This is a genomic window from Streptomyces sp. NRRL S-244, from assembly GCF_000717915.1.
GTDB lineage: Bacteria > Actinomycetota > Actinomycetes > Streptomycetales > Streptomycetaceae > Streptomyces.
In genome coordinates this window covers 280701-337105 of sequence record NZ_JOCX01000001.1, presented here as the reverse complement: position 1 = coordinate 337105, position 56405 = coordinate 280701, and the positions used below count along the sequence as shown (strand labels likewise).

50 protein-coding genes and 1 tRNA gene (2 of these 51 cut by a window edge) are annotated in these 56405 nt (G+C 72.2%); 22 read left to right on the top strand and 29 right to left on the bottom strand.

From position 1 onward, the window contains the following. On the top strand, positions 1-551 hold the 3' portion of the coding sequence (locus IF02_RS0101595) for a class E sortase (RefSeq protein WP_030153133.1). The gene continues 166 nt to the left of window position 1, outside the view; only the last 551 of its 717 coding nucleotides appear in the window; its start codon lies off the left edge, out of view; its stop codon occupies positions 549-551. A 146-nt stretch (positions 552-697) separates the two neighbouring features. Here IF02_RS0101595 and pknB read toward each other — a convergent pair whose 3' ends face one another. The 6 genes from pknB to IF02_RS0101565 all read right to left on the bottom strand — a co-directional run bounded on the left by pknB (position 698) and on the right by IF02_RS0101565 (position 8805). Next, positions 698-2728 carry a Stk1 family PASTA domain-containing Ser/Thr kinase gene (gene pknB, locus IF02_RS0101590; protein ID WP_030153132.1) on the bottom strand — a complete coding sequence of 677 codons (2031 nt, stop codon included), beginning with the start codon at positions 2726-2728 and terminating at the stop codon, positions 698-700. A 214-nt stretch (positions 2729-2942) separates the two neighbouring features. Then, entirely contained in the window at positions 2943-4418 is a 1476-nt protein-coding gene (locus tag IF02_RS0101585) for a peptidoglycan D,D-transpeptidase FtsI family protein (RefSeq protein WP_030153130.1), read from the bottom strand. Next, complete coding sequence (locus IF02_RS0101580) at positions 4415-5839, bottom strand: FtsW/RodA/SpoVE family cell cycle protein (RefSeq protein WP_030153129.1); 1425 nt, start codon at positions 5837-5839, stop codon at positions 4415-4417. The genes IF02_RS0101585 and IF02_RS0101580 overlap by 4 nt, the downstream gene beginning before the upstream one ends. A gap of 34 nt (positions 5840-5873) precedes the next feature. Beyond that, a complete protein-coding gene (locus IF02_RS0101575) occupies positions 5874-7334 on the bottom strand; it encodes a PP2C family protein-serine/threonine phosphatase (RefSeq protein ID WP_030153128.1) in 1461 nt (486 codons plus the stop codon). 141 nt (positions 7335-7475) lie between these two features. Next, positions 7476-7979: an FHA domain-containing protein FhaB/FipA gene (locus IF02_RS0101570; RefSeq protein ID WP_030153127.1), complete on the bottom strand. Its 504-nt coding sequence runs from the start codon at positions 7977-7979 to the stop codon at positions 7476-7478. Between the two features lie 10 nt (positions 7980-7989). Next, the gene (locus tag IF02_RS0101565; RefSeq protein ID WP_030153126.1) at positions 7990-8805 is read right to left on the bottom strand and encodes an FhaA domain-containing protein; all 816 of its coding nucleotides are present in this window, start codon (positions 8803-8805) and stop codon (positions 7990-7992) included. Between the two features lie 292 nt (positions 8806-9097). Between IF02_RS0101565 and IF02_RS0101560 the strand changes: the two genes are divergently transcribed. From IF02_RS0101560 to IF02_RS0101535, 6 genes are all read left to right on the top strand, one after another. After that, a tRNA-Leu gene (locus IF02_RS0101560) sits at positions 9098-9180 on the top strand. A gap of 276 nt (positions 9181-9456) precedes the next feature. Beyond that, positions 9457-11133: a histidine kinase gene (locus IF02_RS0101555; protein ID WP_030153125.1), complete on the top strand. Its 1677-nt coding sequence runs from the start codon at positions 9457-9459 to the stop codon at positions 11131-11133. 20 nt (positions 11134-11153) lie between these two features. Then, on the top strand, positions 11154-11801 hold the full coding sequence (locus IF02_RS0101550) for a response regulator (protein ID WP_030153124.1): 648 nt from the start codon (positions 11154-11156) through the stop codon (positions 11799-11801). Between the two features lie 92 nt (positions 11802-11893). Next, on the top strand, positions 11894-13387 hold the full coding sequence (locus IF02_RS0101545; RefSeq protein WP_234318057.1) for a DUF2252 domain-containing protein: 1494 nt from the start codon (positions 11894-11896) through the stop codon (positions 13385-13387). Positions 13388-13512: 125 nt separating this feature from the next. Next, positions 13513-14322, top strand: a complete 810-nt coding sequence (locus IF02_RS0101540) for a J domain-containing protein (RefSeq protein WP_030153121.1) — start codon at positions 13513-13515, stop codon at positions 14320-14322. A 36-nt stretch (positions 14323-14358) separates the two neighbouring features. Then, the gene (locus tag IF02_RS0101535) at positions 14359-14703 is read left to right on the top strand and encodes a rhodanese-like domain-containing protein (RefSeq protein ID WP_030153119.1); all 345 of its coding nucleotides are present in this window, start codon (positions 14359-14361) and stop codon (positions 14701-14703) included. Between the two features lie 41 nt (positions 14704-14744). Here IF02_RS0101535 and IF02_RS0101530 read toward each other — a convergent pair whose 3' ends face one another. From IF02_RS0101530 to paaA, 6 genes are all read right to left on the bottom strand, one after another. Then, the gene (locus tag IF02_RS0101530; RefSeq protein ID WP_030153117.1) at positions 14745-15887 is read right to left on the bottom strand and encodes an acyl-CoA dehydrogenase family protein; all 1143 of its coding nucleotides are present in this window, start codon (positions 15885-15887) and stop codon (positions 14745-14747) included. 110 nt (positions 15888-15997) lie between these two features. Further along, complete coding sequence (locus IF02_RS0101525; protein ID WP_051695436.1) at positions 15998-17125, bottom strand: 2Fe-2S iron-sulfur cluster-binding protein; 1128 nt, start codon at positions 17123-17125, stop codon at positions 15998-16000. Next, the gene (paaD, locus tag IF02_RS0101520) at positions 17126-17611 is read right to left on the bottom strand and encodes a 1,2-phenylacetyl-CoA epoxidase subunit PaaD (RefSeq protein ID WP_030153114.1); all 486 of its coding nucleotides are present in this window, start codon (positions 17609-17611) and stop codon (positions 17126-17128) included. 62 nt (positions 17612-17673) lie between these two features. Next, entirely contained in the window at positions 17674-18429 is a 756-nt protein-coding gene (paaC, locus tag IF02_RS0101515) for a 1,2-phenylacetyl-CoA epoxidase subunit PaaC (RefSeq protein WP_078621793.1), read from the bottom strand. After that, a complete protein-coding gene (gene paaB / locus IF02_RS0101510) occupies positions 18426-18710 on the bottom strand; it encodes a 1,2-phenylacetyl-CoA epoxidase subunit PaaB (protein ID WP_030153111.1) in 285 nt (94 codons plus the stop codon). Before paaB ends, paaC begins: the two co-directional genes overlap by 4 nt. Next, positions 18707-19726 (bottom strand): 1,2-phenylacetyl-CoA epoxidase subunit PaaA, encoded by a 1020-nt coding sequence (gene paaA, locus IF02_RS0101505; RefSeq protein ID WP_030153110.1) that lies wholly within the window; start codon positions 19724-19726, stop codon positions 18707-18709. Before paaA ends, paaB begins: the two co-directional genes overlap by 4 nt. 135 nt (positions 19727-19861) lie before the next feature. Between paaA and IF02_RS0101500 the strand changes: the two genes are divergently transcribed. Genes IF02_RS0101500 through IF02_RS0101490 form a run of 3 tightly spaced genes read left to right on the top strand, consistent with a single transcriptional unit; the run spans position 19862 to position 22598 of the window. After that, a complete protein-coding gene (locus IF02_RS0101500; RefSeq protein ID WP_030153109.1) occupies positions 19862-20674 on the top strand; it encodes a DUF5819 family protein in 813 nt (270 codons plus the stop codon). Beyond that, positions 20671-21825 (top strand): HTTM domain-containing protein, encoded by a 1155-nt coding sequence (locus IF02_RS0101495; protein ID WP_030153107.1) that lies wholly within the window; start codon positions 20671-20673, stop codon positions 21823-21825. The genes IF02_RS0101500 and IF02_RS0101495 overlap by 4 nt, the downstream gene beginning before the upstream one ends. 14 nt (positions 21826-21839) lie before the next feature. Continuing rightward, on the top strand, positions 21840-22598 hold the full coding sequence (locus IF02_RS0101490; protein ID WP_030153105.1) for a TrmH family RNA methyltransferase: 759 nt from the start codon (positions 21840-21842) through the stop codon (positions 22596-22598). On the opposite strand, the gene IF02_RS0101485 is transcribed toward IF02_RS0101490, so the two are convergent. Together IF02_RS0101485 and paaN are read right to left on the bottom strand one after the other, a co-directional pair. Next, positions 22582-23637 carry a MerR family transcriptional regulator gene (locus tag IF02_RS0101485; protein ID WP_234318055.1) on the bottom strand — a complete coding sequence of 352 codons (1056 nt, stop codon included), beginning with the start codon at positions 23635-23637 and terminating at the stop codon, positions 22582-22584. The two genes, IF02_RS0101490 and IF02_RS0101485, sit on opposite strands and share 17 nt — an antisense overlap. Before the next feature lie 80 nt (positions 23638-23717). Next, the gene (gene paaN / locus IF02_RS0101480) at positions 23718-25400 is read right to left on the bottom strand and encodes a phenylacetic acid degradation protein PaaN (RefSeq protein ID WP_030153102.1); all 1683 of its coding nucleotides are present in this window, start codon (positions 25398-25400) and stop codon (positions 23718-23720) included. A 167-nt stretch (positions 25401-25567) separates the two neighbouring features. Between paaN and IF02_RS0101475 the strand changes: the two genes are divergently transcribed. The 3 genes from IF02_RS0101475 (at position 25568) to IF02_RS33400 (ending at position 29502) form a co-directional block, all read left to right on the top strand. Next, positions 25568-27100: a 3-hydroxyacyl-CoA dehydrogenase gene (locus tag IF02_RS0101475; protein WP_051695431.1), complete on the top strand. Its 1533-nt coding sequence runs from the start codon at positions 25568-25570 to the stop codon at positions 27098-27100. Beyond that, positions 27097-27687, top strand: coding sequence for a TetR/AcrR family transcriptional regulator (locus IF02_RS0101470; protein WP_030153098.1), 591 nt, complete (start codon positions 27097-27099; stop codon positions 27685-27687). Before IF02_RS0101475 ends, IF02_RS0101470 begins: the two co-directional genes overlap by 4 nt. Before the next feature lie 240 nt (positions 27688-27927). Beyond that, positions 27928-29502 (top strand): PKD domain-containing protein, encoded by a 1575-nt coding sequence (locus IF02_RS33400; RefSeq protein ID WP_078621792.1) that lies wholly within the window; start codon positions 27928-27930, stop codon positions 29500-29502. An 86-nt stretch (positions 29503-29588) separates the two neighbouring features. On the opposite strand, the gene IF02_RS0101460 is transcribed toward IF02_RS33400, so the two are convergent. Then, the gene (locus IF02_RS0101460) at positions 29589-30170 is read right to left on the bottom strand and encodes an Lrp/AsnC family transcriptional regulator (RefSeq protein WP_078621791.1); all 582 of its coding nucleotides are present in this window, start codon (positions 30168-30170) and stop codon (positions 29589-29591) included. Positions 30171-30346: 176 nt separating this feature from the next. Between IF02_RS0101460 and pdhA (IF02_RS0101455) the strand changes: the two genes are divergently transcribed. From pdhA (IF02_RS0101455) to IF02_RS0101445, 3 genes are read left to right on the top strand one after another with little or no spacing between them, the layout of a single operon-like run. After that, complete coding sequence (pdhA, locus tag IF02_RS0101455) at positions 30347-31483, top strand: pyruvate dehydrogenase (acetyl-transferring) E1 component subunit alpha (RefSeq protein WP_030153094.1); 1137 nt, start codon at positions 30347-30349, stop codon at positions 31481-31483. After that, positions 31480-32478 carry an alpha-ketoacid dehydrogenase subunit beta gene (locus tag IF02_RS0101450; protein ID WP_030153092.1) on the top strand — a complete coding sequence of 333 codons (999 nt, stop codon included), beginning with the start codon at positions 31480-31482 and terminating at the stop codon, positions 32476-32478. The genes pdhA (IF02_RS0101455) and IF02_RS0101450 overlap by 4 nt, the downstream gene beginning before the upstream one ends. Next, the gene (locus tag IF02_RS0101445; RefSeq protein ID WP_030153091.1) at positions 32478-33815 is read left to right on the top strand and encodes a dihydrolipoamide acetyltransferase family protein; all 1338 of its coding nucleotides are present in this window, start codon (positions 32478-32480) and stop codon (positions 33813-33815) included. The genes IF02_RS0101450 and IF02_RS0101445 overlap by 1 nt, the downstream gene beginning before the upstream one ends. A gap of 66 nt (positions 33816-33881) precedes the next feature. Here IF02_RS0101445 and IF02_RS0101440 read toward each other — a convergent pair whose 3' ends face one another. The 10 genes from IF02_RS0101440 to IF02_RS0101395 form a co-directional block, all read right to left on the bottom strand. Continuing rightward, complete coding sequence (locus IF02_RS0101440; RefSeq protein WP_030153089.1) at positions 33882-34859, bottom strand: NAD(P)H-quinone oxidoreductase; 978 nt, start codon at positions 34857-34859, stop codon at positions 33882-33884. A gap of 35 nt (positions 34860-34894) precedes the next feature. Then, a complete protein-coding gene (locus tag IF02_RS0101435) occupies positions 34895-35995 on the bottom strand; it encodes a potassium channel family protein (protein ID WP_030153087.1) in 1101 nt (366 codons plus the stop codon). Further along, complete coding sequence (locus tag IF02_RS0101430; RefSeq protein ID WP_078621790.1) at positions 35983-37290, bottom strand: molybdopterin molybdotransferase MoeA; 1308 nt, start codon at positions 37288-37290, stop codon at positions 35983-35985. The genes IF02_RS0101435 and IF02_RS0101430 overlap by 13 nt, the downstream gene beginning before the upstream one ends. Beyond that, on the bottom strand, positions 37287-38150 hold the full coding sequence (locus tag IF02_RS0101425; RefSeq protein ID WP_030153084.1) for an NTP transferase domain-containing protein: 864 nt from the start codon (positions 38148-38150) through the stop codon (positions 37287-37289). Before IF02_RS0101425 ends, IF02_RS0101430 begins: the two co-directional genes overlap by 4 nt. Before the next feature lie 135 nt (positions 38151-38285). Further along, positions 38286-38819 carry a bacterial proteasome activator family protein gene (locus IF02_RS0101420; RefSeq protein ID WP_030153082.1) on the bottom strand — a complete coding sequence of 178 codons (534 nt, stop codon included), beginning with the start codon at positions 38817-38819 and terminating at the stop codon, positions 38286-38288. 93 nt (positions 38820-38912) lie between these two features. Next, positions 38913-41735 (bottom strand): ABC transporter permease, encoded by a 2823-nt coding sequence (locus IF02_RS0101415; protein ID WP_030153081.1) that lies wholly within the window; start codon positions 41733-41735, stop codon positions 38913-38915. Next, positions 41732-42499, bottom strand: coding sequence for an ABC transporter ATP-binding protein (locus tag IF02_RS0101410; RefSeq protein WP_051695430.1), 768 nt, complete (start codon positions 42497-42499; stop codon positions 41732-41734). The genes IF02_RS0101415 and IF02_RS0101410 overlap by 4 nt, the downstream gene beginning before the upstream one ends. A 28-nt stretch (positions 42500-42527) precedes the next feature. Next, a complete protein-coding gene (locus tag IF02_RS0101405; RefSeq protein ID WP_037835268.1) occupies positions 42528-43196 on the bottom strand; it encodes a PadR family transcriptional regulator in 669 nt (222 codons plus the stop codon). Positions 43197-43303: 107 nt separating this feature from the next. Beyond that, the gene (locus tag IF02_RS35860; RefSeq protein ID WP_051695424.1) at positions 43304-43861 is read right to left on the bottom strand and encodes a hypothetical protein; all 558 of its coding nucleotides are present in this window, start codon (positions 43859-43861) and stop codon (positions 43304-43306) included. Positions 43862-44025: 164 nt separating this feature from the next. Then, positions 44026-45720, bottom strand: coding sequence for a protein kinase domain-containing protein (locus IF02_RS0101395; protein WP_030153074.1), 1695 nt, complete (start codon positions 45718-45720; stop codon positions 44026-44028). A gap of 229 nt (positions 45721-45949) precedes the next feature. Here IF02_RS0101395 and IF02_RS0101390 point away from each other — a divergent pair, with 229 nt between their 5' ends. After that, positions 45950-47542: a protein kinase domain-containing protein gene (locus IF02_RS0101390; RefSeq protein WP_078621789.1), complete on the top strand. Its 1593-nt coding sequence runs from the start codon at positions 45950-45952 to the stop codon at positions 47540-47542. 13 nt (positions 47543-47555) lie between these two features. Here IF02_RS0101390 and IF02_RS0101385 read toward each other — a convergent pair whose 3' ends face one another. Both IF02_RS0101385 and IF02_RS0101380 read right to left on the bottom strand, forming a co-directional pair. Further along, on the bottom strand, positions 47556-47972 hold the full coding sequence (locus IF02_RS0101385; RefSeq protein ID WP_030153070.1) for a pyridoxamine 5'-phosphate oxidase family protein: 417 nt from the start codon (positions 47970-47972) through the stop codon (positions 47556-47558). A gap of 137 nt (positions 47973-48109) precedes the next feature. Further along, positions 48110-48772 carry a response regulator gene (locus IF02_RS0101380; protein ID WP_030153068.1) on the bottom strand — a complete coding sequence of 221 codons (663 nt, stop codon included), beginning with the start codon at positions 48770-48772 and terminating at the stop codon, positions 48110-48112. Positions 48773-49098: 326 nt separating this feature from the next. On the opposite strand from IF02_RS0101380, the gene pdhA (IF02_RS0101375) reads away from it, so the two are divergent. The 5 genes from pdhA (IF02_RS0101375) (at position 49099) to IF02_RS0101355 (ending at position 54767) form a co-directional block, all read left to right on the top strand. Then, positions 49099-50322 (top strand): pyruvate dehydrogenase (acetyl-transferring) E1 component subunit alpha, encoded by a 1224-nt coding sequence (gene pdhA / locus IF02_RS0101375; protein ID WP_030153067.1) that lies wholly within the window; start codon positions 49099-49101, stop codon positions 50320-50322. Next, a complete protein-coding gene (locus tag IF02_RS0101370) occupies positions 50322-51302 on the top strand; it encodes an alpha-ketoacid dehydrogenase subunit beta (protein ID WP_030153065.1) in 981 nt (326 codons plus the stop codon). Before pdhA (IF02_RS0101375) ends, IF02_RS0101370 begins: the two co-directional genes overlap by 1 nt. A 34-nt stretch (positions 51303-51336) precedes the next feature. Further along, on the top strand, positions 51337-52779 hold the full coding sequence (locus IF02_RS0101365; protein ID WP_051695522.1) for a dihydrolipoamide acetyltransferase family protein: 1443 nt from the start codon (positions 51337-51339) through the stop codon (positions 52777-52779). Between the two features lie 114 nt (positions 52780-52893). Next, positions 52894-53826, top strand: a complete 933-nt coding sequence (locus IF02_RS0101360; protein ID WP_030153062.1) for a GNAT family N-acetyltransferase — start codon at positions 52894-52896, stop codon at positions 53824-53826. Between the two features lie 176 nt (positions 53827-54002). Continuing rightward, on the top strand, positions 54003-54767 hold the full coding sequence (locus IF02_RS0101355; RefSeq protein WP_158708435.1) for a hypothetical protein: 765 nt from the start codon (positions 54003-54005) through the stop codon (positions 54765-54767). Between the two features lie 18 nt (positions 54768-54785). On the opposite strand, the gene IF02_RS0101350 is transcribed toward IF02_RS0101355, so the two are convergent. Continuing rightward, complete coding sequence (locus IF02_RS0101350; protein WP_030153058.1) at positions 54786-55202, bottom strand: PPOX class F420-dependent oxidoreductase; 417 nt, start codon at positions 55200-55202, stop codon at positions 54786-54788. A gap of 83 nt (positions 55203-55285) precedes the next feature. Next, positions 55286-56405 carry the 3' portion of a DUF1266 domain-containing protein gene (locus IF02_RS0101345; protein WP_030153056.1) on the bottom strand. 101 nt of this gene lie beyond the right edge of the window, so 1120 of the gene's 1221 nt are visible here — the last part of the coding sequence; its start codon lies off the right edge, out of view — the gene reads right to left on this strand; its stop codon occupies positions 55286-55288.

Here is a 56405-nt window from a genome sequence, read left to right as displayed (position 1 = left end):
ACGAGATCCGCCACCAGTGGCAGACCGCCCCGGGGGCGAACGGGGCCGCGGCGCCGGGGGCGCTGGACACCGGGGACGGCATCGGTTTCCTGCACGTACCGGCGATGAAGAACGGCGAGGTCCTGGTCAAGCGGGGCACGGCGCCGGACGTCCTCGACGACGGCGTGGCCGGGTACTACACGGACCCGGTGAAGGCGGCCCTGCCGTCGGAGGCGTCGGGGAACTTCGCCCTGGCGGCGCACCGGGACGGGCACGGCGCGAAGTTCCACAACATCGACAAGGTGAAGAACGGCGACGCGGTCGTCTTCGAGACGCGCGACACCTGGTACGTGTACAAGGTCTTCGCGGAACTGCGCCAGACGTCGAAGTACAACGTGGACGTGATCTCCGCGGTCCCGAAGGAGTCGGGCCGGACGGCGCCGGGCCGCTTCATCACGCTGACGACCTGCACACCGGTGTACACGTCGAAGTTCCGCTACATCGTGTGGGGCGAGCTGGTGCGCACGGAGAAGGTGGACGCACAGCGCACGCTCCCGGCGGAACTGCGCTGATGCTGCCGATGCGCTGAGACGGCTGGAACGGCTGGAACGGCTGGAACGGCGATACGGCTGGGACGGGTGATACGGGAAAGCCCCTGTGCGCGGCTCTGAGGCCGCCCACAGGGGCTTTCCCGTATCTCTGCGGGGAAAGGGGCCGACTAGCTCCGGCCGCCCGTCAGGCCGTCGAAGAGGCCGCCGCCGTTGTTGTTGCCGCCGTTCTGCTGGCCGGCCACCGTCTGGACGTTGATGACCCGGCCCGCTTCGACCGGGGTGCCGGCCGGCGGGTCGGTGATCATGACGATCGCCCGGTCGTCCGTCGGGCCCGCGATGACCTGGAGGCTCAGGCCCCGGCTCGCGAGGTCCGCCTTGGCCTGGGCCACGGTCTTGGTGATCAGCTGCGGGACCTGGGTCTGCTGCGAGGCCTTGGCGATCTGGACGTTGACCGTCGTGCCCACCGCGAGCTGCTCGCCCGGCTGGTACTGCTGCTGGACGATCGTCTTCGGCGCGGCGCCGGGGGAGTCGACCTCCGTCTGGCTGCCGAGCTTGAGCTTGGCGTCGTTCAGCGCCTTGATCGCCTGCTCCCGGGTCTTCCCGAGGAGGTCCGGCATCTCGGCCTTCGCCTGTTCCTTGGCGACGGTCACCGTGACGGTCGAGCCCTTCTGGGCCTTCGCGCCGCTCTTGGGGGTCTGGTCCAGGACGGTGCCGGCGGTCCGGTCGGACTCCTGGGTCTTCTTCTCGACCGCGAAGCCCTTGTCCTTGAGCGCCTTCTCCGCGTCCTCGAACTTCACGTTGAGGACGTCGGGCACGGCCACGTCCGGCGCGCCAGAGGAGACCTTGACCTTGATCGTGGAGCCCTTGTCGACCTTCTCGTCGGGCGCCGGGTTCTGCTCGCAGATGTTGCCCTTGGGCTGGTTGTCGCAGGGCTGATCGGCTTCCTTCTCGACCTTGAGGCCGACGTTGTCGCCGGTCTTCTGGGCCTGCTCGAAGGTCTGGCCGATGAGCTTGGGCACGTTGGGCCGGTTGTCGGCGCCGCCGCTGAAGAGGGAGCGCCCGATGAGGATCGCGCCGACCAGGACGAGGATGCCGGCCGTGACCAGCAGGATCGTCGAGGCCTTGCTCTTCTTCTGCGGGCGCCGGCCGTGGCCGCCCTGGTCGTAGCCGCCCTGGCCCTGGTCCCCGTACCCGTATCCGCCGTCGCCCGGGGGCATCGGCGGGAGCATCGAGGTCTGGCCGGCGTCGGCCGTGCGCAGGGCGGTGGTGGGCTGGTCGTAGCCCTGGTGACCGTAGCCGTGGCCCTGGTCGGGGTAGCCGTAGCCGGGCGCGCCCATGGCCACGGCGGCCGCGACGGGCTGGCCGTCGAGGCAGGCCTCGATGTCGGCGCGCATCTCGTCGGCGGACTGGTAGCGGTAGTCGGGGTCCTTGACCAGCGCCTTCAACACGATCGCGTCCATCTCGGGCGTGATCTCGGGGTCGAAGTTCGACGGAGGCTGCGGTTCTTCCCGTACGTGCTGGTACGCCACGGCGACCGGGGAGTCGCCGATGAACGGCGGCCGGACGCTCAGGAGTTCGTACAGCAGGCAGCCCGCGGAGTAGAGGTCGGAGCGCGCGTCGACCTGCTCGCCCTTGGCCTGCTCCGGGGAGAGGTACTGGGCGGTGCCGATGACGGCCGCGGTCTGCGTCATGGTCATGCCGGAGTCGCCCATGGCGCGGGCGATGCCGAAGTCCATGACCTTGACCTGGCCGGTGCGGGTGAGCATCACGTTGGCGGGCTTGATGTCACGGTGCACGATGCCGGCGCGGTGCGAGTACTCGAGGGCCTGGAGGATGCCGATGGTCATTTCCAGGGTGCGCTCGGGCAGCAGCTTGCGGCCGGAGTGCAGGAGCTCGCGCAGGGTGGAGCCGTCGACGTACTCCATCACGATGTACGGGATGGAGATGTTGTCGACGTAGTCCTCGCCGGTGTCGTAGACCGCGACGATCGCCGGGTGGTTGAGCGAAGCGGCCGACTGGGCCTCGCGCCGGAACCGGGCCTGAAAGGACGGGTCGCGGGCGAGGTCGGCGCGCAGGGTCTTGACGGCGACGGTACGGCCGAGCCGGGTGTCGTGGGCGAGGTAGACCTCGGCCATGCCACCGCGGCCGAGCACGTGGCTCAGCTCGTACCGGCCGCCGAGGCGACGCGGCTCTTCCATAACGTTGCAGCCCTCTCCGTCAGTCCCGACCGCACCCGTGTGTGGTCCGGCGGTGTGCTGTTCGCGCAAAGGCTACCGGCCGATCGTCGGTGATCGGTTCGCGACCACAGGCTGATACCGGACCGGTACAGTACGCTCGGATCCGGGCGGGAACAGTGATGTGGATCACTCCGGTTGGGCTCCTGCGCCCCTGTGGGTCCCTCGCGCCCGCCTGTCAGCCCTTGTTCTGGTTCTTCAGAACGGCTTCCATGACGGCCTTCGCGACGGGGGCCGCGAGACCGCCACCACTGATGTCCTCGCGGTCGGCGTTGCTGTCCTCGATGACGACGGCGACCGCGACCGGGGAGCCCTTGTCCGTCTTCGCGTAGGAGATGAACCAGGCGTAAGGGCGCTTGGCGTTCTTCTCACCGTGCTGTGCCGTACCGGTCTTGCCGCCGACGGTGACGTCCTTGATCTTGGCCGAGCCGCCGGTGCCGTTCGGGTTCTCGACGACGTTGACCATCATCTGCTGGAGCTTCTGCGCGTTGGCGGGCGAGAGCGGGCGGCTCATCTCCTGCGGTTCGTGCTTCTCGATGACGTCGAGGTTGGGGGCGGTGAGCTGGTCGACCATGTACGGCTTCATCAGCTTGCCGTCGTTGGCGACGGCCGCGGCGACCATCGCCATCTGGAGCGGGGTGGCGGCGGTGTTGAACTGCCCGATCGCGGAGAGCGAGTTGCCCGGGCGGTCCATGTTCTTGTCGTAGATGCTGGCGAACGCCCGGACCGGGGTGTCGATCTTGTCGTTGTTGAAGCCGAACTTCTGCGCGGTCTCCAGCATCTTGTCCTTGGTCACCTTGTCGGCGACGTTGGCGAAGACGGAGTTGCAGGAGACCTGGAGCGCGAAGTTGAGGGTCGCCTTCTCACAGCCCTTGGCGTGGTTGACCATCGGCGTCTGCGTCGTCGGCAGCAGGAACGGCTCGGGGGTGTCCGTCGGCGCGTTGATGTCGGTGACGACGCCGTGCTCCAGCGCGGCCGCGGCGGTGACGACCTTGAACGTCGAGCCGGGCGGGTAGGTCTCGCGCAGGGCGCGGTTGACGAGCTTCTTCTCCGGGCTGTCCTTCAGCTCGACCCAGTTCTTCTCGTCGGTCTTGGAGTTGCCGGCGAAGAGGGAGGGGTCGTACGAGGGGGTGCTGACCAGGGCGAGGATGGCGCCGGTGCGCGGGTCGATCGCGGCCACGGCACCGGTCTTGTCGCCGAGCTTCTCGTACGCGGCCTGCTGGACGTCCGGCATCAGCGTGGTGACGACGTTGCCGCCGGCCTTCTTCTCGCCGGTGAACATGCCGATGGTGCGGTCGAAGAACAGCCGGTCGTCGTTGCCGGTGAGGATCTTGTCCTCCAGGGACTCCAGCTGCGTGGAGCCGAAGGCCTGGGAGGCGTACCCCGTCACCGGCGCCCAGAGCGCGCCGTTGGTGTAGACCCGCTTGTACTTGTAGTCGCTGCCGTCGGTGGCGGCGGAACCCGTGATGGCCTGGCCGCCCGCGACGATGATGTTGCCGCGCTGCGTGGCGTACTGGGCGATCTGGACCCGGCGGTTCTCCTTGCGGGTGCTGAGCTCTTCGGCCTGGACGTACTGGAGCCAGTTGGTCCGGATCAGCAGCGCGAGGACGAGCAGCCCGCAGAAGATCGAGATGCGGCGCAGGGGCTTGTTCATGACGGGCGGACCACCTGGGTCATCTCGGAGTCGGGGGACGGAGCCGGGGCCGGGGCGGGGCGGCGTGCGGTGTCGCTGATCCGGATGAGGATCCCGATGAGGGCCCAGTTGGCGAGGACGGAAGAACCGCCGGACGCGAGGAAGGGCATGGTCATGCCGGTCAGGGGGATGAGGCCCATGACTCCGCCGGCGACCACGAAGATCTGCAGGGCGAAGGCGCCGGAGAGACCGATGGCGAAGAGCTTGCCGAAGGGGTCGCGGGCGGCGAGGGCGGTGCGCACACCGCGCTCGATGATCAGGCCGTAGAGCAGGAGGAAGGCCATGACGCCCGCGAGGCCGAGCTCCTCGCCGACCGTGGAGAAGATGAAGTCGGAGTTGGCGGCGAATCCGATCAGGTCGGAGTTGCCCTGTCCCCAGCCGGTGCCGAGGACCCCGCCGGAGCCGAAGCTCATGATCGACTGGCCGACCTGCTCGCAGGCGCCCGACTTCGTGTAGCAGGCGAAGGGGTCGAGCCAGGCGGTGACACGGGCCTTGACGTGGCTGGCGGTCGCGCCGACGACGGCCGCGCCGGCCACGCTCATGACGAGGCCGATGACGATCCAGCTGGTGCGCTCGGTGGCCACGTACAGCATGATCACGAACATGCCGAAGAAGAGCAGCGAGGTGCCGAGGTCGTTCTCGAAGACGAGGACGAGCAGGCTCATCGCCCAGATCATCAGGATCGGGCCGAGGTCGCGGCCGCGCGGCAGGTAGAGGCCCATGAAGCGGCGGCTGGCCAGCGCGAGGGCGTCGCGCTTCACCATCAGGTAGCCGGCGAAGAAGATCGCGATGACGATCTTCGCGAACTCACCGGGCTGGATGGAGAAGCCGGCGACGCTGATCCAGATCTTCGCGCCGAAGACGTCGGCGCCGAGGCCCGGGATGACCGGCAGGATCAGCAGGACCAGCGAGGCGGCCATCGAGATGTACGTGAAGCGCTGCAGCGTGCGGTGGTCCTTGAGGAGCAGCAGCACGGCGGCGAACAGGGCGATGGCGAGCGCCGTGTACATCATCTGGCGGGGGGCCGACTCGGAGAACTGGCCGAACTGGCGCTTGGCCAGGTTCTGCAGCCGCTCCGACTGGTCGAGCCGCCAGATCAGGACGCAGCCGAGCCCGTTGAGCAGCGTGCCGATCGGCAGCAGCAGGGGGTCGGCGTACTTCGCGTAGCGGCGCACCACGAGGTGGGCGATGCCGGCGAGGACGGCCAGGCCGCCTCCGTACGCGATCATGCCCGGCGGCAGCTTGCCGTGGATCGACAGGCCCACGTTGGCGTAGGCGAAGATCGGGATGACCACGGCGAACGCGAGCAGCAGGAGCTCGGTGTTCCGCCGGCTCGGCAGCTCGATGGCGCCGATGGTGGTCGTGTTGGTGACTACGCTCATGGTGTGGCAGGCCCCCTGTGCCCGCGGGTGTGTACTACTGCTTGCCGCAGAGGCCGACCAGCGACTGCTCCGTGGGAGTCAGGCTGGGGCCGGGTGCCGGTGGGTTCTGCGCTTCCGCGGCGCGGCGCTCCTCGTCCTTCTTGCACGCGGTGACCTGGACGCCGAGTTCGTCGATCTTCTGACGGGCGCCGTCGAGGCTGGTTTCGGTGATGGTGGCCTCGACCAGCTTCCGCTTGAAGGGCGGCAGGTACTTCAGTTCGATGTCGGTGCGGTCGGTCTCCACCTTGGAGAGCTCCAGCGGCCCGAGGTTCTGGCTGATGCCGCGGAAGAGCGCCACGTGCTCGCCCTTGACGCCGATGTAGAACTGCGTCTGGGTCCAGCGGTGGGCGGCGTACAGGCCGCCTCCGACCACACCGGCGACGATCAGCAGGATCAGGGTGCGGGTGGTCCACTTGCGCCCTTTGCTGCGGCGCCGGCGGGGGTGGTCGTACGTGTCCTCGTAGCGCGAGTCGTCGTCGTACGGGTCGGGTTCGCCGAAGCTGCCGTACGCGCCGCCGCCCTGGCTCTGGTCGGGGTATCCGTAGCCGGGGGCCTCGCCGCTGCCGGGGGGCCCGAAGGCGCCGGCCGGCGGGGGGGCCTGGCGGCCCAGGCCGGAGGCGCGGCCCGCCGGGGTCTGCATGGCGTTGCCGTCGAAGAGCTGGTGCTGGTTCTCGGCGACCGCGCCGACGACGACCGGGGTGTCGTTCAGCTGCGCGGCGAGGGTGTCGCCGCTGTCGGTGTCGAGGACGTCCGCGACGATGCAGGTGATGTTGTCCGGTCCGCCGCCGCGCAGGGCGAGCTGGATCAGGGCCTGCACGGTCTCGTGGGGGCCGTGGTAGCCGGCGAGGGTCTCTTCCAGGGTCTGGTGGGAGACGACGCCGGACAGCCCGTCGGAGCAGATGAGGTAGCGGTCGCCGGTGCGGACCTCGCGGATGGAGAGGTCGGGCTCGACGGTGTCACCGCTGCCGAGCGCCCGCATGAGGAGCGAGCGCTGCGGGTGGGTGGTGGCTTCCTCTTCGGTGATGCGGCCCTCGTCGACGAGGCGCTGCACCCAGGTGTGGTCCTGGGTGATCTGCGTGAGGACGCCGTCGCGGAGCAGGTAGGCGCGGGAGTCGCCGACGTGGACGAGGCCGAGGCGCTGGCCGGTCCACAGGAGCGCGGTCAGGGTGGTGCCCATGCCCTCGAGCTGGGCGTCCTCCTCGACCATGACGCGCAGCTGGTCGTTCGCGCGCTGCACGGCGGTGGCGAGCGACGTGAGGATGTCGGAGCCCGGGACGTCGTCGTCGAGCTGCACGAGGGAGGAGATCACCTCGGAGCTGGCGACCTCGCCGGCGGCCTGGCCGCCCATGCCGTCGGCGACCGCGAGGAGACGGGGACCGGCATAGCCGGAGTCCTCGTTGCCCTCGCGGATCATGCCCTTGTGGGATCCGGCGGCGAACCGCAGGGACAGACTCATGCGCACCTGCCCAGTCGATTCCTCCGGGTACAACCGGTCTCGAGCCACACTGCCCACCCTCCGGTCGGGAGCGCGCTCGGGTCCGTGTCCTGGGTGGTCCGGACTGCCGCGGCTCGCTCGCTCCGCTCGCTCATTCTCGTACTACTTCCGCAGCTCGATGACGGTCTTGCCGATGCGGATCGGGGCGCCCGGCGGAATGGGCGTCGGGGTGGTCAGCCGGGTCCGGTCGAGATACGTGCCGTTGGTGGACCCGAGATCCTCGACGATCCACTGGCCGTCACGGTCGGGATAGATCCTGGCATGGCGGCTGGACGCGTAGTCGTCGTCCAGCACGATCGTTGAGTCATGCGCCCGGCCGAGCGTGATCGTCTGCCCCGCGAGGGCGACCGTGGTGCCCGTGAGGGTGCCCTCGGAGACGACGAGTTTGGTCGGCGCTCCGCGGCGCTGGCGCTGCTGTGGCGGCGCGGCGGCCTGGCGGCCGCCCTGCGCCGGCGCTCCGGGCGCGTTCCCGCCGCGGCGCGAGCCGCGCTGGGTGACGCGCGTACCGAAGAGGTCGCTGCGGATGACCTGGACGGCCACGATGACGAACAGCCACAGAACGGCCAGGAAACCCAACCGCATGACCGTCAGGGTCAGCTCTGACATTGCCCCCGCTTCACCCTTCGGCTTGCCGGTAAATGATGGTGGTGCTGCCCACGACGATCCGCGAGCCGTCGCGGAGCGTAGCGCGGGTGGTGTGCTGCCCGTCCACCACGATGCCGTTGGTGGACCCGAGATCCTGGATCGTCGAGGGCGTTCCGGTCCGGATCTCACAGTGCCGGCGCGAGACGCCGGGGTCGTCGATCCGCACGTCGGCTTCGGTGCTTCGGCCGAGTACGAGCGTGGGGCGCGAGATCTGGTGGCGGGTGCCGTTGATCTCGATCCAGTGGCGCCGGGTGGCGCCTCCGGTGGGTACGGGGGCCGGCCCCGCGGCGCCCGGCCGGCGCGCGGGCGCGCCCGGGGGCGGTCCGGCCGGCATCGGCGGTGCGGCGACCGGAGGGTAGCCGTAGCCGCCCTGCTGGTTCTGGGGAGCAGCCTGCGGCGGCGCCTGGGAGGTGCTGGAGGCGAGCGTGCGGCTGCGGACCCGGTAGAGCCCGGTGTCGAGGTCGTCGGCCTTCTCCAGGTGGACCTTGATCGGTCCCATGAAGCTGTAGCGCTGCTGCTTGGCGTAGTCGCGGACGAGGCCCGCGAGCTCGTCGCCGAGCTGCCCGGAGTAGGGGCTCAGGCGCTCGTAGTCGCCGGTGCTGAGCTCGACGATGAAGTCGTTGGGGACGACCGTCCGCTCCCGGTTCCAGATCGTCGCGTTGTTGTCGCACTCGCGCTGGAGGGCGCCGGCGATCTCGACGGGCTGGACCTCGGACTTGAACACCTTGGCGAAGGTGCCGTTCACCAGACCTTCGAGTCGCTGCTCGAACCGCTTCAGGACTCCCATGGGGCACCTCCTCCGTCGTTGTCGCCCTGTACTGCTTACTGATCGTATCCACGCATGGCGGATTCGGGTGGTTCCCCCTGGGTCCCATGCGCATGAGTGTTGGTACTCACAAGGGATCGTAGGGGCGCTCAGGGGACAGTGTCCCGCACCGGGAGCGCGGTGCGGGAGAGGCAATCGGACCCGGGCCCGGGGGCGTCGGGAAAGCGATGTGAATCCACCCCGTCCGACGTGCTAATGTTTCGACGTCGCCAGGGGAACGGACCGAAAGGGAAGATCCACTGGGGAGCTGCTCGGGCGAGTGGCGGAACGGCAGACGCGCTGGCTTCAGGTGCCAGTGTCCTTCGGGACGTGGGGGTTCAAATCCCCCCTCGCCCACATCGACGAAACGGTCGTCATCGCGAAAGCGGTGGCGGCCGTTTCGCATTTCCCGTGTGCCGGTGGGGTGTTGATCGCGGGCGGAGCGATCCCGTGCTGTGTTCGGGGAGTTGAAGGTCCCGCTCACGGTGACGAGCCCGGGTGACGGGTCTCGGTGACGGGCGGAGCGGCGGTGGTGTCCGCCGGACGACTTTCGTCGGGGAGGGCGCGACGAAAGAGGGCGGCCCGGCGGGGGCGGCGGTGTCTAGGGTCGGGCGCGTGGATGCGACGGCGAGGATGCGGGCGGGCTGGGACTGGCTGAAGGGGCCCGAGCCGTGGACCCGGCGGATGCTGGCGGGCGACCTGGTGATCGCCGGGGTGCTCGCGCTGCTCGGGCTGGGGGTCGAAGAGCTCGACAACGGCAGCGTGCAGCGGATGGCGGCCAGCGCCGCGGCTGTGGTGCTGCTCACGTTGGCGCGGCGCCGGCTGCCGGCCACGACTCTGATCGTCGCGTCGGCGATCTCCCCGTTCCTGCCCGGCTCGTTCCTGATCACCGTCCTGCTGGGCTGGTCGGCGGGGCGCCGGATCGTCGGGGTGGGCCGGGCGCTGACCGCCTTCACCGTGGCCTTCCTCGCCGCCGTCTGCTTCGGCGTGGTGCAGGCGTGGTCCGACCAGCGGCCCGTGCTCGTGATCGTGTTCTCCACGCTGATCTTCCTCGCGACGACGGTGATGCCGGGTCTGGCCAGCCGCTACTGGTCGCAGCGCCGGACCCTGCTCCAGGCGCTCCAGGAGCGCAACGGGCAGCTGATGCGCGAGCGCGTGATGGTCGCCGGGCAGGCCCGGCTGCGGGAGCGCCAGCGGATCGCCCAGGACATGCACGACAGCCTGGGCCACCAGCTGGCGCTGATCGCCGTGCACACCGGCGCCCTGGAGGTGGACCCGCAGCTCACCGAGCGCCAGCGCGAGGCGGTGGGGGTGCTGCGGCAGGCCTCGGTCGCGGCGATGCACGAGCTGCGCGAGGTCGTCGGGATCCTGCGGGACGGCGTCGAGGCGCCGGTGCCGGCGGAGGAGGCGCAGCCCGCGGCGCGCGGGGTGGCCGGGATCGCCGGGATCGTGGAGGCGGCGCGGGGCGCGGGGACCGACGTACGGATGACCGTGTCGGGGCGGCCGAGGCCGCTGGTCGCGGCGTGCGACCACGCGGCGTACCGGATCGTGCAGGAGGCGCTGACCAACGCGTACAAGCACGCTTCGGGGGCGCCGATCTCGGTGGAACTGCGGTACGAGGACGACTCGCTGGTGGTGGAGATCGCCAACGGGCCGGCGGCCGGGCCGGGCGTCGGCGCGGTGGTCTCGGGCGGTCAGGGGCTCACCGGGCTGCGGGAGCGGGCCCGGCTCGTCGGCGGGATGGTGCACGCGGGCGGGACCGAGGGCGGCGGCTTCCGGGTGGCCGGCGTGCTCCCGTACGGGGCGGAGCCGGCGGGGGTCGAGGACATCGCCGACGACTTCGGACAGCAGGCGCAGGCCCAGTCCCAGACCCGGGGATTCGCGGTGACGCCGCCGCCGATGGACTGGGCGGCGGTGGACAAGGAGCTGGCCGTCGGGGGCCGCAGCCGGGCCGGGGGCGTCGCGATGGGCTGCGGGATCGCCTTCGCGGCGGTGGTGCTGCTGGTGATCGTGATCGCGGCCGGGGTGGTGCTGCTCGTGGGCTCGGCGGGCAGCGCGATGATCAGCCAGGCTGACTACGACAAGGTCCGGGTGGGTGAGTCGGAGGAGGCGGTCCGCAAGATGCTGCCCGACGGCAACAGCTTCATGACCGAGGGGCTGGACCGGAAGGGCCCGGAGCGGCCGGCGGGCTCGGACTGTCTGGCGCTGCTGTCCTCGGACGACTCGGGGCTGACCACCGATACCGTTTTCCGGTTCTGCTTCAAGGACGGCAAGCTGATCGACAAGCAGGCGTACCAGTCCGAGCAGTAGGAGCACGGGTGACAGCCAAGGTGATCCGAGTGGTGATCGCTGACGACGAGCCGCTGATCAGGGCCGGAATCAGGATGATCCTGACCTCGGCACCCGACATCGAGGTCGTCGCGGAGGCGGCGAACGGGCGCGAGGCCGTGGAACTGGCCCGCGCGCACGTGCCGGACGTGATGCTGCTGGACATCCAGATGCCGGTGATGGACGGGCTGACCGCGCTCGGCGAGCTGGGGCGTGCGGCGCCGGAGGTCCGGGCGCTGATCCTGACCACCTTCGGGGAGAAGGAGAACGTGCTGCGGGCGCTGGGCTCGGGCGGCGCGGGGTTCCTGCTGAAGGACACGGCGCCGGGCGAGCTGATCGGCGCGGTCCGGGCGGCCGCGGCCGGGGACGCGTACCTCTCGCCGGGGGCGACCCGGCACGTGGTCGACCAGCTGGCCTCGGGGCAGGGCGCGGCGCGCGGCGAGGAGGCCCGTCGGCGGGTGGCGGAGCTGAGCGAGCGGGAGCGCGGGGTGCTGGCGCTGCTGGGCGAGGGGCTGTCGAACGCGGACGCGGGCCGGCGGCTGCACATGAGCGAGGCGACGGTGAAGACGTACGTGAGCCGCATCCTCTCGAAGCTGGGCTGCGAGAACCGGGTTCAGGCCGCCCTGCTGGCCAGGGACGCCGGGCTGTAGATACGGTCGGGCCGAATCGATGTTGGTGGGGCCGGGCGGATCGATGCCGCCGGGCCGGGACAGTACGACGGGTACGGGCGGGGGCGGCACGGATGGTGGCGGTACCGGAGCAGCGAGTGGCGGAGCCGATAACGGAGCCGGGCGGGGCGACGGGCCGCGCGGCTGTCGCGACGGCGGGCGGGGCGGCGGGCGCGGCGTCCGGCGGGCGGATCCCGTCCGTCGACGGGTTCGCGGCGCGGGTCGTGGCGGGTTCGCCCAAGGAGGCGGGCAAGGCGCTGCGGCTGCGGGTGCCGCGCTCGGCGCACGCGCACTTCGAGGCCCCGGCCGGCCGGCCGGACGCGGTGCGGGCCGTGGAGGAGTCCAACGTCGGTCGGGTCCCCGAGCTGGCGCCGATACGGGTCGGCCGGATGGCCGCGAACCCCTTCGCGTTCCTGCGCGGGGCGGCCGGGCTGATGGCGCACGACCTGTCCGGCGGCCCGGTGACCGGTGTCGGCGCACAGATCTGCGGTGACGCCCACGCGGCGAATTTCGGCCTGTACGGGGATGCCCGCGGCCGGCTCGTCATCGACCTGAACGACTTCGACGAGACCGTGTTCGGTCCGTGGGAGTGGGACGTGAAGCGGCTCGCGACCTCGCTGGTCCTGGCCGGGCGGGTGGCCGGCGCGGACGAGGACACCTGCCGGGCCGCGGCGCACGACGCGGTGGGCGCGTACCGGCGGACCATGCGGCTGCTGGCCAAGCTGCCGGCGCTGGACGCCTGGAACGCCATCGCGGACGAGGAGCTCGTCTCGCACACCGACGCCCGGGACCTGCTGGGCACCCTGGAGCGGGTCTCGGAGAAGGCCCGCAACAACACCTCGGCGCGGTTCGCCGCCAAGTCCACCGAGGCCGGCGCGGACGGTGCCCGTCGCTTCGTGGACGCGCTGCCGGTGCTGCGCCGGGTCGGCGACGGGGAGGCGGCGGCCGTGGCGGCCGCGCTGGGTCCGTACCTGAAGACCCTCCAGGGCGACCGACTGCCGCTGCTGGCCCGGTACGCCATCCATGACGTGGCCTTCCGCGTGGTGGGCACCGGGAGCGTCGGCACCCGCTCGTACGTGGTGCTGCTGCTGGACCACCGGGGCGAGCCGCTGGTGCTCCAGGTGAAGGAGGCGCGGCCGTCGGTGCTGCTGCCGTACCTGCCCGCGCTGGGCTTCGAGAGCGCGGTCGAGGAGCACGAGGGCCGCCGGGTGGTGGCCGGGCAGAAGCGGATGCAGGTGGTCTCGGACATCCTGCTGGGCTGGACCACGGTGGAGGGGCGGCCCTACCAGGTACGGCAGTTCCGCAACCGCAAGGGCAGCGTGGACCCGGCGGCGCTGGCCCCCGACCAGATCGACGACTACGGGCGGATGACCGGCGCCCTGCTGGCCCGGGCGCACGCGCACAGCGCCGATCCGCGGCTGCTGGCCGGGTACTGCGGCAAGAACGACGAGCTGGACGAGGCGATGGCCACCTTCGCGGTGGCGTACGCCGACCGGAGCGAGGCCGACCACGCGCACCTGGTGGCGGCGGTGAAGTCCGGGCGGATCGCGGCCGAGGCCGGGGTCTGAGCGGGTCAGTGGGCCCTGGGCCCGGCCTGACCCGGGCCTGACCCGGGCTGGGCCCGGGGTCACGGTCGCGGGTCGATGTTTCACGTGAAACATCGACCCGGGCCAACCGGCCGTAGGCTGGCCGGGTGAGCGAGCAGCAGACTGAAGAGACGGGCGACGAGCGTCCCGAGGCGCGCCTGGAGCGGGCCGTTCGGGCCGCCGAGCAGGCGCTGATCGAGTTCGAGATCGCGGTGGAGACCTTCCGGGTGGAGGTGGAGAACTTCTCCCGGCTGCACCACCAGAAGCTCGGCCCGATGTACTCGCGGCTCGACGAGCTGGACGCGCTGATCGCCGAAGCGAAGGCGGAGCGCAGCGGGGACCCCGAGGATCTGCGACGGGCCCGGGACGCCCGCTCGCTGGTGATGCCGATGCCAGGGGTGGACGAGCTGTTCCACGACTGGATGGATTCGGAGGGCATCTCCGACGACGCGTCGGCGATGCTCACCGACCGGCCGGTGCGGCCCCCGCAGCGGGTGCGGCCGTCGGAGGAGGTACGCCGCCTCTACCGCGAGCTGGTCCGCAAGGCGCACCCGGACCTCGCCCGGGACGAAGCCGAGCGCGAGCGCCGCGATGCGTTCATCGCGCGGGTCAACGCGGCGTACGGGCGGGGCGAGGAGCAGCTGCTGCGCGAGCTGGCCGAGGAGTGGGCGGCGGGCCCCGTACCGGAGGCCGTACGGCAGCTCAACGAGAGCGAGGAGCTGTACGCCCGGCTGGAGTGGCTGGCACAGCGCAAGGAGCTGCTGGCGACGCTGGCGCGCGAGCTGGAGGACAGCGCGATCGGATCGATGCTGCGGATGGCTCCGGAGGATCCGGACCGGCTGCTGGAGGAGATCGCGGAGCAACTGCTCGCGGATGTCGCGAAGCGTGAGGCGGAGCTTGCCGCGCTCGTTGGATAGGTTGGGAAACAGATCTGCGATGAGAGAAGGCGACGTATGAACTTCGGACCGCTTCCCTCGGTGGACGCCGCCGCGGTGCCCTCCGAAGGCTTTGTCCTCGACGTCCGTGAGGACGACGAATGGGCTGCCGGACACGTGGAAGGTGCCCTGCACATTCCGATGAGCGACTTCGTGGCCCGCTTCGGTGAGCTGACGGAGGCCGTCGAGGACGGCCGGCGCGTGCACGTGATGTGCCGGGTCGGCGGGCGCTCCGCGCAGGTCACCCAGTACCTGGTGCGCCAGGGCGTCGACGCCGTGAACATCGACGGCGGCATGCAGGCCTGGGACGGCGCCGGGCGCCCGATGGTGACCGACAACGGGAACCCGGCCTTCGTGCTCTAGGGCGTCGGGCGGCGGGGCCGTCGGCGGTCGGCCGTCGGCGGTCAGGCGAGGGCGTGGGCGGCCAGCAGGTCGCCCAGCGCCTCCTCGTGCACGGCGGCCGGCCCCAGCTGGAGCTCCAGCTGCTTGGCCCACGCGTGGTAGCGGTGGAGCGGGTAGTCGGTGTCGGCGCCGAAGCCGCCGTGCAGGTGCTGCGCGGTCTGCACGACCCGGCGTACCCCCTCCGAGGCCCAGATCTTCGCGACGGCGACGTCCCCGGCGCTCGGCAGCGGGCCGCCGGCTCCACCGGTCGCCGCGTCGAGCCGCCAGGCGGCCTGCCAGAGGGTGACCTCCATGGCGCGCAGGTCGATGTAGCGGTCGGCGGCCTGGACGGCGACGGCCTGGAAGGTAGCCACCGGGAAGCCGAACTGCTCGCGCTTGCCGGTGTATTGGCTGGTCATGGTGAGCACGCCCGTGCCCAGGCCGAGCGCCAGGGCGCAGGTCCCGGTGGCGAGGAGCTGGCGCAGCCGCTCCCAGGCGCCCGGGTCGTCGATGAGGTGGCTCGCGGGCACCCGTACGCCGTCCAGGGCGAGTTCGGCCAGCCGCTCCCCGCTGGTGGAGACCTGGTCGGCCAGGGTGAGCCCCTCGGCGGTGCGCGGGACGAGCGCCAGGACGGCCTCCCCCTCGCCGGTGTGGGCCGGTACGGCGATCCAGTCGGCGCCGTGCGCCCAGGGGACGGCCGTCTGCACCCCGTCGAGGGTCCACTGGGCGCCCTCGCGGCGGGCGGTGACGGCGAGTTCCGCGGGATCGTGGCCGCTGCGGCCGTGGGCGGCGGCGGTGAGGACGAGCGTCCCGCGCCCGGCACCGGGCAACAGGGCGGCGGCCAGTTCGGGGCTGCCGTGGGCCTGGACGGCCATGGCGGTGGCGCAGTGCTCCAGCAGTGGCACGCGGGCCAGCACCTTCGCCGCCTCGCGCAGCACCAGGCACAGGGCGATCGCGTCGAGGCCCGCGCCGCCGTGCTCCTCGGCGAGGACCAGGCTCAGCAGGTCGGACGCGGCGAGCTTGGCCCACAGCGGCCGGTCGAAGTCCTCGGCGACGGCCCCCGGGGTCAGCGCGGGGCTGGGCACGCCGTCCGGGGCGACGTCCGCGAAGACGGCCTTCGCCGCCTCGACGGCGGCCTGCTGCTCCTCGGTGAAGGTGAAGTCCACTGCCTGTCCTCCCGCGCGCACCGGATCCCCGTCAGACCCGGTCCGGGCCTGACGGTGCGTCAAGATAGAGCACGCGGTTGAAAATGCACAGGGTGAGGAAACGGCCGGCCTCAGCGGTCGAAGTCGATCTCCACTTCCTCGGTCACCGCGTGCGACTGGCAGGCCAGCACGAACCCGGCCTCCGTCTCCTCCGACTCCAGCGCGAAGTTCCGGTCCATCCGGACCTCGCCCGTGACCAGGAACGCCCGGCAAGTGCCGCAGACCCCGCCCTTGCAGGCGTACGGGGCGTCCGCGCGGTTGCGCAGCACGGCGTCCAGCAGGGACTCGCCGTCCTGGACCGGCCAGGTCCCGGAGCGGCCGTCGAGGCGGGCCGTGACCCGTACGTGGGACGGGGCCGCGGCCGGCGCCGGCGCCGCCGTGTCCTCGACGTGGAAGATCTCCTCGTGGATCCGGGTCCGGGCGACGCCGAGCGTGCCCAGCGCCCGCTCCGCGCCCATGACCAGCCCGTACGGGCCGCACAGGAACCAGCCCGTCACCTCCGCCACGGGCAGCAGAGCGGGCAGCAGGGCCTTCAGCCGCTCCTCGTCGAGGCGGCCGGACGGCAGCCCGGCCTCCTGCTCCTCCCGGGAAAGGACGGTCACCAGCTGGAACCGGTCCGGGAAACGGTCCTTGAGGTCGGCGACCTCGTCCAGGAACATCGTCGACGCGGCCGTACGGTCGCTGCGGACCAGGCAGAACCGGGCGTCGGGCCGCGCCGCCAGCAGCGAGGCGGCGATCGACAGCACCGGGGTGATCCCGCTGCCGCCGACGATCGCCGCGTAGTGACCGGCGGCCGGGGCGGCGGCCGGCTCCAGGACGAAGCGCCCGGCCGGGACCATCACGTCCAGCACGTCCCCGGCGGCGATCTCCTTGTGGGCGAACGTGGAGAACTCGCCGCCCTCCACCAGCCGCACACCCACCCGCAGCGCCGCCGGGCCCGGGCCCGCGGGGGCCGGGGCGGGCGAGCAGATCGAGTACGTGCGGCGGACCTCCGTGCCCTCGGGGGTGCGGCGGCGCAGTGTGAGGTGCTGGCCGGGGGCGTGCAGGTACTCGCCGCGCAGCTCCTCGGGGACGCGCAGGGTCAGCGCCACGGAGTCGTCGGTGAGCCGGTCGACCGCCGCCACCGTCAGCGGGTGGAAGGCGCCGTGGCGCGCGGGGCGCCCGGAGCCCGACGTGGGCGACGGCGTGGACGCGGCCATCTACAGCTCCTTGAAGTGGTCGAACGGTTCACGGCAGGCGGTGCAGCGGCGCAGCGCCTTGCATGCGGTGGAGGAGAACCGGCTGAGCAGTTCGGTGTCGGTCGATCCGCAGTTGGGGCAGCGGACCGAGAGGGTGAGAGGGACCGGCCCGCCGGCCGCGTGCGGGCGGGGCGGGGCGATGCCGAACTCGGCGAGCTTGCGCCGCCCCTCGGCGCTGATGTCGTCGGTGGACCAGGCCGGGGCCAGGACGGTGCGCACCCGCACGTCCGGGATGCCGTGGCCGGTCAGGACCCGCTCGATGTCGGCGGACATGGCCTCGATGGCGGGGCAGCCGGTGTAGGTCGGGGTCAGGGTGACCTCGACGTGACCGTCCTCGTACATCCGCACCCCGCGCATCACGCCCAGCTCGGCGAGGCTGAGGACGGGCAGCTCGGGGTCGGGGACGGAGCCCGCCAGCTCGGCCAGCTCCGCCTCCAGGCGGGTCATCGCCTCGGGGGCCTCCGCTGCCCTGGGCTCGCCCGCGGGGGCCGCGGCGCGGGGCGCGTCCGTCACCATGACGCCCCCGGATGGCTGCGGTGCAGGTGCTGCATCTCGGCGAGCAGCCGGCCGAACGACTCGGTGTGCAGGCCCTGGCGGCCCGCCCCGGCGGCCCAGGCGCCGGTGCGCGGGCCTTCGGGGAGCGCGAGCCCGGCCCGCTCCAGCACGCCGCCCACGGCGGCCAGCCAGCGGCCCTCCAGGGCGGCCCAGTCCACGCCGTCGACGCCTTCCACCGGCTGGAACATCTCGCCGGTGTACTTCCACAGCGCGTCCAGGGCGGCCCGCATGCGGGCGCGGCTCTCCTGCGTGCCGTCGCCGAGCCGCAGGGTCCACTGCTCGGCGTGGTCGCGGTGGTACGCGGTCTCCTTGACGGCCTTGGCCGCGAGCGGGGCGAACGGGCCGTCGCCGGCCGCCAGTTCCGCGTAGAGCTCGTGCTGGTGGAAGGAGAAGTAGAGCTGGCGGGCGATGGTGTGGGCGAAGTCCCCGTTCGGCTGCTCGACCAGCTGGAGGTTGCGGAAGGAACGCTCCTCGCGCAGGAAGGCCAGCTCGTCCTCGTCGCCGGCCATGGTCAGCAGGACGCGGGCCTGACCGAGCAGGTCGAGCGCGATGTTCGCGAGGGCGACCTCCTCCTCCAGGACGGGCGCGTGACCCGCCCACTCGCCGAGGCGGTGGGAGAGGATCAGCGCGTCGTCCCCGAGCGCGAGGGCCGCCGCCCGGACGACCTCGGGCTGAACCACATCGGACTGAACGGCATCGGTGCTGGTCACAGGTGGTTCACCCCTTCGGGGATCTCGTAGAAGGTCGGGTGCCGGTACGGCTTGTCGGCCGAGGGGGCGAAGAACGGGTCCCGCTCGTCCGGCGAGGACGCGGTGATCTCGGTGGAGGGCACCACCCAGATCGAGATGCCCTCGCCGCGCCGGGTGTAGAGGTCGCGGGCGTTGCGCAGGGCCATCTCCGCGTCGGGCGCGTGCAGGCTGCCCGCGTGCGTGTGCGAAAGGCCGCGGCGCGAGCGCACGAACACCTCCCACAGTGGCCAGTTCTGCGTCATACCCCTGCCTCCTCGTTCGTCGCCGTGCTCTGTACGGCGTGGTGTGCGCTGTGCTTCTCCGCGTACGCCGCGGCCGCCTCGCGGACCCAGGCGCCTTCCTCGTGGGCCCGGCGGCGCTGGCCGATCCGCTGTTCGTTGCACGGGCCGTTGCCCTTGAGCACGTCCCAGAACTCGGCCCAGTCGATCGCGCCGAAGTCGTGGTGCCCGCGCTCCTCGTTCCACTTCAGGTCCGGGTCGGGCAGGGTCAGGCCCAGCGCCTCGGCCTGCGGAACGGCGATGTCCACGAAGCGCTGGCGCAGCTCGTCGTTGGAGTGCCGCTTGATCCGCCAGGCCATGGACTGCGCGGAGTGCGCCGATTCGTCGTCCGGCGGGCCGAACATCATCAGTGAGGGCCACCACCAGCGGTTCACGGCGTCCTGCGCCATCGCGTGCTGCGCCTCGGTGCCCTTGGACAGGGCCATGAGGAGCTCGAAGCCCTGGCGCTGGTGGAAGGACTCCTCCTTGCAGATCCGCACCATCGCGCGGGCGTACGGCCCGTACGAGCAGCGGCAGATCGGCACCTGGTTGGTGATCGCCGCACCGTCCACGAGCCAGCCGATCGCACCGACATCAGCCCAGGTCAGGGTGGGGTAGTTGAAGATCGAGGAGTACTTCTGCTTGCCGGAGTGGAGCTTGTCGAGCAGCTCGTCGCGGCTGGTGCCCAGGGTCTCGGCGGCGCTGTACAGGTAGAGGCCGTGCCCGGCCTCGTCCTGGACCTTGGCCATCAGGATCGCCTTGCGGCGCAGCGAGGGCGCGCGGGTGATCCAGTTGGCCTCGGGCTGCATGCCGATGATCTCGGAGTGGGCGTGCTGGGCCATCTGGCGGACCAGCGAGGCGCGGTACGCCTCGGGCATCCAGTCGCGCGGCTCGACGCGCTCCTCGGCCGCCACGGCGGCGTCGAAGGCCGCCGCGAGCTGTGCCCCGAGGTCAGCCCCGAGGCCTGAGTCCTGCCCCGTTTCCGGGGTCACTGCCACCATCCCGGCCCCCTGCCAGAGATTGTTGACCGCCCGACCGACCGATCGTTCGGTTCGTACTCTTCAATGGTGGGTCGGCGGCCCGTAGGGTGTCAACCTCTGAGGTCAACCCTGTGGACGCCGGATGATCGGGGCGGGATGGAATCGAACGAGCGCGAGCCCGCGGAAGCAGCTGTTCCGCCGGTCGTTCCGCCGGTCGATCCGCCGGTCGCCGCGGCAGCCGTCCCGTCGGCCCGTCCCCCGGCGGATCCGCCGGTCGAGCCCCTGGCCGAGCTGCCCGCCGACCCGCCCGGCGCCCCGTCCGCCGACCCGCCCGGCGCCCTGGCGCAGCCGCCGCGGGCTCCCGGGATCGCGGGCCTGTCCGCCCCGTACCGGATCGTCACGGCCCTCGCCCTGGCGGCCGTGGGCCTCGCCGCCTGCGGGCACCTGGCGCTGGTCTTCCTGCACGTCGCCCCGTCCAACACGGTGAGCAAGCAGCACGCGCAGACGGTCGACGACTGGATCTACCCCGAGTTCGAGCAGAACTGGAAGCTCTTCGCCCCCAACCCGCTCCAGCAGAACATCGCGGTGGAGGTACGGGCGGAGGTCCGCACGCCCGGCGGCGCACCGGTCGCCGGCGGCTGGCGCGACCTGTCCGCACAGGACGGCGCGGCCATCCGGCACAGCCTGCTGCCGAGCCACACGCGCCAGAACGAGCTGCGGCGGGCGTGGGACTTCTTCACCGGCTCGCACGACGAGGACAACAAACCGATCGGCGAACGCGGCGAGCTGTCGGAGCGGTACCTGCGGCGGATCGCGCTGAGCCGGCTCGCGGACGACGGGATCGCCCGGGACGAGGTCGTACGGATCCAGCTGCGCTCGGCGACGCGGGCGGTGGCGGCGCCGCCGTGGAGCGAAGAGAAGACCGACACCCAGACGTACTACCGGGAGCTGCCGTGGTGGACGGTGTGAGGCGGGCGCGGGCCGCCGCCGGCCGGGCGGTCGCCCGGGTCAGCGGGCAGGCCCTGGGCCCGTACCAGAGCGCCGTCGTCCGGATCGGCTTCTCGGCGACCTGGCTGTTCTTCCTGCTGCGGGAGTTCCCGCACCGGTCCGAGCTGTACGGGCCGGACGGACCCTGGAGCTTCGGGCTGGCGCAGCGGCTGATCGCCTCGAACCACGCCTTCTCGGTGCTGATGTGGTCGGACGCGGAGCTGTGGTTCCAGATCGTCTACGCGGTGTCGGTGCTGTCGAGCCTGCTGCTGATGCTGGGCTGGCGGACGCGCGCGACGTCCGTGGTCTTCATGGTCGGAGTGCTGTCGCTGCAGAACCGCAGCGTGTTCATGGGCGACGGCGGGGACAACGTCATCCACCTGATGGCGATGTACCTGGTGCTGACGCGGTGCGCGCAGGTGTGGTCGCTGGACGCGCGGCGCGCGCGGCTGCGGGGGTCGGCCTCGGCGGGGGCGGCCGGGCCGGTGCTGTGGGGCGTGCTGGGCGCTCTCTTCGCGTACGGGGCGGTGACGGATCGGTTCAGCCACGGCTGGCTGGCGGCCTTCGCGGCGCTGTGGGTCGTGTGCGCGCTGTGGTGGATGGTGGACCGGTACGAGCCGGAGGGCGAGGGGCGGGCGGCCTTGGACGTCCTGGCGAACCTGGTCCACAACGCGGGGCTGCTGGTGATCATGGCGGAGGTCTGCCTGATCTACGCGACGGCCGGCTGGTACAAGATCCAGGGGTCGCGGTGGCAGGACGGGACCGCGCTGTACTACCCGCTCGGGCTGGACTACTTCACGCCGTGGCCGGGGCTGTCCGGGCTGCTGGCGGGGAGCGGGACGGTGGTGATGCTGCTGTCGTACGGGACGGTGGCGGTGCAGGTCGCGTTCCCGTTCACGGTGTTCAACCGGCGGATCAAGAACGTGCTGCTGGCGTTGATGATGCTGGAGCACGCGGGGATCGCCGTGCTGCTGGGGCTGCCGTTCTTCTCGCTGGCGATGATCGCCGCCGACGCGGTGTTCCTGCCGACGGTGTTCCTGGTCTGGCTCGGAGCCAGGGCCTCCGGCGTGGTGGGGCGCCGCTGGTCGGCCGCCGCCGGCGGAGGCGGGTCCGAGCGGGCGCTGACCGGCTGACTACGCTCAGCGGTATGACTGAGCTGGAGCAGAGCGCACGGCAGTGGCGGGAGGCCGCCGAGCGGGGGGACCTCGTACTCCTCGACGGGTTCCACGCGCTGAAGCACGCCCTGCGCTTCGGGGCCGACGTGCGGGTCGTCGTAGCCGACGATCCGGAGGCCGTACGGGCGCTGGCCGGCGAGCTGGCTCCGGACGTGGCGGGCGAGGTGGGGCGGCTGGTGCGCGCGGGTGAGCTGCGGGCGCTCGTGAACCGGGTGCATCCCACCGGGGTGGCGGCGCTGGCCGTGCGGCCCGACCGGGCCGAGGGGCGGGCCCGGCTCGAGCGGCAGCCCCGGACCTCGCCCGTCGTCGTGCTCGACAACCCCCGCAACCTCGGCAACGTCGGCGCCGTCGTCCGGCTCGCGGCCGGATTCGGCGCCACCGGCGTCGTCACCCGCGGCGATCTCGATCCCTGGCACCCCAACGTGGTCCGCGCCGGGGCGGGACTGCACTACGCCACCACCGTGGACCGGGTGGAGATCGACACCCTGCCCGCCGGGCCGCTCTACGCGCTCGACCCGGAGGGCGAGGACATCCGCGCCCTCACCCTCCCGGACGACGCCCTGCTCGCCTTCGGCTCGGAGCGGCACGGCATCTCACCCGAGCTGCGCGAACGGGCCGACCACCTGGTCGCCCTGCCGATGCGCCCGCAGGTCTCCAGCTACAACCTGGCCACCAGCGTGGCCATGACCCTCTTCCACTGGGGCGGACCGAAGGTCATGCCTCGAGACTGACCGGCATCAGGAGCGAGAAGGCGTCCTCGACGTCGGGGCGCAGGAGGACGAGGGGGGCCTTGGGGCCGACGTACTCCAGCAGCATTTCCTCCCCGGCGGCGAGCGCGTCGAGCAGGAAGGCGGGGTTGACCCCCACCCGGTCACCGGCGCAGTCGTCGTCGCCGACGGTCACGGTGTCCGTCAGGGCGAGGACGCACACCTCGCCCTCCTGCGCGCCGAGAGCATGGCGCAGGGCCGGCACGTCCAGGGTGAGGCGGCGGCCCTCGGGCAGCCGGGTGAGGCGGCGGTGGTCGGGGAATTCCCCGTCGAGGCTCTGCCCGGCGACCTGGCGGCCCTGCGTCTCCAGCACCACCTCGTCCCCGTCCACGGTCAGGCGGGCCGGGGCCCCGTCGGTCAGCAGGGCGCGCATCGCGTCCGCGAGCGGGGTGGGCACGGTCACCTGGACCCGCCCGCCGCCGTGGCCGGTGGTGGACGCACGGGCGACGGCCATCCGGTAGCGGTCCGTGGCCACGAGGTGCAGGCCCCCGCCCTCGATGTCGAAGTGGATCCCGCCGAGCATCGAGAGCTCGGGGTCGGTTCCGGCGGCGAAGCGCACGGCGTCCAGCGCGGCCGCGAGCTCGCTGCCCGGCACGGTCAGCCGGGCGGTGGCGGTGGCGGTGGCGGTGGCGGGGGCGGTGGTCATGGAGGTCTCCTGGTGTCCGAGTAGGGCTCGTACCGTGGAGAGTTCTTCGCGCGCTTCGGCCAGCCCGCGTTCGAGCCGCCGCAGATGCCCGTCGAGCAGCCGGGGCACCAGACCGGTTTCCCCGCCGGCCCAGCCGGCCAGCACCAGCCGGATGTCCGCGAGCGGCATCCCCGCGCGCCGCAGCCGGGCCAGCAGCCGCGCCTCGCCGAGCTGCTCGGGCGCGTACCAGCGGTACCCGGTCACCGGATCGACCCATGCCGGTACGAGGACGCCCGCGCGGTCGTAGAACCGCAGGGCGCTCACCCCCAGCCCGCTGTCCCGGGCCATCTCGCCGATGCTGCGCATGTCGCTCTCCACGCCCACGACTCTGGGACCTCCACCAGGTCGAGGGTCAAGCGGGCCCGGCGCCGCCACGCCGGGCCCGCCCGTCCGCGGCCTCAGGCCTGGCGGCGGACCTCCACCACGCGGAAGCGGTTCGAGACGAAGGCCCCGTCACAGAGGGCCGCGTTGGCCGCCGGGTTGCCGCCCGAGCCGTGGAAGTCCGAGAAGGCCGCGGTCTGGTTGACGTAGACCCCGCCGGTCAGGTTCAGGGAGAGCTGTGCCGACTCCTCCAGGCAGACCTCCTCGATCGCCCGCTCGGTGTCGGCCGACGTGGTGTAGGCGCCGACCGTCATCGCGCCCTTCTCCCGCACCGTGCGGCGCAGGAGGTCCAGGGCGTCCGCCGTCGAGTCCACGGCCACCGCGAACGACACCGGGCCGAAGCACTCCGACAGGTACGGGGCCTCCGGATCCGGCTTGGAGGCGTCCAGCTTCACCATCACCGGCGTACGGACCACCGCGTCCGGGAACTCCGGGTTCACCACCTCGCGGGAGGCCAGTGCCACCTCGCCGAGGCCGGCAGCCGCCTCCAGGCGGGCCTTGACGTCCGGGTTGACCAGTGCGCCGAGCAGCGCGTTGGCCCGGGCGTCGTCGCCCAGCAGGCCGCCGACCGAGGCCGCGAGATCCGCGACGACCTCGTCGTACGACTTGTGGCCGGCGTCCGTCTCGATGCCGTCCCGCGGGATCAGCAGGTTCTGCGGGGTGGTGCACATCTGGCCGCTGTACAGGGACAGCGAGAACGCCAGGTTGGAGAGCATCCCCTTGTAGTCCGCGGTCGAGTCGACGACGACCGTGTTGACGCCGGCCTTCTCCGTGTAGACCTGGGCCTGGCGGGCGTGGGTCTCCAGCCAGTCGCCGAACCCGGTCGAGCCGGTGTAGTCGATCAGCTTGATCTCGGGGCGGACGGCCAGGGTCTTGGCGATGCCCTCGCCCGGCCGGTCCACGGCCAGCGCCACCAGGTTCGGGTCGAAGCCCGCCTCGGCGAGGACCTCGCGGGCCACCTTCACCGTGAGCGCCAGCGGGAGCACGGCGCGCGGGTGCGGCTTGACCAGCACCGCGTTGCCCGTGGCCAGGGAGGCGAACAGGCCCGGGTAGCCGTTCCAGGTCGGGAAGGTGTTGCAGCCGATCATCAGGGAGATGCCGCGCGGGACGGCCGTGAAGGTCTTGCCGAGCTCCAGCGGGTCCCGCTTGCCCTGCGGCTTCGACCAGTCGGCCCGGCCGGGGACGCGGGTCTGCTCCTCGTAGGCGTAAGCCACCGCCTCCAGGCCGCGGTCCTGCGCGTGCGGGCCGCCCGCCTGGAACGCCATCATGAAGGCCTGGCCGCTGGTGTGCATGACCGCGTGCGCGAACTCGTGCGTCCGCGCGCCGATCCGGGCCAGGATCTCGATGCAGACCAGGGCGCGGGCCTCGGGCCCGGCGTCCCGCCAGGCGCCCATGCCGGCCTTCATCGCGGGCAGCAGCACGTCCGGGTCGACGTGCGGGTACTCGACGCCCAGCTCGGGGCCGTACGGGGACACCTCGCCGCCGGTCCAGCCGTCGGTGCCGGGCTGGCCCAGGTCGAACCGGGTGCCGCGGACGGCCTCGAAGGCGGCGAGCCCGTCGGCCGGCGCGGTCTCCCCGTAGGCCTTGGGGTGCTCCGGATGCGGTGACCAGTAGGCGCGGCTGCGGATGGCCGCCAGGGCCTGGTCCAGCGTGGACCGGTGCTTGTCGGACAGCAGGGGGACGGTGAGCTCGGCGGCCATCAGGGACCAACTCCTCGTTGAGCCGGGCAAGATCAGGCTGGGTCGCAGACTGAGATCAGGCAGGGGCGGGTGAAGAAGAGCAGACTGGAGTTAGAGTAACCGAACGATCGGTCGGGACAAGAGGGCCCGGCAGGGCTGTGGATAACCCGGTGCGGGAGGATCAGGACATGACAGCAATCGAGCGGTCCCGCACTGTGGCGGTCGTCGGCGCCGGCACCATGGGACAGGGCATCGCCCAGGTCGCCCTTCTCGCAGGTCACCGGGTGCTGATCTACGACATCAACGCCACGCTCGCCGCCGGCGGCGTCGGCATCGTCCAGGACCGCGTCGACCGCATGGCCGCCAAGGGCCGCCTCGATCGCGCCGAGGCCGAGGACGCGATCGGCCGGATCGAAGCGGCCTCCGCCCTCGCCGACCTCGCGGACGCCGCGCTCGTCATCGAGGCCGTCGTCGAGGACGTCGCCGTCAAGCGCGCCCTCTTCGAAACGCTGGAAGAGGTGGTTTCGCCGGACGCCCTGCTGGCCACCAACACCTCCTCCCTCTCCGTCACCGAGCTCGCCGCCGGCCTGGCGCACCCCGGCCGCTTCCTCGGCCTGCACTTCTTCAACCCGGCCCCGCTGCTCCCGCTCGTCGAGGTGGTCCGCGGTTTCGCGACCGACCCGGCCGCCGCCGAGCGCGCGTACGCCACCGTGCTGGGCTGGGGGAAGACGCCGGTCCGCTGCGCCGACACCCCCGGCTTCATCGTCAACCGGATCGCCCGCCCCTTCTACGCCGAGGCCTTCGCGGTGTACGAGGAGCAGGGCGCCGACCCGGCCACCATCGACGCCGTGCTCCGCGAGAGCGGCGGCTTCAAGATGGGCCCGTTCCAGCTGACCGACCTGATCGGCCAGGACGTCAACGAGGCCGTCACCCGCTCCGTGTGGGAGTCGTTCTTCCGGAGCCCCAAGTTCACCCCGTCCCTCGCGCAGCGCCGGCTGGTCCAGTCGGGCCGCCTGGGCCGCAAGTCGGGGCACGGCTGGTTCCCGTACGGCCCGGACGCCGAGGCGGCGGCCCCGCACACCGCCGGTCCCGAGGAGGCCCCGGAGAAGGTCACCGTGGTCGGCGACCTCGGTCCCGCCGCCGGGCTCGTAGAGCTGCTGGAGGAGGCCGGGATCGCGGTCACCTCCACCGAGCACGGGGGCCCGTACATCCAGCTGCCCGGCGAGGGCCAGCTGGTGCTCGCGGACGGCAAGACCTCGATCGAGTTCGCCGACGTCGTCTACTTCGACCTCGCGCTCGACTACCGCGGGGCCACCCGGATCGCGCTCTCCGCAGGCGAGGACACCAGCGAGCGGACCCTCGCCGAGGCGGTCGGCCTGTTCCAGAAGCTCGGCAAGAAGGTCTCCGTCATCGGCGACGTGCCCGGCATGATCGTGGCCCGTACGGTCGCGATGCTGATCGACCTGACCGCCGACGCCGTCGCGCGCGGCGCGGCCACGGCCGAGGACGTCGACACGGCGATGCGGCTCGGCGTCAACTACCCCATGGGCCCGGCCGAATGGCACGACCGGCTCGGCCGGGACTGGGCGTACGACCTGCTGCACCACCTCGACGAGCGCTGTCCCGGCGGCCGCTACGCGCCCTCGCTGGCGCTGTTCAAGCTCGGCTACGCCGAGGGCGACGACGACAGCGACGAGAGCACCGCGGAGGAGACCGCGTGACCACCGCCAAGCGGGACACCTACACCCCCGAGACGCTCCTGTCCGTCGCCGTCCAGGTCTTCAACGAGCGCGGGTACGACGGCACCTCCATGGAGCACCTCTCCAAGGCGGCGGGCATCTCGAAGTCCTCGATCTACCACCACGTGGCGGGCAAGGAGGAGCTCCTGCAGCGCGCCGTCAGCCGTGCGCTCGACGGGCTCTTCGCCGTACTGGAGGAGCCGGGCGCGGTACGAGGCCGGGCGGTCGAGCGGGTCGAGTACGTCACGCGCCGCACGGTCGAGGTCCTGGTCGCGGAGCTCCCGTACGTGACGCTGCTGCTGCGGGTGCGGGGCAACACCCGGACCGAGCGCTGGGCCCTGGAGCGCCGCCGCGAGTTCGACCACCAGGTCGCGGAGCTCCTGAAGGCCGCGGCGGCGGACGGGGACCTGCGGGCGGACGTGGACATCCGGCTGGCCACCCGCCTGCTGTTCGGCATGGTGAACTCGCTGGTGGAGTGGTACCGCCCGCACCCCGGTACGACCGCGGACCAACTGGCCGACGCGGTGGTCCACATGGCCCTGGACGGCCTGCGGACCGTGCGCGGCTAGCTTCCCGACATGATCCGTACGATCAAGCCCCATATTTTCTGATGAATTGCTGTGCGAATTCTGTACGATGAGCGGGCTTTCGAACGCGTTCAAGCAGTAACAGAAAATGGGGGGCCGGTGCGCAGTCGCCGTCTTGTAGTTTCCGCTGCCGTTGTCGTCGCGGCCAGCGTTGGTTTCATCCCGGGTCTGGCCCAGGCGGCCGGCCCGGCCGGGGGGCCGTCGGCGCCGGTGGCCAAGGGGGTGTCCGCTCCCGCAGCGGACCTGGCCAAGCTCGGCACGGCCGATGCCAAGACCTTCCACAGCCCGGTCGAGCGCTCGGTCCGCAAGAGCCTGCCGGCCGCGCAGGGCAAGAACAAGGCCGCCGCGACCGCGCAGGGCGCGGAGACCGCTGCCGCCGGTAACCCGGAGCTGGGCCTCGTCCTCGACGCGAAGAGCGTCTCCGCGCACGGCATCGAGCTGCGCGCCCAGGTCGTCAGCGTCGCGGGCGCCACCCTCAAGGTCGTCTACGACTGGGGCGACGGGACGACCGACGGCACCGACGCCTACCCGGGCCAGGAGGTGTCGCTCAAGCACAGCTACGCCGAGCTCGGCGAGTACAAGGTCAAGGTCACCGTCACGGACACCGTGAACCAGGCCGAGTCCGTCAACGAGCTGCCGCTCTCGACGGTCGGCTCGGACTTCACGCCGTACGCCCCGACCCGCCTCCTGGACACCCGGGACGGCACCGGGGCCCCGCGGGGCATGGTCCAGGCGTACTCCTCGGCCAAGGTGAAGATCGCCGGCAACGGCAAGATCCCGGCGGGCGTCACGGCCGTCGCCCTGAACGTCACCGCGACCAACACCTCGAACCCCGGTCACGTGACGGTGTTCCCCGGTGGCACCACGCGTCCGACGACGTCCAACGTGAACTTCGTGGCCGCGCAGACCGTCCCGAACATGGTGATCGTGCCGGTGGGCAAGGACGGCACCGTCGAGCTCTACAACGGCAGCTGGACGGCGATCGACCTGATCGCGGACATCACGGGCTACTTCACCCGCACCGCGGCCAGCGGCTACACGCCGATGACCCCGGTCCGCGCCGTGGACACCCGCTCCGGCCAGGGCGCGCCCCAGGGCCAGCTCGGCGGCCGCAAGTCCATGGGCGTGCAGCTGGGCGGCTGGTACGTGCCGGGCAGCGCCACCGCCGTGGCGCTGAACGTGACCGTCACCAACCCGCGCGAGGACGGCCACCTGACGGCCTACCCGAGCGGCCAGCAGGCCCCGAACACGTCCAACGTGAACTTCAAGGCCAAGCAGACCGTCGCCAACTCGGTGATCGTCCCCGTCGGTGCCGACGGCAAGGTCAACATCTTCAACGGCGCCTGGGCGGGCACCGACGTCATCGTCGACGTCGTCGGCTACTACAGCCCGGACAGCTCGGGGGCCTTCATGCCCCTCGCGCCGCGCCGCAAGCTCGACACCCGCGCCTGGGGCTACGGCCCGATGTACGCCCGCGGCTACATCTGGATGCCGATCTCCACGGACGAGGAGGGCATCGCGGGGTACGTCCTGAACACGACGGTGACCAACACGAAGCAGGACGGGTTCCTGTCGGTCGCCCCGGACCCGAACCACCCGGAGGCCTACGACAAGGGCACCGACGTCACCCCGGCGCGGCCCACGTCGTCCACCCTCAACTGGACGGCCGGCCAGACCGTCCCGAACCTGGTCCAGGCGAGCTCCGGCGGCGTCAACGGCGTCGTCGACTTCTGGAACCAGAGCTGGGACACCACCGACCTGATCGTCGACATGTTCGGCTACTACGAGACCAAGTAAGCGCGGAACCGGTCTGGTAAAGAGCCCCGGGAAGGCCCTCACGGCCTTCCCGGGGCTCTGTCGTATCCCGGGCGGTCCCGGGCCCGCTACTCCTCGGAGATCGCCGGGGAGCCGTTCGGGCCGGGGCCGGAATCGAGCAGATCCGTTTCCTCGAACACCAGCAGGGTGCGCGTCGACAGGACCTCCGGAATGGACTGGAGGCGGGTCAGGACCAGCTCGCGCAGCGTGCGGTTGTCCGGGGTGTGGACCAGCAGCAGGACGTCGAAATCACCGCTGACCAGGGCGATGTGGGCGGCGCCCGGGAGCTCGCGGAGCTTCTCGCGGACCGTGCGCCAGGAGTTCTGGACGATCTTCAGGGTGATGTACGCGGAGGCGCCCTGGCCCGCCCTTTCGTGGTTGACGCGGGCCGTGAACCCGCGGATCACGCCATCGTCGATCAGCCGGTTGATCCGGGCGTAGGCGTTCGCGCGCGAGACGTGGACCTGCTCGGCCACGGACCGTATCGACGCGCGGCCGTCCGCCTGGAGCAGGCGCATGATCGAACGGTCGATGGGATCCAGGGGGCGCGGCGGGGTCGGCGGGGTCTGTGGGGCCGAAGGCACACCGCCCGGTGGCACCGGTGCGGAACCCGGCGTGGAACCCGATGCGGCCATTTGTTCATCCGGCATTGCCCACTGCCTCCCTCTCCTGGACGTCCTGCACCCATCCCAGGGCTACGGCGCCACTTTGTCCACAGCCTGGAGCCGCCTGTAGCCAAATTGCGCCATCGACCGAACAATCGGTTGGTGAGGCGCCTCACAGCCGAGTCGCCCTGCCCGCTTCCCACGAGGAGGTGTACGCCGCCATGACGGTCCAAGAGCTGCCCGGTGCCGGTGCATCCCACCGTTCCACCCCGCCGCCCGCCTGGAGGCCCCGTACGGATGCCGCCCCGCTGCTCCCGGACCCCGAGCCGTACCGGGTGCTGGGCACGCCGGCCGCCGAGAAGCTCGACCCCGAGCTGATGCGCCGCTGCTACGCCGAGCTGGTGCGCGGCCGCCGGTACAACGCCCAGGCCACCGCCCTCACCCGGCAGGGCCGACTGGCCGTGTACCCCTCCACCGTCGGCCAGGAGGCCTGCGAGATCGCGGCCGCGCTGGTCCTGGAGGAGCAGGACTGGCTCTTCCCGAGCTACCGCGACACCCTCGCGGCCGTGGCGCGCGGACTCGACCCCGTTCAGGCGCTGACGCTGCTGCGCGGCGACTGGCACACCGGGTACGACCCGCGCGAGTACCGGATCGCCCCGCTGTGCACCCCGCTCGCCACCCAGCTGCCGCACGCGGTCGGCCTGGCGCACGCGGCCCGCCTGCGCGGCGACGACGTGGTCGCGCTCGCCCTGGTGGGCGACGGCGGCACCAGCGAGGGCGATTTCCACGAGGCGCTGAACTTCGCGGCCGTCTGGCAGGCCCCGGTGGTCTTCCTCGTCCAGAACAACGGTTTCGCGATATCGGTCCCGCTGGCCAAGCAGACCGCCGCCCCCACCCTGGCCCACAAGGCCGTCGGGTACGGGATGCCCGGCCGCCTCGTCGACGGCAACGACATCGCCGCCGTGCACGAGGTGCTGTCCGAGGCCGTCCGGCGGGCCCGGGCCGGCGGCGGACCGACGCTGATCGAGGCGGTCACGTACCGCATCGAGGCCCACACGAACGCCGACGACGCGACCCGCTACCGCGGTGACGCCGAGGTCGAGGCATGGAAGGCGCACGACCCGGTGGAGCTGCTGGAGCGCGAGCTGACCGCCCGCGGAATGCTGGACGAGGCGGGCATCTCGGAGGCCAAGGACGCCGCCGAGGCGATGGCCGCGACCCTGCGCGAGCGGATGAACGCCGAGCCCGTGCTCGACCCTATGGACCTGTTCGAAAACGTCTACGCGGAGCAGACCGGCCGGCTCCGCGAGCAGGCGGAGATGCTGCGCGCCGAGCTCGACGCGGAGGAGCAGTCGTGACCACGGTGGCCGTGAAGCCGGCGACGATGGCGCAGGCGCTACAGCGGGCCATGCGCGACGCGATGGCGGAGGACCCCACGGTCCACGTCATGGGCGAGGACGTCGGCACGCTGGGCGGGGTCTTCCGGATCACGGACGGCCTCGCGAAGGAGTTCGGCGAGGAGCGCTGCACGGACACCCCGCTCGCGGAGGCCGGGATCCTGGGCGCCGCGGTGGGCATGGCCATGTACGGGCTGCGGCCGGTCGTGGAGATGCAGTTCGACGCGTTCGCGTACCCGGCGTTCGAGCAGCTGATCTCGCACGTGGCGAAGATGCGCAACCGGACGCGCGGCGCGATGCCGCTCCCGATCACCATCCGGGTGCCGTACGGCGGCGGGATCGGCGGGGTGGAGCACCACAGCGACTCCTCCGAGGCGTACTACGTGGCCACCCCCGGCCTGCACGTGGTGACCCCGGCGACCGTGGAGGACGCGTACGGGCTGCTGCGCGCGTCGATCGCGAGCGACGATCCGGTGATCTTCCTGGAGCCGAAGCGGCTGTACTGGTCGAAGGCGCAGTGGAACCCCGGGACGCCGACGGCCGTGCCGGGGATCGGGAAGGCACTCGTCCGGCGTACCGGCACGAGCGCCACGCTGATCACGTACGGGCCCTCGCTGCCGGTGTGCCTGGAGGCGGCCGAGGCGGCGCGCGAGGAGGGCTGGGACCTGGAGGTCGTGGACCTGCGCTCGCTCGTCCCGTTCGACGAGGAGACGGTCGTGGCGTCCGTACGCCGCACCGGGCGCGCGGTGGTGGTCCACGAGGCGAACGGCTTCGGCGGACCGGGCGCGGAGCTCGTCGCCCGCATCCAGGAGAAGTGCTTCCACCACCTGGAGGCGCCGGTGCTGCGGGTGACGGGATTCGACATCCCGTACCCGCCGCCGATGCTGGAGAAGCACCATCTGCCCGGCGTGGACCGGATCCTGGACACCGTGGCCCGCCTGCAGTGGGAGAACTGATGCCGCAGGTAATGGAGTTCAAGCTCCCCGACCTCGGGGAGGGACTGACCGAGGCCGAGATCGTCCGCTGGCTGGTGGCGGTGGGCGACGTCGTCGCCATCGACCAGCCGGTGGTCGAGGTCGAGACGGCCAAGGCGATGGTGGAGGTGCCGTGCCCGTACGGCGGTGTGGTCACCGCCAGGTTCGGGGAGGAGGGCACGGAACTCCCCGTCGGAGCACCGCTGATCACGGTGGCGGTGGGTGCGGGGGAGGCCCCGGAGGCGGAGCCCGAGGATTCCGGCTCGGGCAACGTCCTGGTCGGCTACGGGACGGACCACTCGCGCACGGCGCGTCGGAGGCGGGTGCGACCTGGCTCCGCAGCGCCGGCTGGTGCCGCTGCTCCCGCACCCGCTCCCATCGCGACCGCTCCCCTCACGCCGGCGCCCGTCGCACCGGCGCCCCTTGCGACCGCTCCCCTCGCGACCGGTCCCGTCGCCGTGATCTCGCCGCTCGTGCGCAAGCTGGCGCGGGACCACGGGATCGACCTGCGCGGGCTGAGCGGGTCCGGGCCCGAGGGGCTGATCCTGCGCTCGGACGTGGAGGCGGCGCTCCGGGCGCCGGAGCCGGCTCCCGTCGCCGCGCCCGCCGCGCCCGTGGCAGCCGCGCCGGCCGGTGAGCGGGTGCCGCTGAAGGGCCTGCGGGGCGTGGTGGCCGAGAAGCTGTCGCGCAGCCGCCGGGAGATCCCGGACGCCACGTGCTGGGTCGACGCCGATGCGACCGAGCTGATGGCGGCGCGGGCCGCGATGAACGCCGTGGGCGGGCCGAAGATCTCGGTGCTGGCGCTGCTGGCCCGGATCTGCACGGCCGCGCTGGCGAAGTACCCCGAGCTCAACTCGACCGTGGACCTCGCGGCGAACGAGATCGTACGGCTGCCTTCCGTGCACCTGGGCTTCGCGGCGCAGACGGAGCGCGGGCTGGTGGTTCCGGTGGTCCGGGACGCGCAGGGCCGCAACCCGGAGTCGCTGTCGGCGGAGTTCGCCCGCCTGACCGAGCTCGCCCGGGCCGGGAAACTGGCCCCGGCCGACCTCACCGGGGGCACGTTCACCCTGAACAACTACGGGGTGTTCGGTGTGGACGGCTCCACGCCGATCATCAACCACCCGGAGGCGGCCATGCTCGGCGTCGGCCGGATCATGGCCAAGCCGTGGGTCCACAAGGGGGAGCTGGCGGTCCGCCAGGTCGTCCAGCTGTCCCTGACCTTCGACCACCGGGTCTGCGACGGCGGCACGGCGGGCGGCTTCCTGCGCTACGTGGCCGACTGCGTGGAGTCCCCGGCCGTGCTGCTGCGTTCGCTGTAACGGGCGCCCCGCGCGGGCTCCCTCCCCCGGTCGGGGAGGGAGCCCGCGGCCGTGGGGACCGGCCGGTCAGGTGGTCAGCAGGAGCTTGCCCACATGGGCGCTGGATTCCAGCGTGCGGTGGGCCTCGGGGGCCTCGCTCATCGGGAACGACCCGTGCACCACCGGGTTCACCCGGCCCGACGCCACCAGCGGCCAGACGTGTTCCCGCACGGCGGCGACGATGGCCGCCTTCTCCTCCAGCGGGCGCGCCCGCAACGAGGTGGCGGTGATGGCCGCCCGCTTCGCCAGCAGCGCGCCCAGGTTGAGCTCCGCCTTCACCCCGCCCTGGAGCCCGATCACGGCGAGCCGGCCGTTCACGGCCAGCGCGTCCAGGTTCCGCGCCAGGTACTTCGCGCCCATGATGTCCAGGATCACGTCCGCCCCGGCGCCGCCCGTCGCGGCCCGCAGCTCCGCCACGAAGTCCTGCTCGCGGTAGTCGATCAGGATGTCGGCGCCCAGCTCCTTGCAACGGGCCAGCTTCTCCGGGCCGCCCGCGGTCACCGCCACCGTGGCGCCCACCGCCTTCGCCAGCTGGATGGCCATCGTGCCGATGCCGCTGGAGCCGCCGTGCACCAGCACCGTCTCGCCGGGGCGCAGGCCCGCCACCATGAACACGTTCGACCACACCGTGCAGACCACCTCGGGCAGCGCCGCCGCCGTGACCAGGTCCACGCCGGCCGGGACCGGCAGCAGCTGGCCCGCCGGGACGGCCACGCGCTCCGCGTACCCGCCCCCGCCGAGCAGGGCGCACACCTCGTCGCCCACCGCCCAGCCGGACACCCCCGGGCCGAGGGCGGCGATCCGCCCCGAGCACTCCAGGCCGGGGTACGGGGAGGCGCCGGGCGGGGGATCGTAGAACCCCTGGCGCTGGAGGATGTCGGCGCGGTTCACGGCGCTCGCCGCGACGTCGACGAGGACCTCGCCCTCGCCGGCCACCGGATCGGGTACCTCGGCCCAGACGAGGGCCTCGGGGCCGCCGGGCTGTTCGATGGTGATCGCATGCATGGCCCGGAGGGTACGCCAACTCGGTGAAGCGTTCGCTACTCCGCGGGCCCCAGCGTCACCATCGGCGAGGCGGGCGGCGCCGCGCGCACGATGGTGATGAGACGGTCCGTCAGCTGGAGCGGGCTGGCGTGCGGGTCGTCGTACGCGAGCAGCCGGTGGCCGCGCAGCACGCTCACCACCAGGTCCTCCGTCTCCCGTACGCCCTTGCCGGCTTCGGCCTTCTTCACCGGCCGTTCGATCAGGTCGAGCCCGCTGCCCTGCTGGATCAGGTCCTCCATCACCGTGCCCGCGCTCGGGCTCAGCACCGAGAGCCCCAGCAGCCGGCCGGCCGCGCTCGCGCTCGTGATGACCGCGTCGGCGCCCGACTGGCGCAGCAGCGGCGCGTTCTCCTCCTCGCGGACCGCCGCGACGATCTTCGCGCCGCGGTTCATCTGCCGCGCCGTCAGCGTGACCAGTACCGCCGTGTCGTCCCGCTGCGTGGCGATGACGATCTGACGGGCCTTCTGGAGCTCGGCGCGGATCAGGACATCGGAGCGGGTGGCGTCGCCGACCACTCCGGTGAAGCCCTCCGCGTTGGCCATGTCGATCACCTTGGCGCTCGGGTCCACGATGACGACCTGGTCCTTGCGGAGGCCGGTGGCCAGCAGCGTCTGCAGGGCCGAGCGGCCCTTGGTGCCGAAGCCGACGACGACCGTGTGCTCACGCAAGTTCTTCCTCCAGCGGTTCAGCCGCCACTCTTCCCGGGTCTTCTCGGTCAGGACCTCCAGTGTGGTTCCGACCAGGATGATCAGGAACAGCACGCGCAGAGGAGTGATCAGCAGGATGTTGGTCAGCCGTGCGCTGTCGCTGTACGGGACGATGTCGCCGTAGCCGGTCGTCGACAGGGTCACCGTGGCGTAGTAGACGCAGTCGAGGAGGTCGACCTGCTCGTTGGCGTTGTCGTGGTACCCGGCGCGGTCGAGCCACACGATCAGGACCGTCAGGAACAGCACGAACAGGGCCATCAACAGCCGTTTGCCGACCTGCCGGAGCGGCTTCTCCACCACGCGCTTGGGCAGTTTGATGCGCCGTGAGACGAGTTTCTCGTCGGCGCCCCGGGCCATCGCGTCGTGGCCGTGAAGTTTCACGTGAAACATCCTCCGGAGACCCACGGCAGATCGAGGATCTCCAGGTCCTGTCCGTCGCGCGCGCCGTGCGGCGGTACGACGGCCAGCCCGTCGGCGGCGGCCACGCCGCGCAGCATCGCGGGACCGTGGTAGCGCAGCGGTACGGCGTGCTCGTCGGTCAGCAGGACGGGCACGAGCCGGGTGTCGTACGGGTGGCCGGGTACGTCGCCCTGCACCGGGACCGTGTACCGGGGCCGCTGGCGGCGGCCGGCCAGGGCGCGCAGCAGCGGTTCGGCGAGGGTCAGCAGCCCGGAGACGGCGGCGAGCGGGTTGCCGGGCAGGCCGACCAGGTGGCGCCCGTCCGTGCGGTCGCCGAGACGGGCCAGCAGCATGGGGTGACCGGGGCGTACGGCGACCCCGTCGACCAGCAGCTCGGCGCCGGCCTCCCGCAGGACGGGGTGGACGTGGTCGACGGGGCCGGAGGCGGTGCCGCCGGTGGTGACGACCAGGTCGGCGTCGGAGTCCGTGACGGCGGCCAGCAGGGCCTTGGCTCCGGCCGGGTCGTCGCCGAGCCGCCGGGTGGCGGTGACCTCGGCGCCGAGCCGGGTGAGCCAGGGGCCGAGCATGGGGCTGAGGGCGTCCCGGATCAGGCCGTCGTGCGGGCGGCCTTCGGTGAGCAGCTCGTCCCCGAGCACCAGGATCTCGACCCGGGGCCGGGGCAGGGTGGTGAGCTCGTCGTACCCGGCGGCCGCCGCGAGGCCGAGGACGGCGGGGGTGACGAGGGAGCCGGCGGGCAGCAGCAGGTCGCCGGAGCGGCATTCCTGGCCGCGCGGGCGGATGTCCTGGCCGGTGAGGACGGCCCGGTCGGCGTGGAGCTGGGTGCCGGACTCGCGCGAGTGCTCGCTGCGGATCACGGCGGTGGCGTCGGCGGGGACCCGGGCGCCGGTGGCGATCCGTACGGCCTCGCCGTCGGCCAGCGGCTCGGGGCGGTCGGAGCCGGCCAGCACCCCGCCGCCGGGGCGGACGGTCCAGGGGCCGGGGCCGGCGACGGCCCAGCCGTCCATGGCGGAGCTGTCGAAGGACGGCAGGTCGGTGAGCGCGTCCAGGGACTGGGCCAGCACCTCGCCGAGCGCGTCCGCGAGGGGGACCCGGTGGGTGCGGGGCCGGATGCCGGAGCCGGCGCGGGCGGCGGCCTCCCGGGCCTGCGGCCAGCCGGTGGCGCGATGGCCGCCGCCGGGGGCGTCGGCGGTGCCGGGGTCGCGGCTGACCAGTGCCAGGGCCTCGTCGAGGGCCCGGAGGGCGTGGTCGGCGTCGGTGGGGGTCATCCTGAGCCGTTCTCTCGGGCCTCGGCCTCGGCCTCGGCGGCCCAGCGCAGGGCCAGGTCGGCGGCCTTGCGGGAGGCCTCGGCGACTGCGGTGGCGGGGTCGGCGCCGGCGGCTTCGGCCCGGGCGGCCGCGTAGCCGACCAGGAAGGTGGTCAGGGGGGCGGCGGGCCGGGCGACGCCGTGTGCGGCGTCGCGGGCGAGGTCGAGCAGGATCTTGGTGTCGACGGCGACGTCGATGCCCAGCTCGGTCTTGACGGCGGTGATCCATTGGTCCAGCACGTTTCCATGCTCCCTGATCCGGGCGCGGGCGACCGCGAGATCCTCCCAGGTGTCGCAGTCGAAGGAGGCGAGTGGCGCAGAGTCCGTCACTTTGGCCAGGTCGAGATCGGCGGTGAGGGCGCGCAGGGGGAGGCCGGAGAGGGTGCCGTGCTCGGTCGCCAGGAGGGCGATCTCGCGGCGCAGGGGTTCGGCGCGGTAGGCGGCGACGAGGGGCTGGTCGCGGCCGGTGGGGTCGCGCAGCAGGGCGCCGTCGCCTCCGGCGGAATCCAGCAGCGTCCGGACCGTGGCCCGGTCGAGGAACGGCAGGTCGGCGGAGAGGACGAGGACCAGATCGGCGGTGGTCGCGCGCAGGCCGGCGTCCAGGGCGGCGACGGGTCCGGCGCCGGGCGGGTCCTCCCGGGTCCAGCGGACCGGGCGGGTGGTGGGGCGGCGGCCGCCGACCACGACGGTGGTGGCGGCGTCGGCGCAGGCGTCCAGGACGCGGTCGAGGAGGGCGCGCCCGCCGACGTGGAGGGCGGGTTTGTCCGCGCCGCCGAGTCGTCTCGCGGCGCCGCCGGCCAGGACGATCGCGTCGTAGGTCATACCCCCGAGTATGCGCGGCCCATGTCCCCTGCGGGGAGCTGCACTTACCGGGTGCTTATACGGGACCGGGGTCCCGGGGGCCGAAGCCCCCGGGACCCCGGGCCTCATGTCACATCGCCGCTTGCTCGTCGCCGCTTACAGGTACGGACCCGAGCGGATGGCGCCGTGGCCGTCTTCCTCGTCCGTCGGGGCGCCCGGCGGCAGGGCGCGGCGCATCTGTTCCAGCTGGGCCCGCGCGGCCATCTGCTGCGCGAACAGCGCCGTCTGGATGCCGTGGAACAGGCCTTCCAGCCAGCCCACCAACTGGGCCTGGGCGATCCGCAGTTCCGCCTCGGAGGGGATCGCCTCCTCGGTGAAGGGGAGCGACAGGCGCTCCAGTTCCTCCACCAGCTCCGGAGCCAGACCGTCCTCCAGCTCCTTCACGGACGCTGCATGGATGTCCTTCAGACGGACCCGGCTGGCCTCGTCCAGAGGTGCGGCGCGGACCTCTTCCAGAAGTTGCTTGATCATGCTGCCGATCCGCATGACCTTGGCGGGCTGTTCGACCATCTCCGTCACCGGGACCTCGCGCGACTCGTCATCGGCGCCGCCGACCGGCATCCCGTCCTGTCCCACGATCAGGCCGTGCGGGGGGCTGTCCTGCGACCGTTCACTCCTCGGCATCTCCATGCCGTCATTCTCTCGCACACCGTCTTACTCACACGGTGTGCCCCCGTACGGGCGTGATCCACCCTGTACGGGGGCGAGAACGCACAGTGACCGTCAGCCCGCCTCGCGCCGCGCCATGGCGCCGCTGGACTTGGTGACCAGGGCGGCCAGCAGGGCCGCGCCCAGCGGAACCACGACGAGCAGCCCGCCGAGGGTCTCCCACGGCACCGCGATCGGCACGTACAGCGAGTCGTTCGCGTCGCCGGCCATCTCCAAGAGGTGTTCCGTCTCCCGCCGCTGGACCAGCCGCAGGCCGACCGCCGGCAGGATGCCCGCCGCCGAGCCCAGCACCACGCCCATGAGGGCCACCACTCCGCACTGGAAGCCGCTGAGCGTGCGCCGCACCCGCGGCGGCGCGCCGACCGCCGCCAGGGTCTTCAGATCGGCCTCGGCATCGGCTTGCGCGAGTCCGGTGGCGATGCCGGCCGCGCCGATGGTGACCAGGCCCGCGAAGACCGTCAGAGCCAGCATCGTGATGTCGGCAGCGGCCTGGTAGCCGGCCTCGATGGTGACGGGGGCCTCCACCCCGATCTGGTCGATCCGCGCCGCCACCCGCTGCTTCTGCCGGCTGGTGGCCGTGCCGTCCAGGGTGAAGTACGAGGCGAACGGCAGGGTGGTCAGTCCGGCGCTCTTGGCCGCGCCGGGCGGCAGGACGAGCTCCAGGCCGTACCCCTCGGCGGTGTCGGGTGCCTGGTGGACGGCGAAGACCTTGTCCTCCCCCTTCGGGTCGACCCCCGCCTCGTAGACGTCTTCCTTGTTGTCGATCAGCCGGACGGTGACCTTGCCGTCCTTGACGTTGCGCTTGTCGAAGGAGACGCCCTTGCCCTCCTTCAAGGCGGACGCCGCGCCCGGATCGGTGACCGCGAGCGCCGTCATCAGCTTCTCGTCGGCGACGACCACGGAGAACTGTGTGGAGTGCCGGTTGTACGTGCACCGCGGGTCCTTGCGCAGCGTCTTCTTCTCCGCGGGGCTGAACGAGTCCATCCCGTCCTTGGCCTCGTAGAGCGGGCAGCGCTGCTCCTTGGGCCGCATGATCTTGGCCCGGCCGCAGCCTTCGGGGCCGGTGAAGCGCTCGCAGCCGGGCTTGCCGTACGAGATGTAGTCCACGTCCGCCCGTACGGAGAGCGGGAGTTCCTGCGCCAGGGCCTCGCGGACGGCGGGCACGTCCTTGCTGCGGCCGAGCTCGTGGATCGCCACCACCCCGGCGCCGTCCGGGAGATCGGCGATGTACTCGTGGCGGGCCTGGACCTCCGCACTGTGCTGGTACGTCGCCACCGCGACCGTGCCGGCGACTGCGGCCAGGACGGCGGCCACGGCGGGTGCCGTACGGCCCCGGTTGCGCACGGCGTCGCGCAGCGCGAGCCGCGGCGACAGCGGCAGCCAGCGCCCGAGCCGCCCGAACAGGCCGACCAGCACCGGCGTGAGGGCGACTATGCCCAGTTCGGCGATGGCGCTGCCGCCCGCGACGACGGTGGCGCCCATCCGGGAGGCCGTGCCGTAGAGGGCGATCGCGGCGCCGGCGGCGAGGGCGAGCAGGCCGAGGACGGGCAGCACCCGGTTGGCCCGGCGGACCCCGCGACGGCCGGTCAGCGAGGCCAGCACGGTCTGCCGGGAGGCGGTGACGGCCGGGGCGATCGCCGCCAGCAGGCCGGTCACGACGGCGAGCAGGGCGATGCCGAGGATTTCCAGCGGACGGAACGTGAATCCGCCGAAACGCGCGCCCAGGTACTCCTCCAGCGTCGGCCGCAGCCCCAGGGTGAGGGCGACGCCGAGGACCGTGCCGGTGACGGCGGCCGCGGCCCCGATGACGAGGCCGCCGGAGAGCACGATGGCCCGGATGTGGCGCCGGTCGCCGCCGTTGGCGCCGACCAGGCCGAGCTGGCGGCGCGAGCGCCGGGCGCCGACCGCGAAGGCGGGGCCGGCCAGCAGGCAGATCTCCAGCATCGCGAGGCCGACGACCGTGGCCAGGACGGCCAGTTCGGTGGTCGGGAGCCCGTTGTCCGGGTTGTAGTAGCCCAGTTCCTTCTGCTGGGCGATGTACGGCACGTCGGACTCGGCGGGCGGGTCGAGCAGCACGGCGCGGGAGACGACCTGCACGCTCTTCGTGTTGAGCGCCTTGACCATGTTCCACGTGAAACCATCGCCGCCGACCTTGACCAGGTAGGTGTCGGTGGCGACCACTCCGGGGACCCCGGCGGCCTGGAAGGCCTTGTCGAGCGGGGCCAGCAGGGTGCCGGGCGGGGCGAGGATCTCGGTCTTGTTGAGGTCGGACGGCAGCTCGTACGCGCCCACGATCCGGTACCAGGTGTCCGAGCCGCGCGCGCGGAACTCGGAGCCCACGAAGAACCCGCTCTCCTCCAGGAAGGCGGTCGTGGTGACGACCTCGCCCGCTTCCCGGGCCGGCCGGCCGCGCTTCATCTCGATCATGCCGGTGACCAGCGGGCTGGCCGCGTCGATCTCCCGCAGATCGGTTTCCAGCAGGCCGTACTTGGTGCGGATCTTGGTGTGCGCCGTGCTGTCCTTGAGGGACTGGGCTCCCGCCGGGATCGCGGAGGTCAGCAGGTTCGGATTCGGCTCCGATCTGGGGTTGTACTTGTCGTAACCGCCGACGGGCATGGAGTTCCTGCCCTCGACGTCCTGGTAGACGGGCCCGCTGAGCCCCGAGTCCTTCAACCGGGCGTCGGCCGTGCCGATCGCACGGGACACCTTCTGCTCGGGGGAGAGCTGGGCGCTGCGCGTGGTGAGGTCGGCGGCGCTCACGCCGACGATCGGCAGGGCGATCATCGCGAGGACGAGGACGCTGCGGCCCTTGGCGCGCCAGGCGTCGCGGCGGGCGATCCGGATGGCCGCGATCCACGCGTGGTACGAGGACTTCACCGGCCGGCCTGCCCGGAGAGCAGGGAGTCGGCCTGGCTGCGCAGGGTCTCGTCGACCACGCTGCCGTCGCGCAGGAAGACCACGCGGTCCGCCCAGGCGGCGAACCGCGGCTCGTGGGTGACGAGGATTCCGGCGGCGCCCGCGTCGCAGCGCGAGCGCAGCAGGGCGAGGACGGATTCGCCGGTCTCGGAGTCGAGCGCGCCGGTGGGCTCGTCCGCGAGGACCAGGCGGCGGTCGCCGACGAGGGCGCGGGCGATGGCCACGCGCTGCTGCTGGCCGCCGGACATCTCGTCGGGGAAGCGGTCGGCGAGCTGCCCGAGGCCCATCTCCTCCAGGGCGGCCAGGGCCGAGACGCGGGCCTTGCGGGCGGAGGTCCCGTCGAGCTCCCGGGGCAGTGCCACGTTCTCGGCGGCGGTGAGGGCCGGGATCAGGTTGTAGTCCTGGAAGACGTACCCGATGCTGCGGCGGCGCAGCGCGGCCAGCTGCTTGCGGCTCGCCGTGGTGATGTCGGTGCCCTCGACGATGACGTGGCCGCTGGTGGGCGAGTCGAGGCCGCCGGCCAGGGTGAGCAGCGTCGACTTGCCGGAGCCGGAAGGGCCCATGACGGCGACGAGTTCGCCGGGGTACACGGACAGGTCGATGCCGCGCAGGGCGTGCACCTCGGTGGCGCCGCTGCCGTGCGTGCGGACGAGCTTTTCGAGCCGGAGCACGGGCTGTGCGGACGGTGCGGGCGGTATGTGGGGTGCGGTCTGCTGGTCGGGCATGGAGGTCCCCCCTGGGACGGTGGTGGCTTCAGCCCCGCGGGGTGCGGAAGGCGCGGGGCTTCGGTGCGGCGGCGTCGGCGATGCCTGCCGCCTGGGCGGTGGCGCCGGTGTCTGTGGCCTGGGGCGGGTCGGGCTCGGCTCTCCGGTCGGCCGGCAGGGAGAGCCGTACGAGGCGTGATTCGGAGTGGTCGAGCCAGCGGGCCTCGGCCTCGGTCTGGAAGATCAGCTGTTCCAGGACCAGCAGCCAGGCCACGTCGTCGCGTTCGCGCGACTTCCCGCTCTCGATCGCGGCGAGCGCCTGCGCCTTGAGCCGGGTGTAGTCCTGCATCGCTTTGATCGTGGCGTGCCGCTGGGCCTGGATGACGGCGCGGATGTCCACGCCGGGGGCGCCCACGGCCATGGCGAGCTTGATGGACAGCTCGTCACGGGGCGGGTTGGTGCGGTCGACGGGGCGCTCGTACCACTGGTGCAGTTCGGCGCGTCCGGAGTCGGTGATGGCGTAGAGGGTGTGCCCGGCGGTGTCCTCGCCGCCGGGTGCGACGAGGCCGTCGCGTTCCAGGCGGGCGAGGGTGGTGTACACCTGCCCGACGTTGAGCGGCCAGGTGGAGCCGGTGCGGGATTCGAACTCGGTACGCAGCTGAGAGCCGTACCGAGGACCCCTTTCCAGCAGGGCGAGAAGGCCGTGGCGGATCGACATACTCAGTATGTATACCGAGTATGCAGGGCCGCGCAACCATCCTGAGGCGTAGGCCGGAAGGGGGACGGGCGGCCCCGCCTCCCCTCAGGGACGGGGGCGCGGCGGCGTCAGAGGCCCTTGCGCAGCCGCATCCCGAGGTAGCCCAGACCCAGTCCCATCAGGGCGAATCCGGTGCCGAGCGGCAGTATGTGCGCGGCCAGGTCGGCGGCGCGCTCGTTCGGCCCGGTGCCGATCGCGGTGACCACGGGCGGGGGGCTCGGCGGGGGCGGCGGGACCGGCTGCGGGCTGGCCGGCCGGAGGCGCGGGCGCGCCGGGAGGGGGCGGGCGGCGAGCACCGTCTCCGGGTTCGCGGGCTCGGCGGCGGGCCGCCCGGGGCGCTCCCGCCCGACTCCGGCGGCGCTGCCGGCGAGCTCCTCGTACGCCTCGTGCGGTACGTCGGCCACCGGGTCGGTGTCGGGATCGCCGGCGGTCTGCGGCTCGGCGGCGGGAGCCCGGCCGGGCAGGGCCGGGGCGAGGGGCCGGCCGGCCGCGACGAGACCGGCCGGGGACGAGGCGCCGGCGGCCGTGGCGGAGGCGGCGGAGGCGACGGGGGTGGCGGGGGACAGCGCGGCGGCGGCCACTGCGGCCCCGGCCAGCCAGCGCTGCGCGCGGAGGCGTTGAGTCACGGGGAGCCCCTCCCGTCCCGAGCAGCCGAGATGCTGTGCTCAGGTTCACATAATGGGGCAAAACCGGCATCCCGGGCGGCCCATCAGGGTCGCCCGGGATGCCGGGTGTGTCGCGAGGGGACTCGCTCGTGCCGCGAGGAGACCTGCTCGTGCCGCGAAGGGGCCTACTCCGGATTGCCGGTCGACACGGTCAGCGTGTACTCCGTGCCTTCCTTCTCGATCTTGTCCCCGGGCCGCGGGCTCTGGTCCAGCACGGTGTCCTTGCCGTACACGGCCTCGTCCTTGTCGACGATCTTGTACTTGCCGCCGGAGGCCTGGATGCACGCCTTGACCGAGAGCAGGTTCTTGTAGCGCAGGTCGGGCGCCGTGTACTTGGTGGCGTCGCTGTAGTGCTTGCTCGGGTCCTTGCACTTGGCCGCGTCGATCGTGCGCGAGGTGTCCGGACCCTTGAAGCCGGACTTGGCCGAGCCCGAGGCGGACGCGGAGGCCCCGGGCGACGCGGCCGTGTCGCCGGTCGTGCCCTTGTCGCCGTCGCCGTTCATCGAGATCGCCGCGATCAGACCGCCGATGGCCAGCAGAGCCACCACGATCGCGCCGACGACCACCGGCGTGTTCCGCTTGCCACCGCTCCCGCCGGACGGGGCCGTGGAGCTCACCGGGGAGATCGTGAACGGCGGCGGCGTCTGCGGCGCGTACTGCTGCTGGTGCTGCTGGTGCGAGACCGGCTGCTGCTGGGGCGGGTACGCGTACCCGCCCTGCCCGTGCGGCTGCGCCACCGGCGGCGGGGTCTGCGGCGCGTACGGGGACGGCGCCGGGGTCGGCGCGTACGGCTGCTGCACGGACTGGGCCGGCGGCGCCTGGAACCCGGAGTCCACCGGCGGGAACACGGCCGAGCCCACGCCCGCCCCGCTGCCGCCCGTGTGCGCGCCGGGCACGATGACCGGCGCCCCGGTCTGGCCGGCCGACATCACCCGCGCGACCTCGTCGCGCATCGCGGCGGCCGTGGGGAAGCGCTCGTTCGGGTTCTTCTTCAGGGCCCGCGCCACCAGCGCGTCCATCGCCGGGGTGACCGAGCGGTTGACGGAGGACGGAGCGACCGGCTCCTCCTGCACGTGCGCGTACGCGATGGCCAGCGGCGAGTCCGCGTCGAACGGGATCCGGCCCGTCAACAGCTGGAACAGCATGATGCCGACCGAGTACAGATCGGACCGGGCGTCGACCCCGCGCCCCAGCGCCTGCTCGGGCGACAGGTACTGGGGGGTGCCGACGACCATGCCGGTCTGCGTCATCGAGGTGACCCCCGACTGCATGGCGCGGGCGATGCCGAAGTCCATCACCTTGACCAGGCCGCGCTTGGTCATCATCACGTTGCCGGGCTTGATGTCGCGGTGGACCAGGCCCATCTCGTGGCTGACCTCCAGCGCGGCCAGCACGTCGGCCGTCACCTTCAGCGCCTTGTCGGCCGGCATCGCCCCGTACTGGCGGATGTCCGCCTCCAGGACCGAGCCGAGGGGCAGGCCCTCCACGTACTCCATGACGATGTACGGCATCACCGCGGCGTCGCCCGCCCCGGGGCCGCTGAACGTCACTTCGCCTTCGCCGGTGTCGAATACCGAGACGATGTTCGTGTGCGACAGTTTCGCAACAGCCTGCGCCTCACGGCGGAAGCGCTCGCGGAACGACTGCTCCCGGCCGAGATCGCTGTGCAGGGTCTTGATGGCGACCTGCCGGTCGAGCGCCGAGTCGTACGCCAGGTAGACGGACGCCATGCCGCCCGCACCGAGCAAGTCCCTTAGCTGGTAACGGCCACCGGCCAGAGAGCCGCCCGCGTACTGGCCCTGAGTGCCGTCCTGGCTCATGACTGTTGCTTCCCCTCGGGATGTGCCCCAACGCCTCTGGCTGAGCGCATGTGGCTGCCAGTCTGCCGGAGGGCAAGCACACGTCAAGCCAGGTGCCCGTTCCGTGACCACGGGGCCACGGCGCGCCATTGTCCGAACGGCGACCTGTTCCGAGGCTGTAGCGTTCATCGGAGCACCCGAAAAGGACCTACCGCTGAGCGGCGGCCGAGAGAGACGACGGCGAGGACTGATGGCACCCGAACCCGAGGGAAACGGCGCCGGGATGGCCGAGGGTCCTGAGCATTGGGGCGCCGGCGGCCTGGTCGGCGACGGCCGCTACCGGCTCACCCACCGCCTGGGCCGCGGCGGCATGGCGGAGGTGTTCGCCGCCGAGGACGTCCGGCTGGGCCGGACCGTCGCCGTGAAGCTGCTGCGCGCCGACCTGGCGGAGGACCCGGTCTCCAAGGCCCGCTTCACGCGTGAGGCGCAGTCGGTCGCCGGGCTCAACCACCACGCCGTCGTCGCCGTGTACGACTCCGGCGAGGACAAGGTCGGCCCCAATACCGTCCCGTACATCGTCATGGAGCTGGTCGAGGGCCGCACCATCCGCGATCTGCTGATCAGCGCCGAGGCCCCGGGCCCCGAGCAGGCGCTCATCATCACTTCCGGCGTGCTCGAAGCCCTCGCGTACTCGCACCAGCACGGCATCGTGCACCGCGACATCAAGCCCGCCAACGTCATCATCACCGAGACCGGCGCGGTCAAGGTCATGGACTTCGGCATCGCGCGCGCCCTGCACGGCGCCCAGTCGACGATGACCCAGACCGGCATGGTCATGGGCACCCCGCAGTACCTGTCGCCCGAGCAGGCGCTCGGCAAGGCGGTGGACCACCGCTCCGACCTGTACGCGACGGGCTGCCTGCTGTACGAACTGCTCGCGCTGCGGCCCCCGTTCACCGGTGAGACCCCGCTGTCGGTGGTCTACCAGCACGTGCAGGACGCGCCGGTTCCGCCCTCGCAGCTGCCGGAGGGCCACCACATCCCGCAGGAACTCGACGGGCTCGTCATGCGCTCCCTCGCCAAGGACCCGGACGACCGGTTCCAGAGCGCCGAGGAGATGCGCGGGCTGGTCCAGTACGCGCTCCAGATGCTGCACGACCAGGGTGCGAACACGGGCACCTGGAACACCGGTCCGGTCACCATGGCCCTGCCGCACGGGCGCGGCGGGGCGGCGCAGACCACGGCGATGCCGATGGGCCAGACCGGCGGGCAGCAGCCGTACGCGGCGCACGCCACGACCTCGCAGTTCCAGCAGCCGATGGTGCCGCCGCTGAACCCGGACGACGGCACGGCCTTCCCCGGCGGGGGCGGGTACGACAACCGCGGCCACGGCGGCGGGCAGGGCGGCCACGACGGGTACGACGGCTACGACGACCGCGGCGGCAGCCGCTGGAAGCTGTGGCTGTTCGCGGTGCTGGCGATCGTCGCGATCGCGGGCGGCGTGGCGTACGCCGTCAACTCGGGGTCGGGCAAGAACAAGGACGACAGCACTCCGCCCGCCGTCCAGAGCTCTTCGAGCGGCCAGTCGAGCGCCCCGTCCGAGCAGCAGAGCCTGCCCTCGCAGGAGACTCCGTCGACGCGTTCGTCGGAGGACCACGTGTCGACGTCGCCGAGCCGCAGCAAGTTCACGCCGAGCACCAGCCCGTCCACGTCCCCCTCGACGAGCCCGTCGACCTCGCCGTCGACCAGTCCGTCGAAGCCCACGTCGAAGCCGTCCTCGTCGCCGTCGAAGAGCGTGAGTCCGCCGGTGGACCCGCCGAATAACCCTCTGGAAGACCAGTAGGGGAATTCGCAGCTCAGAGGGCGTGCTGGTACTCCCTGTCCGGATTTCCGGCCAGGGAGTGCACGGTGACGAACTGGGGCTCGATGCGCATGTAGACGGGGTCGAAGACCGCGCCGTCCACGAAATGCGGAACCGGTCCGAACAGTTCCAGTTCCCGGGTGGTCGGCTCGACGGTCTGGGCCGTTCCGGTGAACTGCACCGACCACAGGCGGGGGTCCGCCGAATTGAAGTTGTCCGCGCCGTAGGCCACCACGCTGCCGTTGCACGCCTGGTGGTAGCCGAAGCCCGCGTGCATTCTCAGCACGACGTTGCCGTCCACCACGATGTGGCGGGCGAGGGCGAGGAAGGGCAGCGCGCGCATGCTGGTGGCCACCCTGCCGTACGGCACCCGGCGCAGCAGTTCGATGGCGTGGAGTTCCTCCGGAGACATGGGTCTACTCTCCGGTACGGATGCCTCGGCCGAAAAGAGGAGGCCGCCCCGATGATCGGGGACGTTGGTCCCGAGTGAACGGCGTGAACGCCGTGAAGCGTGAACGCCGTGAACGCCGTGGACGGAGCGAACGGACCTCAGGCGCGCCGCTCGGCCTGCAGCCGGGCCACGTACGCCGCGGCCTGGGAGCGGCGCTCCATGCCCAGCTTGGACAGCAGGCTGGAGACGTAGTTCTTGATGGTCTTCTCGGCCAGGTGCAGCCGCTCGCCGATGACGCGGTTGGTCAGGCCCTCGCCGATCAGGTCGAGGATCTTCCGCTCCTGCTCGGTGAGGTTGGCCAGGCGGTCGTCGCCCTTGCCGTTCTTGCCGTCGCGCAGCCGCTCCAGCACCCGCGCCGTGGCGACCGGGTCCAGCAGCGACTTGCCGGCCGCGACGTCCCGTACGGCGCTGAGCAGCTCATTGCCGCGGATCGCCTTGAGCACGTAACCGGAGGCTCCGGCCATGATCGCGTCGAAGAGGGCCTCGTCGTCGGCGAACGAGGTCAGCATCAGGCACTTGATGTCCTCGTCCTGCGAGCGGACCTCGCGGCAGACCTCCACACCGCTGCCGTCCGGCAGGCGCACGTCGAGCACGGCCACGTCGGGCCGGGTGGCGGGGATGCGGACCAGCGCGTCCGCGGCGGTGCCTGCCTCGCCGACGATCTCGATGTCGTCTTCGACCGAAAGGAGCTCATGGACACCCCGACGTACCACTTCGTGGTCGTCCAGGAGGAATACCTTGATTTTTCCGTCTTCGCGCACGAACTCAGTTTCACACACTCACCCCTTCCCTGCGGTCGTTACCCGGGATAACGTGCCGTTGTTCCGGCCCCCTGCAAGGCTGTGACCAGTGGTTGTTCCCCGCCCTGCCGATTTACTTGGAAATCCAAGCAAAAACGCAGGTCAAGTGGGGTTTCGCAGTTATGCGGCGCACTGGGTAACGTGCATTGCGCAGGGCACTTGCCGGGGCACCTGTCACGCCCGAATCCGTACATGACGCGCACCCACCCTTGTGCGCTGGTACGGATCCGGGTGAGCCGCACTGGACCCCGGAGAACCCGGGAGCCGGACCGACGGAGGAGCAACACGTGACCGTGGAGAGCACTGCCGCGCGCAAGCCGCGACGCAGCAGCGGCACCAAGCGGGCGGCAGGCGCGGCGAGCGCCGCCAAGGCCCCCGCTGCCAAGGCTGCCGCCACCGCGCAGAACGCCGAGCCCCAGCTCGTACAGCTGCTGACGCCCGAGGGTGAACGGGTCAGCGCAGCGGACAATCCCGACGCCGCGGAGTTCCTCTCCTTCGTCGAGGACATCACCACCGAGGACCTGCGCGGGCTCTACCGCGACATGGTCCTGACCCGCCGCTTCGACGGCGAGGCGACCGCCCTCCAGCGCCAGGGCGAGCTGGGCCTGTGGGCCTCGCTGCTCGGCCAGGAGGCCGCCCAGATCGGCTCCGGCCGCGCGCTGCGCGACGACGACTACGTGTTCCCCACGTACCGCGAGCACGGTGTGGCCTGGTGCCGCGGCGTCGACCCGACGAACCTGCTCGGCATGTTCCGCGGCGTGAACCACGGCGGCTGGGACCCGAACACCAACAACTTCCACCTGTACACGATCGTCATCGGCTCGCAGACGCTGCACGCGACCGGTTACGCGATGGGCGTGGCCAAGGACGGCGCGGACTCCGCGGTCATCGCCTACTTCGGCGACGGCGCGTCCAGCCAGGGTGACGTCGCCGAGGCGTTCACCTTCTCGGCCGTCTACAACTCCCCCGTGGTGTTCTTCTGCCAGAACAACCAGTGGGCGATCTCCGAGCCGACCGAGCGCCAGATGCGCGTGCCGCTGTACCAGCGCGCCCAGGGCTTCGGCTTCCCGGGCGTCCGCGTGGACGGCAACGACGTCCTGGCCTGCCTCGCGGTCACCCGCTGGGCGCTGGCGCGGGCCCGCGCGGGCGAGGGTCCGACCCTGGTCGAGGCGTTCACGTACCGCATGGGCGCGCACACCACCTCCGACGACCCGACGAAGTACCGGCGGGACGAGGAGACGCAGGCCTGGGAGGCGAAGGACCCGATCCTGCGCCTGAAGACGTACCTGCTGGCGAGCGGCGGGGCCGACGAGGCCTTCTTCGAGGCCCTGGAGGTCGAGAGCGAGGCGCTGGGCAAGCGGGTGCGCGAGGTCGTGCGCGCCATGCCCGACCCCGACACCATGGCGATCTTCGAGAACGTCTACGCGGACGGGCACGCGCTCGTCGACGAGGAGCGCGCCCAGTTCGCCGCGTACCTCGCTTCCTTCGAGTCGGCCGAGGAGGGCAACTGATGGCTGTCGAGAAGATGTCGATCGCGAAGGCGCTCAACGAGTCCCTGCGCAAGGCCCTGGAGCAGGACCCGAAGGTCCTGATCATGGGCGAGGACGTCGGCAAGCTGGGCGGTGTCTTCCGGATCACCGACGGCCTGCAGAAGGACTTCGGCGAGGAGCGGGTCATCGACACCCCGCTCGCCGAGTCGGGCATCGTCGGCACGGCGATCGGCCTGGCGCTGCGCGGCTACCGGCCCGTGGTGGAGATCCAGTTCGACGGGTTCGTCTTCCCCGCGTACGACCAGATCGTCACGCAGCTCGCGAAGATGCACGCGCGGGCGCTGGGCAAGGTCAAGATGCCGGTCGTCGTGCGCATCCCGTACGCGGGCGGCATCGGCGCGGTGGAGCACCACTCGGAGTCCCCCGAGGCGCTGTTCGCGCACGTCCCGGGCCTGAAGGTGGTCTCGCCCTCGAACGCGAGCGACGCGTACTGGATGCTCCAGCAGGCGATCCTCAGCGACGACCCGGTGATCTTCTTCGAGCCGAAGCGGCGCTACTGGGACAAGGGCGAGGTCGACACCGACGCGATCCCGGACGCCCTGCACGCGGCGCGGGTGACGCGGGAGGGCTCGGACCTCACCCTCGCCGCGTACGGCCCGATGGTGAAGGTCTGCCTGGAGGCGGCGGCCGCGGCGGCCGAGGAGGGCAAGTCGGTGGAGGTCGTGGACCTGCGCTCGATGTCCCCGATCGACTTCGACGGGCTGCAGGCCTCGGTGGAGAAGACCCGCCGGCTCGTGGTCGTCCACGAGGCCCCGGTCTTCCTGGGCACGGGCGCGGAGATCGCCGCTCGCATCACGGAGCGGTGCTTCTACCACCTGGAGGCGCCGGTGCTGCGCGTGGGCGGATTCCACGCCCCGTACCCGCCGGCCCGCCTGGAGGACGAGTACCTGCCGGGCCTGGACAGGGTGCTCGACGCCGTCGACCGCTCGCTTGCGTACTGAGGAGAGCGTTCCCGTGACGATCCGCGAATTCAAGATGCCCGATGTGGGCGAGGGCCTCACCGAGGCCGAGATCCTCAAGTGGTACGTCCAGCCGGGTGACACGGTCACCGACGGTCAGGTCGTCTGCGAGGTCGAGACGGCGAAGGCGGCCGTGGAGCTGCCGATCCCGTTCGACGGTGTCGTGCACGCGCTGCTGTTCGAGGAGGGCACCACGGTCGATGTCGGCCAGGTGATCATCTCGGTGCAGACGGGTGCGGCGGAGGCCCCCGCGGCTGCCGCTGTTGTCGAGGCCCCTGTCGCTGCTGCGGCTCCGGCGTCGGCTCCGGCTCCGGCCGAGGCCGCCGAGGAGCCGGCCGCCGCGGCCCGCCAGCCCGTCCTGGTCGGCTACGGGGTCTCCCAGGCCTCGACGAAGCGCCGCCCGCGCAAGGCCGTGCCGGGCGCGGCGGCCGCGCAGAACGGCACCGCCGCGGTGGCCCTGCCGGCCGTACCGGCCCAGCCGGAGGCGGCTCCGGCCGCCGCCGGGCTGAACGGCAGCGGCAGCGGCCACGCCGTCGGGGAGCGCCCGCTGGCGAAGCCGCCGGTGCGCAAGCTCGCCAAGGACCTCGGCATCGACCTGGCCTCCGTGGTGCCCACGGGGGAGGGCGGGGTCGTGACCCGCGAGGACGTGCACGCCGCCGCCGCGGCCGCGATCACCCCGCAGGCGGCGCCCGCGCCGGCTCCGGCCGTATCGGTGCCCGTCCAGCCGGCGGCAACGGCGGCAACGGGTCTCCCGGAGGCCCGGGAGACCCGTATCCCGGTCAAGGGCGTCCGCAAGGTCACCGCCCAGGCGATGGTCGGCTCCGCGTTCACCGCGCCGCACGTCACCGAGTTCATCACCTTCGACGTGACCCGCACGATGAAGCTGGTCCAGGAGCTCAAGGCCGACCCGGACCTCGCCGGTCTGCGGATCAACCCGCTGCTGCTCATCGCCAAGGCGGTGCTGGTCGCCATCCGCCGCAACCCGGACGTCAACGCGTCCTGGGACGAGGCGGCCCAGGAGATCGTGCTCAAGCACTACGTCAACCTGGGCATCGCGGCGGCCACCCCGCGGGGTCTGATCGTCCCGAACATCAAGGACGCGCACACCAAGACCCTCGGCGAGCTGTCGACGGCCCTGTCCGAGCTGGTCGGCACGGCCCGCGACGGCAAGACCTCCCCGGCCGACATGCAGAACGGCACCATCACCATCACCAACGTCGGCGTCTTCGGCGTCGACACCGGTACGCCCATCCTGAACCCCGGCGAGTCCGCGATCCTCGCGGTCGGCGCGATCAAGCTCCAGCCGTGGGTCCACAAGGGCAAGGTGAAGCCGCGCCACGTCACCACCCTGGCGCTGTCGTTCGACCACCGCCTCATCGACGGAGAGCTCGGCTCGAAGTTCCTGGCGGACATCGCGGCCGTCCTGGAACACCCGCGCCGCCTCGTCACCTGGTCGTAGCGCACCCGGCCACCGTCCGGCACCCGAAGTCCCCCTCGCCACCGCACCGCGAGGGGGGCTTCGGCGTGTGGAAAGCATTGGTGGGATGACGGACCGCGAGTGATGATCATCCATATGAGATTCCGCGCTGCCACCGCAGACCCCGCCGACATCGACCGTGCCCTCGCCTACCCGGCCGACTGCCCCGTCGAGGCCCTGTCCGCCGAGAAGATCCGCGAGGAGCTCGCCGCGAACCAGTTCCGGCCCGAGTGGATCTGGTTCGCCGAGGACGAAGACGGCGAGGTCCTGGGCCGCGCGCTGTGGTGGGGCCGCGCCGACAGCGAGCGGCCCCTCGCGCTCGACTGCCTCCAGATACGGGGCTCCGTCGCCGACCCGGCCGCACTCGCCGCCGGGCTGCTCGCCGCCGGGCACGCGGCCTTCGGGAACCTCCCGCTCTACAACGTCTCGCTGCCCGGCGACTGGCGGACCCGCCCCGAGCTCGTCGACGCCGTCGCCTGGCGCCAGAAGGCCGCGTACGAGGCGGGCCTGACCCGGGAGATCGAGCGGCTGCGCTACGAGTGGACCCCGGCCGCGGGGACCGCCGAGCCCACCGGGCGGCTCGTCTTCCGCGACGGCACCGACGAGGAGTTCCTCGACGCCTTCACCCGCCTCTCGGCCGGCAGCCTGGACCTGCACACGCAGAACGAGCTCCGCTCGATGGACGCCGGGCAACTGGCCCGCGAGGACATCGAGTTCTACCTCGACTGCCCCGGCGAGCGCTCCTGGTGGCGGCTGGCCCACCTCCCGGACGGCACCCTCGCGGGCCTGGCCATCCCCTCCGCGACCCCGTACCACCGCAACGTCGGGTACCTGGGCGTCGTCCCGGAGCAGCGCGGCCGCGGCCTGATCGACGAGGTGCTGGCGGAGATCACCCGCTTCCACGCCGCCGCCGGAGCCGAGCGCATCACCGCGACCACGGACACCGTCAACACCCCCATGGCCGCCGCGTTCGACCGCGCCGGCTACGAGGTCACGGAGATCCGGCTCGTCCTGGAGCCGCCCGCCTAGCCATGGGCTGGGAACGGTTCGTCGCCAACGGCGCGGTCATCGCGCCGTACTACGACGAGGCGCCCGAGCTGACCGGCGTCCGGCTGCGGTCGTGGCGGTGGCCGGCGGGTCGCGCTCCGAGGGGCGCTCTGACACCGGCAGGGGGTAGCCTCCCGGCCGGGGAAGGGGGGCCGGGAGTGGCCATCGCCGAGTTGCAGGTGTACTCCGTCGAGGAGGCCGACGTCACGGGCGGAGTGTGCGTGGTCCGCTGCCTCGGCGGGGTCGCGCGCGCCGGACAGGTCTACGCCGTCGGGGAACTGCGGCTCGGGCTGCGGCGGATCGAGCGGTACGGGCGCACCGTGGCCTTCTTCGACGCCGGGCACGTGGCCAAGGTCCACCTCACCGGCGCCCTGGTCGCGCTGCTCGCCCGGGGCCAGGTGCTGACCGCCGTCCCGCCCGGCGGGCACGCGCTGGAGGACATCGAGGCCTGGCTGGCCACCGACCCGCCGCTGCTGGACGAGCCGCATCCGCTGACCCTGCGGACGCTGGCCGTGGGCCGGATGCAGGGGGACTGGCTGCCCGAGGAGACCCGGCTGCGCTGGGGCGGGGTGGCACTGGCCGCGACGCACCGCAAGGCGGACTGGGAGGGCTCGCACGCGCTGGACCGGGCGGTCGAGGTGGCAGCCGTACGGGGCTACCTGATCGGGCAGTTCGGCCCGGGCCGCGGCGGCGACCCGGCGGTCTTGTGCCGGGACGCGTTGGCGCTGATCGACCTGACCCCGGCGGAGGCGGCCGCGGAGGCCCGCACCTGGCGCGACCTGCCGCGACCCCGCATCCAGCACCTGCGGCGCATCAAGCTCCTGCTGCCGTGGATGGCCCTCGTACGGCCCCACCTCGCGGACGGCGACCCGCTCGCGGCGGCGGTCGACGCCTGGTCGGAGGTCCGCCCGCAGCTGCCGTGACCGCGGCCGGGAAAGCGGCTATCCGGCCTTGGTCGCGTTGCCGAGCACCTTGGTCGGGGTGATGCGCACGACGAGGCGGACGTTCTCGGCCGGGGCCTCGGCGTACTCCTTGCCGGCGCCCGGCCCGAGGTACTGCTCCGAGATGCGGATGGCGACCTCGCGGCCCGTGTCCTCGGTGAGGGTGGCGGTGCCGCGGATCTCCACGTACATGAAGGGGTTGGCGGTGTCGAAGACGGTCAGCCCGACGCGCGCGTCACGGGCGATGTTCCGCTGCTTGCGGCGCCCCTGCTCGGTGGAGATCAGCACGTCGGCGCCGTCCCGGGTCACCCAGACCACCGAACTCTGCGGACCACCGTCGGGGTTGAGGGTCGTGAGCACCGCCGGGTGCGGGGAGTCGAGCAGCTTGCGTACCGAGTCGTTCAGCACAATGGTCATGCGGGCGAGGCTAGTTGGGGCATTCCGACCCCGTCCAAGGATTCGCCGCTACTGGGGAAAGTCGGGGAAGGCGGCCGCTTTCCCTAGTCCCAGGGGATGTTGAGCCAGGGACTGCCCGGATCGGTCATCAGCGCCTGGTGGGTGGCGGCCATGTCGGTGTACCAGTGCCCGTACTCCTCCTCGTCGAACTGGAGGCAGCGTCCCAGGATGAAGCCGGCGGAGAGGTCCTCCCAGGAGCGGTAGGCGAGCCGGCAGACCCTCCCGGCCCTCACGACGGCGTCCTCGGCTTCCTGGAGCGTGCACAAGCGGGCGCCCAGGCCCCAGCGGGCCATCTGGGAGGCGCGCCCGTAGTCCCATGCCTCGACGGAGCGGACGAACCTGCCCTCGCTGAGGATCCCGTCGGCGCGGAAGCGCTGCTCGTAGCGCGTGATGCGGCCGATGACCCGCTGCACGCCGGCGACCTCCCCTTCCACCTCGGCTGCGGAGCGGGGCCGGGCGACGGTGACGCCTTCGGGGGTGATCCGGGGCTCGGCCGCCCGTTCGGCGTTGGCCCGGAGGGTTGCCTCGGCGGCGTGCCGCCAGTGCTCGATGTCCACCGGCCCGGCGAACTCCTTGGCGAGGGCCGTCCGGATCCGGAGGGTGAACTCCCATACCGCGCTGACCATGTCCGCCGTCAGCAGTCGCTCGGTGCTGACCAGCCATTCCTCGCGCGTGGTGATGCCCCAGTACTCCTTGAGCTTCTCGCGCTCCTTCTTGTAACCCTCGCCGTGGTAGCCCAAGGCGTTCCAGAACAGGCCGTTGCGTACGGAGAGGTGCGCCCCGCAGGCGAGCCCGAACGCGGCGGGGCCGCGCAGCGGTCCCCCGACGTGGAGGCCGTGGACCTTGTTCTGCTCCAGGCCGTACGTGGGGGCCCGGTCCCAGTGGGCGTTCCAGACGGCGCGGTCGCCGGGGGCTGCGGGCAGGAAGGCCTCGCAGGGGCTGCCGGGGTTGATGGCCAGGTACGGAGGGTCGCCCGGCTCGAAATTGGCGGCGAACCAGGCGAGGCTCTGGCGGGAGAAGACCCCGTCGGCGGTGGGGGCGGGCAGCATGCCCGCCGTGTACGCCACGTAGCAACGGGCGCGGACCTGCGGGAAGTACGCGGGTTCGAGCAGCACCGAGGTGGGGTGCGCGTCCACGTAGCCGCGGGCCATGGGTACGAACAGC

What these genes read in the sequence shown, in the direction of transcription:
- pknB (WP_030153132.1), bottom strand. Translation starts at nt 2,728, where the DNA reads ATGGAAGAGCCGCGTCGCCTCGGCGGCCGGTACGAGCTGAGCCACGTG.
- IF02_RS0101585 (WP_030153130.1), bottom strand. Translation starts at nt 4,418, where the DNA reads ATGAACAAGCCCCTGCGCCGCATCTCGATCTTCTGCGGGCTGCTCGTC.
- IF02_RS0101580 (WP_030153129.1), bottom strand. Translation starts at nt 5,839, where the DNA reads ATGAGCGTAGTCACCAACACGACCACCATCGGCGCCATCGAGCTGCCG.
- IF02_RS0101575 (WP_030153128.1), bottom strand. Translation starts at nt 7,334, where the DNA reads ATGAGTCTGTCCCTGCGGTTCGCCGCCGGATCCCACAAGGGCATGATC.
- IF02_RS0101570 (WP_030153127.1), bottom strand. Translation starts at nt 7,979, where the DNA reads ATGTCAGAGCTGACCCTGACGGTCATGCGGTTGGGTTTCCTGGCCGTT.
- IF02_RS0101565 (WP_030153126.1), bottom strand. Translation starts at nt 8,805, where the DNA reads ATGGGAGTCCTGAAGCGGTTCGAGCAGCGACTCGAAGGTCTGGTGAAC.
- IF02_RS0101555 (WP_030153125.1), top strand. Translation starts at nt 9,457, where the DNA reads ATGCGGGCGGGCTGGGACTGGCTGAAGGGGCCCGAGCCGTGGACCCGG.
- IF02_RS0101545 (WP_234318057.1), top strand. Translation starts at nt 11,894, where the DNA reads ATGGTGGCGGTACCGGAGCAGCGAGTGGCGGAGCCGATAACGGAGCCG.
- IF02_RS0101535 (WP_030153119.1), top strand. Translation starts at nt 14,359, where the DNA reads ATGAACTTCGGACCGCTTCCCTCGGTGGACGCCGCCGCGGTGCCCTCC.
- IF02_RS0101525 (WP_051695436.1), bottom strand. Translation starts at nt 17,125, where the DNA reads ATGGCCGCGTCCACGCCGTCGCCCACGTCGGGCTCCGGGCGCCCCGCG.
- paaD (WP_030153114.1), bottom strand. Translation starts at nt 17,611, where the DNA reads ATGACCCGCCTGGAGGCGGAGCTGGCCGAGCTGGCGGGCTCCGTCCCC.
- paaB (WP_030153111.1), bottom strand. Translation starts at nt 18,710, where the DNA reads ATGACGCAGAACTGGCCACTGTGGGAGGTGTTCGTGCGCTCGCGCCGC.
- paaA (WP_030153110.1), bottom strand. Translation starts at nt 19,726, where the DNA reads ATGGTGGCAGTGACCCCGGAAACGGGGCAGGACTCAGGCCTCGGGGCT.
- IF02_RS0101500 (WP_030153109.1), top strand. Translation starts at nt 19,862, where the DNA reads ATGGAATCGAACGAGCGCGAGCCCGCGGAAGCAGCTGTTCCGCCGGTC.
- IF02_RS0101490 (WP_030153105.1), top strand. Translation starts at nt 21,840, where the DNA reads ATGACTGAGCTGGAGCAGAGCGCACGGCAGTGGCGGGAGGCCGCCGAG.
- paaN (WP_030153102.1), bottom strand. Translation starts at nt 25,400, where the DNA reads ATGGCCGCCGAGCTCACCGTCCCCCTGCTGTCCGACAAGCACCGGTCC.
- IF02_RS0101475 (WP_051695431.1), top strand. Translation starts at nt 25,568, where the DNA reads ATGACAGCAATCGAGCGGTCCCGCACTGTGGCGGTCGTCGGCGCCGGC.
- IF02_RS0101460 (WP_078621791.1), bottom strand. Translation starts at nt 30,170, where the DNA reads ATGCCGGATGAACAAATGGCCGCATCGGGTTCCACGCCGGGTTCCGCA.
- pdhA (WP_030153094.1), top strand. Translation starts at nt 30,347, where the DNA reads ATGACGGTCCAAGAGCTGCCCGGTGCCGGTGCATCCCACCGTTCCACC.
- IF02_RS0101445 (WP_030153091.1), top strand. Translation starts at nt 32,478, where the DNA reads ATGCCGCAGGTAATGGAGTTCAAGCTCCCCGACCTCGGGGAGGGACTG.
- IF02_RS0101440 (WP_030153089.1), bottom strand. Translation starts at nt 34,859, where the DNA reads ATGCATGCGATCACCATCGAACAGCCCGGCGGCCCCGAGGCCCTCGTC.
- IF02_RS0101435 (WP_030153087.1), bottom strand. Translation starts at nt 35,995, where the DNA reads ATGTTTCACGTGAAACTTCACGGCCACGACGCGATGGCCCGGGGCGCC.
- IF02_RS0101430 (WP_078621790.1), bottom strand. Translation starts at nt 37,290, where the DNA reads ATGACCCCCACCGACGCCGACCACGCCCTCCGGGCCCTCGACGAGGCC.
- IF02_RS0101425 (WP_030153084.1), bottom strand. Translation starts at nt 38,150, where the DNA reads ATGACCTACGACGCGATCGTCCTGGCCGGCGGCGCCGCGAGACGACTC.
- IF02_RS0101420 (WP_030153082.1), bottom strand. Translation starts at nt 38,819, where the DNA reads ATGGAGATGCCGAGGAGTGAACGGTCGCAGGACAGCCCCCCGCACGGC.
- IF02_RS0101410 (WP_051695430.1), bottom strand. Translation starts at nt 42,499, where the DNA reads ATGCCCGACCAGCAGACCGCACCCCACATACCGCCCGCACCGTCCGCA.
- IF02_RS0101405 (WP_037835268.1), bottom strand. Translation starts at nt 43,196, where the DNA reads ATGTCGATCCGCCACGGCCTTCTCGCCCTGCTGGAAAGGGGTCCTCGG.
- IF02_RS0101395 (WP_030153074.1), bottom strand. Translation starts at nt 45,720, where the DNA reads ATGAGCCAGGACGGCACTCAGGGCCAGTACGCGGGCGGCTCTCTGGCC.
- IF02_RS0101390 (WP_078621789.1), top strand. Translation starts at nt 45,950, where the DNA reads ATGGCACCCGAACCCGAGGGAAACGGCGCCGGGATGGCCGAGGGTCCT.
- IF02_RS0101385 (WP_030153070.1), bottom strand. Translation starts at nt 47,972, where the DNA reads ATGTCTCCGGAGGAACTCCACGCCATCGAACTGCTGCGCCGGGTGCCG.
- IF02_RS0101370 (WP_030153065.1), top strand. Translation starts at nt 50,322, where the DNA reads ATGGCTGTCGAGAAGATGTCGATCGCGAAGGCGCTCAACGAGTCCCTG.
- IF02_RS0101365 (WP_051695522.1), top strand. Translation starts at nt 51,337, where the DNA reads ATGCCCGATGTGGGCGAGGGCCTCACCGAGGCCGAGATCCTCAAGTGG.
- IF02_RS0101360 (WP_030153062.1), top strand. Translation starts at nt 52,894, where the DNA reads ATGAGATTCCGCGCTGCCACCGCAGACCCCGCCGACATCGACCGTGCC.
- IF02_RS0101350 (WP_030153058.1), bottom strand. Translation starts at nt 55,202, where the DNA reads ATGACCATTGTGCTGAACGACTCGGTACGCAAGCTGCTCGACTCCCCG.